Here is a 57,671-nt window from a genome sequence, read left to right as displayed (position 1 = left end):
ACCGCAATAAGAGAGCAAAACAGAAGAAAATTCGGCAGAAGCGAACGGATTCCCCCCTTCCCAAGGCAGTATAAACAGGGTGAATTTACGGACTTCCGGGCAAAAACGGGTAAGGATAAACACAAAAGGGTTACGCCATCCGGCCGGGATGGCGTAACCCTCCGGCTAATATACCATAATGATACGGAGTGGAAGGTATTATCCAAGTGAGGAAAAGACATTGGAAAGATCTTTTCCTTCTATTTCACCTACTGTCCAAGTTATAGACAAATGATCAAATAGAAAGTAGAAATATAAAAGAAGACCCTTATTTACCAAAATGGATTCCAATTGCTATCGGATGGCAACCGGACGGATGTAATATCTGCCAATACAAAAAAGAGTGAAGCGATTTCCCTGCGTTTTTTTCCAAGGCCTCCGGACAGGAAGCCAAACAGAGGATTCTGACACGTTTTAAATATCAGATTGACAAATTGCTTTTCAAGAAGAACTGATTTTCTCAACACATACAATCTTCCCCTTCACAACAAGCCCCTTTATACTCAAACTCTAAAGTGACATGGCTGACACCGGCATGTGCCAGTTCGTTCTTGATCTTGTGCTTCACCTCTTCCATGCGGCGTAAATCGTTTATCACAATATGGGCAGTCAAGGCTGTCTCGGTAGTGCTCAACGCCCAGATGTGTAGATGATGGTATCCCTCTACCCCAGATTGTGCCAATATAACCTGTCCGATCCTCCCACTATCGATGCCTACAGGGACTCCATCAAGTGAGAGGCGAAGGCTGTCATGCAGCAAGCCCCAGGTTGATATAACAATTATAACAGCAATCACCAGACCGATAATCGGATCGACAATCGTCCAGCCGGTGTACATGATGACAATACCCGAAATGACTACTCCCACTGATACCAACGTATCGGCAGCCATGTGCAGATAAGCTCCCTTCACATTAAGATCCTTTTCTTTATCCTTCATAAAGAGCCAGGCTGTGATGGCGTTGATGACTACCCCTACCCCGGCTGTCCAAGCAATGGCAGCACCTTCAACGGGAACAGGATGAAATAATTTCTCCACACTTTCAGTGACGATAATACCGACAGCAACCAGAAGGATGACAGCATTGAGCAAAGATACCAATACCGTACTTTTTTTATAACCATACGTATAACGGCTGTTAGGGTGCACTTTTGCCAACCGGAAAGCGAGCATAGCCAACACAAGACTTGCCACATCGCCCAAATTGTGTCCGGCATCGGAGAGTAAACCCAAAGAATCATAATAGAAACCGATGCCGAACTCAACGAGGACAAACAAAATGTTCAGCGTAATGCCAATTATAAAAGACTTATTGAGCGACGTCAACTCATGGACGTGCTCATGATGATGTTCGTGAGAATGTACCATTATCGATAAGATATTTATCTACTTTTAAAACAGTCCGGCAGACAAATTAGTTCAATGAAATATCATACATAAAAGAGATCAGGTTGTCTGCCTCTTCACCGGCCGGTGCCTGTAGTAACACCAGAGACTTCAGTTCTTCAAGTTCAGCCTGGCAGACACAGAAATAAACATTCTGTGCCGGCAACTTCAGAAAGATCTTCCGGTTAGCATTCATTTTCCGGTTTGCCTTCTCACAATAAGATCCGTTGATTGATACAATATAATTGCGGAGACATTCAAGACCGGCCTCGGACAGACGAAAGAAGAGGTTGCCAAATTCCAGATGATACACTTTACAGTGGGCACAGTAGGTTATCATTCCATTACGGGTTTTGCTGATTAATTCCATCATAACTTCGAAATTTTAGTAATGGCACAAAAGTACGCAGAGCACTGTGGGAAGACAATACCTATTAATGCCTAATTATCAGGCAACCGGTAATCACATATAGGGAGCAAAGTTTATCGTACTATTATAGTATAAAGAGATCTCAATATTCAGAAGCGGTGGGATACTTCACCACCCTTACTGCGGTTTTCACCAAAACTTCCGCTACGACCATCCGCAATGCTACTCCTATTCTTACATGGAATATTATTGTCTTCAATAACTGAATTGTTTTCAGACAATAACATAACACTTAGATCACTTTTCAGAAGACTCATAACTACTACATGATATTTCAATTCTTCACCACACATATGATGACAATATACAAAATAGATAGCCAAGTAAAATTGTATTTCCTTGCTTGTATATACCATATTTTTACAGATCATAGCACAAACCAGCTTTTCGCTCTCTATTCGCTAACACATCTACTTATTAATAGGTACTGAAGCCAACCTTTTTCATTCTGTTTAGGTATTGTAACACCTTTTTAGTGCACCTACCTTTGCAAACAGTTATAAATAAAATAATATAGGAATGAAAAGAGAAGAAATTTCATATAAAAATTATTCCAAACTATTGATCAAACTAAGTCTTTTGGGAATCAGTTTCATTATAGTATCATGCAATAAAACAGATCTGGTCACAGATAATCCTAATAATGAATTGGATCAATTGCCACAAGAAAATGGAATCACAATTAAAACTATCACATATTCTCCTCAAATAACTCGTTCTTCGGGGGATGGAGTCAATGACTTAATAGGTTATGGATATAACTGTTTATATGCAACAGGAGATAATCCAAACGGAGCTGCTAATAAAGTTATCGATTTAAAAAGATTCGAGTCAGGTGTGGGAATAGATCCAATAACAGGTGAAAAAAAAATATTTCCAAAAGGTACTATAGAAGAATCCATGATGCATGGAGATGTCACAGCTACCGAAGTATTTGAGAAATCCAAAAAAGAGTTTAAAAAATCCATTTCCGCAAAAGGTAAACTAAAGCTAGGTTTTCTTCCGTGGGGAGGAATACAATTTTCTGCAGAGTACGACAGTAATTTTGAAACAAAAGATGAATATTCTTTTTATAAGATGGATATTATTCGAAATGTCCGTAGATTATACTTAAGTTCCTCAAGTATAGAACGTCTAAAATACTTCTTAACTGATGAATTTAGATATGCATTAAAGCATGCCAGCGGAAAAGAAATCATAAATGATTACGGTACACATGTACTTGTAGATTTCGTTTTAGGTGGAAAATTAAGTGTAGTAACATCAGCTATAGATCATTCTGATAATAAAGATGAACTCTTTAAGTTTTCAACCAAAATTTTTAAAATAATCAGTGCATCTACAGCCTCTTCAATAAGCAAAAGTAACTACTTAAAGAACACATCATTAACTATTCTCCAAGCAGGGGGATCAGAAATTCAGGCTGTAAAAAGATACATAGAAGAAGATGGGACAATCAACTCAGATATTTTCAATTACAAGGAATGGATAAAAAGTATTAATAAAAAGACATCTGTTTTAGTGGCTAGTGACACAAAGAAAATGATTGGTATTTGGGAACTTGTAGATGATCCTAAAATAAAAACCAAAATACTTGCTGAATTAGAAAAGAGAGGGAGTAATTTAGGTATAATAGGTAGTAAAAGCGGAGAGATAGTTACAGGCAAAAGTACACCTATGTATAAACTACAAAATGAAAAAACCGGAGAATTAGCAAAAGCTCCAAGTGACCAAGGTTATAAATTTCCTCTCTATTGCCAAGGTGAATATGGAAAAGAAATGTCAGCAATAGGATTCATGAGCTATCTTCTATCATATCGTGATTTCCAACCATATCAATCTGCCCCAGCCAGTCACGATGAAAAAAGTTGGAGTCTAAAATTCACTCCGGATGGTTATATAACAGTCTTAAACAAACATTTAAACAAATTTCTGTGTACAGATTATAAGTTTAGAACAATATCAGAAGACGATACAAATTCAAGATTATGGATTCCACGATATACTTTAAATATGTGGGATGACGATACAATACAATAAGAAGGACAAGCACTATTAATTAACATTTATATTTTTAACAATGAAAAAGAAATTATTTACACCGAGCACACTTCTCCTTTTGGGAATGTTATCTCTTTTTAGCGCATGTAATAACGATGATGATGGTACGAATAAGCCTCAGGATGTAGCCGGAAAATACGAAGGTTACTCAATAGGTAATTGTGCAATGTTTACTGACTACGTAATGGGAGAAAAGTCAGTAGTAACAATTGCGCCTAATGAGGATGGCACTATTAATATAAATTATGATTCCGGATCGGGTGAGTTTAAATTGAATAATATCAAAGTTACTTCCAAAACATTCGAGGGATCAGGCCAGGTAGAACTTTCTATGAACGATAAACCTGCTGGCACAAAGGATTTTACACTCACGGGAAGTGTAGATGATCAGAAAAAGCTAACCCTCAAAGTTAATGTACCAAGTGTGATGGGAGGGCTTGCCATTGAGTTTATCCAGGGAACACTACCTTTGTCATATCATGTTTCGGGCACTTACAGCAAAGAAGCCAATTTATCAGTCAGCGTCGGATCGACTACGTATCCGGATATTACAGACTGTAAAGTCAGCATGAAACGTTCATCTGACGATACTGTAGAGGTCACTCTTAAGGGACTCTCCAATTTGAATAAATCTGAAACAGGCAAAGGTATGAATTTAGGAGACTTCACTGTAACAGATGTTAAAGTTACCAGTGCAGACAATAGCACTTTCAAAATAGAGGGAAGTATTAGCGCTACTGATACCAACAACACCAAAATTACCGGAACTATTTCGGGTACGGTGACCAATAGTGAAGCTAACATTACTTTCACCTTCAAACCAGGTGCCATGCCAATTGATATTACTGCACAATTTAAAGGAAAGAAATAAAAAGATGAAAAAGGCGACTTTGTTTTGTTTAGCCATTACTCTGCTGGGAACGATACTCATATCGTTCTCAGCTTGTAATGGGATATTGAGTAACATCTATGACGAACCGGAAACTGCAAAGGATTTCGGTTTCATTGCAATAGACCGTGCCAATCACAGCGGTACAGTACGGGTGGACGCTACCCAATATACAAAGTGGAACTATATCAACCTGCACAGCCTGCAGATTGACTCGGCCAAGGTTACCGTAGAAGGTGCGGATGATCCGGCCGCATGGGATCTTGCCATTCATCGATACGATGTAAAGACCAATGGCGGTGAAGTGCTTGAAACCGAATACCAAAGCCTGAATGCACTGAAAAACGCAGGCAGCATGCCTCAAGGTACCTTTGTCGCCGACGAATGGACCACGAACAAAATAGCTGTCGATGTTTCACACATGATGGAAGATGACGGATACCTGATCTACGCCCCATCGGACTACAATCCGGAACTTTCGAAATGGCTCAACATCGATACCAGTGAAATGCCCCCCATTTACACTCCGTCCAACAAAGTATATCTGCTCAAGATGAAAGACGGCACAATGGCTGCCATCCGCTTGGTGAGTTATATGAATGCTGCGGGCACAAAGGGATACATGACTTTTGACTACCTCTACCCATACGAACCATAATACTCTGATAAAGACAAATAAAAATAGATATGCAAAGACTACTAAAATCGGCATATTGCCTCTTCGCAGCCCTCTTGTTGACGACAGCAGCTGCCGCACAACATAAAATAACCGGTAAAGTGATCGATACCAACAAAGAATCACTGGTAGGCGCTACCATTACTCTAAAAGAAAAACCATCCGTCGGTACCACTACCGATACGGAAGGACACTACACCCTGGCACTGCCTGACCAGAAGGAGTACACTATTCAAGTCTCCTTCGTCGGATATGTAACCACTACAAAGAAAACAACGGCCGCCCGGCAAGGCCGTCTCGACTTCATCCTGAAAGAAGATCAGATGGATCTGGGTACCGTAGTTATCACCGGAACACGTACTCCGAAACTGCTGAAAGACGCTCCGATCATCACCCGGGTAATTACAGCCAGCGATCTGAAAAAAGTGGACGCAACCAACATCGGGCAATTGCTTCAAGTGGAACTGCCGGGTATTGAGTTTTCTTATTCAATGGATCAACAGGTAAAGCTCAATATGCAGGGATTCGGCGGAAATGCCGTCCTCTTTCTGGTAGACGGCGAACGCCTGGCTGGAGAAACACTGGATAATATAGACTACAACCGCCTCAACCTGGACAATGTAGAACGAGTGGAGATAGTAAAAGGCGCGGCCTCTACGCTGTATGGCTCGAGTGCCATTGGAGGGGTAATCAATATCATCACCAAGGCTTCGGACGATCCGTGGAACCTGAACCTCAATACTCGTTTCGGAGTACATAACGATCAGCGACATGGAGGTACAGTAGGGTTCAATGCCGGCAAGTTCTACAGCCAGACTAACGTACAATATACCAACATAGACTCCATCCACGTAAAACGGGGAGACTATACAACCATTAGGGGCAACAAGACCTGGAACGTAAAGGAACGCCTGATGTTCACCCCGAACGAACAGCTACGGCTGACGGCGCGTGCCGGTTATTATTTCCGCGAACGGGATGCCTCCTCAGAGACCAAGAACCGCTATCGCGGATTCAGTGGCGGTCTGAAAGGGAATTATGACTTCAACACGAAAAGCAATCTGGAGTTGGCTTATACATTCGACCAGTATGACAAGAGCGACTATCTGGTATCGTACAAAAATGATATCCGCGACTACAGCAATGTGCAACATAGTGTACGCGCCCTTTACAATTATACTTTCAACGATAAAAATACGCTGACGGTCGGAGGCGACTATTTGAGGGACTACCTGATGTCGTACCAATTCAAGGAGAGCGGTGATTATACGATGCATTCCGCCGATGCTTTCGGGCAGTTTGACTGGAACCCGACAGAGCATTTCAACGTAATTGCCGGATTGCGATTCGACTACTTCTCCGAATCGGACGTGCGCCATTTCTCACCCCATCTGGGATTGATGTACAAGATAGGCAACTGTTCGCTGAGGGGCTCTTATGCGCAAGGATTCCGTTCGCCAACTTTGAAGGAGATGCACATGAATTTCTACATGGCAAACACCATGATGATTTACGGTAACCCGGATCTCGACCCGGAAACCAGCCATAACTTCTCGCTCTCGGGAGAATACACCAAAAACCGTTATAATTTTACGCTGACAGGATATTATAACATGGTGCGCGACCGCATCGAGTACACCTCTTTCAGAGATACCGACGGAATGATCGCACAAAAGTATATCAATACTCCACGGGTAGACATTGCCGGAATCGATGCCAATGCTTCCGCCAAATATCCTTGCGGCATAGGTGCACGCATCTCGTACACGTACATCCACGAGTTCATGCGTAACGGACAAACGAAACTCAGTTCTACCCGCCCCCACTCGGCTACGGTACGGCTGGAATACGGCAAGACGTGGGATCATTATGACTTCAATCTGTCACTGGACGGACGGGCTTTGTCACAGGTGAAAACCAACCAATACACCTCCAATGATCCGAATGCAGGGACGGAAAAAGTAACTTATCCGGGATATACCATGTGGAACCTGATCCTCACACAAAGAGTATGGAAGGGAATCAATGTGAATATGGCTGTCAACAACCTGTTCAACTATCGCCCCGATTATTATTACGCCAATTCGCCCTATACAACGGGAACCAACTTTTCCGTAGGGTTATCGCTGGACATCGATCAGATGTTCAGAAAATAGCGGAAGAGGCTAAGTCAGCCGGTATCTCCGATCGTACGATCGGCATATAATAAGAACGAAATAAACCAAAGAACAAGAAGCAATATGAAAAAGAAACAAATCATCACAGCCTGTTGCGTGGCCGCGGCAATACTCGTCGGAGTATTTGTCTGGCGGACCTGTTTCAGTGCCACGAAGATTGCCTTTGTCAATTTCCAGACCATCAATCTGGGAAATATTTCAAAGGCGAACGACAACTCGTTTGTCAAACTAAGAGAAGTCTCTACGGATCACCTGGACGAACTGACGAACTACGATATGGTGTTCGTCAACGGTATGGGATTGCGCATCGTCGAAGAGCAGCGCCAACTGATACAACGGGCAGCCGACAAAGGCGTACCGGTGTACACCTCCATGGCAACCAACCCCGCAAACAATATCTGCAACCTCGATTCGGTACAGATGAAACAGATACGCCAATATCTTACCCATGCCGGAAAGGTAAACTACCGGAATCTGCTTTCGTATGTCCGCAAAGAGATTGACGGCAAGCTGATCTCGGCACCTGCACCGGAAGCACCGGTAGAGAAACCGACCGATCTTCTCTACCACGCCGGAGTGAAAAATCCGGATGACGAAATGGAATTCCTAAACGTGTCCGATTATGAAAAGTTTCTCCGCGAAAACGGACTCTATAAAGAGGGGGCACGCAAGATTGTGATCACCGGACAGATGGCGGATGCCACGGAACTGATTAAAGCACTCGAAGAGGCGGGACACAACGTGTATCCGGTCTCTTCTTTCACCCGGTTCATGGAGTTCGTCCGTGAAATCGGACCGGATGCCGTTATCAACATGGCACACGGACGTATGGGCGACGCCATGGTGGAATATCTGAAAGAGCACAACATTCCTCTCTTCGCCCCGCTCACCATCAACAGTCTGGTGGAAGACTGGGAAAACGACCCGATGGGTATGTCCGGCGGGTTTCTTTCGCAAAGCGTAGTGACACCGGAAATTGACGGTGCCATCCGCCCGTTCGCCCTCTTTGCCCAATACAAAGATGACGAAGGATTGCAACATTCATTTGCTGTTCCCGAACGGTTGGAAACGTTCGTAAGCACAGTGAACAACTACCTTTCCCTGAAAACAAAACCCAACAGCGAGAAGCACATAGTCATCGTCTACTATAAAGGTCCCGGACAGAATGCGCTGACAGCAAGCGGAATGGAAGTAGGCCCCTCGCTCTACAACCTGCTGTTGAGGATGAAGAAAGAAGGTTACCGGGTGGAAAACCTCCCTGCCAATGCCAAGGACCTGGAGAAAATGATCCAGGCACAGGGAGCCGTATTCGGCATGTATGCAGAGGGAGCTTTTGATGAATTTATGAAAACCGGTAACCCCGAACTGGTGACCAAAGAGCAATACGAAAGCTGGGTGAAAGCATCGCTCCGTCCCGAAAAATACGCTGAAGTGGTAGCTGCCAACGGTGAGTTCCCCGGCCAATACATGACTACGTCCGACGGACGTCTGGGCATCGCACGGTTGCAGTTCGGCAACGTAGTACTGATGCCGCAGGTGGCAGCCGGCAGCGGAGATAATGCCTTCCAGGTGGTGCATGGCACCAATGCTGCACCTCCCCACACTTACATCGCTTCGTACCTCTGGATGCAGCACGGGTTCAAGGCAGATGCGATGATTCACTTCGGTACGCACGGAAGCCTTGAATTCACTCCACGGAAACAGGTGGCGCTGTGCAGCAACGACTGGCCCGACCGCCTTGTGGGAACTCTTCCGCACCTTTACATTTATTCCATCGGCAACGTGGGAGAAGGCATGATAGCCAAACGCCGTTCGTATGCCACCCTGCAATCTTACCTCACGCCTCCTTTCCTCGAAAGTAGCGTACGGGGTATCTACCGTGACCTGATGGAGAAAATCAAGATTTACAATAATGCCACCGGATCAAAAGAGAAGCAGTCGCTTGCCGTGAAAGCACTCACCGTGAAACTGGGCATTCACCGTGAACTGGGACTGGACAGCTTACTGACCCGCCCATACAGCGAGGATGAAGTGGCACGTGTGGAGAACTTCGCCGAAGAACTGGCCACGGAAAAAATCACCGGACAGCTTTATACAATGGGTATACCCTATGAAGCGGAGCGTATCACTTCTTCCGTACTTGCCATGGCAACCGAGCCGATAGCTTACAGCCTCCTGTCACTCGACAAACAACGTGGCAAAGCGACAGCCGATGTAGAGAAGCACCGCTCCCTCTTTACGCAGCGTTACCTAAATCCGGCCCGTGCTTTGGTAGAAAAACTGATAAGCAACCCTGCACTGGCAACAGACGAACTGATCTGCCGTACAGCCGGTGTCAGCCCCGAAGAACTGGCGAAAGCACGCGAAATAGAAGCTTCACGCAATGCTCCGAAAGGAATGATGGCGATGATGATGGCTGCCGCTGCCAAAAACAAGGCAGAGGACAAGACCGGAAAGGCAACACATAAGATGCTGGAAGCCATGAAGGAGAAAATGAAAGAGATGGGTGCTCACATGGATTCGTCCAAGGCCATGGAAATGGCAAAGAAAATGGGTGCCAGTCCGGAAGCCCTGAAGAAGATGGAAGCAAAGATGAATCCTCAAAAAGTGGGAAAGAAACCTGCCCAAAAAGAATACAGCAAAGAGGAAATCAACTTCGCCCTTGCCTTGACGGAGGTGGAACGCACCATCCGAAACGTGGGTAACTATAAGACAGAGTTGGCCGACAGTCCCGAGAAAGAGCTCGCCAGCCTGGTCAATGCCCTGAATGGCGGATACACTGCGCCTTCACCCGGTGGTGATCCGATTGCAAACCCCAACACTCTGCCTACAGGACGCAACATGTACGCCATCAACGCAGAAGCCACTCCTTCGGAGTCGGCCTGGGAAAAAGGAGTGGCACTGGCCAAACAAACCATCGAAACTTACCGAAGCCGTCATAACGACAGCATTCCCCGTAAAGTCAGCTACACACTCTGGTCTGCCGAATTCATTGAAACGGGAGGAGCTACCATCGCACAGGTATTGTATATGCTCGGTGTAGAGCCGGTTCGTGACGCCTTCGGGCGTGTCAGTGACTTGAAGCTGATTCCATCGGCCGAATTGGGGCGCCCCCGTATCGACGTAGTGGTACAGACATCGGGACAGCTCCGTGATATTGCAGCATCCCGCCTTTTCCTGATCAACCGTGCGGTAGAGATGGCCGCGGCTGCCAAAGACGACAAATATGAAAACCAGGTAGCGGCAAGTGTGGTAGAAGCCGAACGGGCACTGACCGAGAAAGGGGTAAGCCCGAAGGATGCCCGTGAGATGGCTGCTTTCCGTGTGTTCGGCGGTGCCAACGGAATGTACGGCACAGGTATCCAGGAGATGGTCGAATCCGGTGACCGCTGGGAAAATGAATCAGAAATAGCCGCCACTTACCTTAATAATATGGGTGCTTACTACGGTAGCGAAAAGAACTGGGAGGCCTTCCGGAAATATGCTTTTGAAGCCGCACTGACCCGTACGGATGTAGTGGTTCAGCCTCGTCAGAGCAATACATGGGGGGCACTGAGTCTCGACCACGTATACGAGTTTATGGGAGGCATGAACCTTGCCGTACGCAACGTGACCGGCAAGGACCCCGACGCTTACCTGAGCGATTATCGCAACCGTAACCACATGCGCATGCAAGAAGTCAAAGAGGCTGTCGGTGTAGAAAGCCGCACCACCATCCTCAACCCCGCTTACATTAAAGAGAAGATGAAAGGCGGTTCTTCCTCTGCCGCCGAGTTTGCCGAAACTGTAACCAATACATATGGCTGGAACGTGATGAAACCTGCCGCCATCGACAAAGAACTTTGGGACAACATTTACAATGTATACGTAAAAGACGAATACAATCTGAACGTGAAAGAGTTCTTCGAAACACAAAGTCCCGCCGCCCTTGAAGAGATGACTGCCGTCATGCTCGAAAGTGCCCGCAAAGGTCTGTGGAAAGCAAGCGCCGAGCAGGTTGCCGAACTGGCAAAACTCCATACCGAAACGGTAAACAAGTATCGTCCGTCGTGCTCGGGTTTTGTATGCGACAATGCCAAACTGCGCGAATACATCGCTTCCAAGTCGGATGCTCCGGCTGCCGCACAGTACAAGGAAAACATCACCAGGATACGTGAAGCAAAAGCTTCGGGCGATGCCAAAGGAATGGTGATGAAGAAAGAAGAGATAAACCGGACACCGGAAGAACAAAAGACAACCCTGAGCAACATTGCCGTGGGTGCAGCCGTAGTAGTGGTGATACTGGCACTCGTACTCTTTGTCCGCAAACGTCGTAAAACATCAGAATAATCAGGAGTATGGATACAGTCGTACTTGTATTAATGCTGTTAATAGCATTCAACTTTCTGCTGAAACAGACTTTCTGGAAAGCAGTGGCGGTAGGCATCATCGCTGCCGTTGCCGCCCTGTTTGCGGGACTGATGTGGCCGTATGCCATCGAGCAGTCGAAAACACAGATTGCCGACTGGCTGGGCAACACCGCCCTGATGCTGGACACTTCCGTTTTACTGACTATCGAGGTCAGCCTCCAGATGGCCTATGCCATGCTGGCGGTACACGTTGCCAGTGCCTATCCGGTAAAGCCCCGCACGCTGCTCACCTACCGATTCCTGAGATGGTTTCCGGGACTGCTTATCTTCCCGGTATTATTCAGCGGGCTGGTCTATCTTATCTTTGCTTTCCCGGGGACACCATTCACCACCGTGGCGTGGGGGTATGCCGCTTGTGTGTTAATAGCCATCCCCGTGGGACGCCGGGTGCTGCTCTATCTCCTTCCGGAGAAAGAACTGCGGTTGGAACTCTTCTTCCTCACTAACGCATTGGTAGCCATCCTGGGGATTGTCGCTACCGTGAACGGACGGACTTCCGTAGCCGGAGTCAGTGAAGTGAACTGGGGAGCACTGGCCGGCGTCGGAGGAATAACCGTCATCGGCAGCGCCATCGGACTCGGATGGTGGAGACTGAAGAAAAAAAGTAATCAATCATAAAAACAACAGGTAAATCAACTTTTTAAAACTGATCGACAATGAATATCATATCAGACATTTTATATTGGATTTCTACAGGACTGCTCGTTCCTGTTATCGTATTGCTTATCGTATTATTCGGCCGTGCACTTCTGTTGGTCGGCAGTTTCTACGGACAGTATCTTTCGATACGCAAGACAGAGGCACTGCTCCGCAACGAACTGAACGCACTCACTCCTGCCACTGTTACTGAACTGGCAGCCAAATTGCCGGAGAAATCATCATCCCTCGTCATATCCTATATCCGCCAGGTACTCGAAGCACACGATAGTCCGGCACAGGTACAACGCCTGCTCGCCAACTTCGAGATTGCAGCCGACAAAGACCTCGCCATTTCTAAAACACTGACCAAGCTCGGCCCTATCCTCGGACTGATGGGCACACTTATTCCGATGGGTCCCGCCCTTGCCGGACTGGCAAGCGGTGACATCGCTTCGATGGCCTATAACATGCAGATCGCTTTTGCCACTACCGTTGTCGGACTGGTAGCTGGAGCCGTAGGGTTCCTCACTCAACAGGTGAAACAGCGCTGGTATCTTCAGGATATGACCAATCTGGAGTTTCTTTCCGAATTGTTGAACGAAAAACGTGCGGCCCGATGAAACGAAACCTGCTCAGAAAAGAAGAAGATGCCGACCCGATCAGCGTCGTATCGAACCTGTTCGATGTAGCCATGGTATTTGCCGTAGCCTTGATGGTAGCTCTTGTCAGCCGCTACAACATGACCGAAGTGTTCTCTCAGGAAGACTACACCATGGTGAAAAACCCCGGAAAAGAGAATATGGAAATCATCACCAAAGAAGGACAGAAGATCAACCGTTATACTCCTTCGGAAGACCAGCAGAAAAGCGGCAAGAAGGGAAAGAAGGTAGGTATTGCCTATGAATTGGATAACGGGGAAATCATCTACGTCCCGGAAGAATAAGTACTCTCGACAGGACTGTCCCCCGAAAGTTGGCAAACAGCGTATAAAAGGGCATGTCAAGAGTCTGTTTCACCACAGATCAGCAAATCACACAGAGATGCGGTTTACAGATAATCCAAGCAATTATCTTCTCTGTGTAGCCTGCTGTTCTGTGGTGAACTGCTGATATACCCATCCGGCACTCTGCAGACGGGAATTTCAGTATCCGGTTGTCGGCCGGCAAACAAAAGACCTGAACCTTTTTGCCCTCAAACGTTTAAGTCTTTTCAGTGAAACACTTAAGCATTCTCAGCGAAACGTTTAAGTCTTTTCAGAAAACGTTTAAGTCTTTTTCGGAAAACGTTTAAGTCTTTTTCGGAAACTCTTAAATCTTTTTCTCCCCCCACGAATCAAAAGCCCAATGCTGTCTCACGGCTCTGAATAACAACCGGAAACAAACTTTCCGGGAATTCCGCCTTTATGCAAATATCATTTCCTTTCAATTGAAACAGATCAACAACTCTCCAAAAAGAAACCTACTTCTCCTTTTGCCTGCAATTTTTTTGATTACCTTTGTCCCCCGAAAAGACGCAATTCACCCGTTAAAAAGGATATCCCCCATCTAAGACCTAAACCGGAATCGAAGCACTATACAGACACATCAACCGCATTCCCTTCACCGGAAATGTAGAAAAGCAACATGTATGTATCACTGATTTAAGAAAGAGTAAAAAGATCAAAACCTTATGGACATCCACCAAGAATTAAAAGAACTATCTAAATTCCTGTCTGAATATTCCACCAGCCTGATGGCCGTAGGTGTACAGACATCACGCATCGTACGAAACACATCGCGAATTGCCGAATCTTTCGGCTTTTTCTGTGACATGACCATCTTTCAGAAAACCATCATCATGACGTTACGCGACGCCGATAACTCACACTCGTACAGCACAGTAAACAAAATCAAACCCATGGGGCTGAATTTCGCCATCAACTCCGCCCTCAGCACCCTGAGCTGGGAAGCGTATGACGAGCATCTGTCTCTCACTGAACTCCAGCGACGTTATCACGAAATAGTCAGCAAGCCGCGCGAAAGCAAATGGCTCGTACTGATCCTCGTTGCTTTTGCCAATGCGTCATTCTGCCGCCTGTTCCAAGGCGACTTTATTTCTATGGGTATCGTATTCGCCGCCACCCTGGCAGGCTTCTTCGTCCGTACCGAACTAATGGGACGTCACTGGAATCATCTGGCAGTATTCATCATCTCTTCGTTCATCGCCTCGATGATCGGCAGCACAGGCTACCTGATGCACTGGGGAACCACTCCGGATATGGCTTTGGGTACCAGCGTCCTCTACCTGATCCCGGGTGTACCACTGATCAACTCCATCATGGACATCATCGACGGACATGTACTGGCGGGAACATCGAGATTTATTAATGCCTGTCTGCTTATTATTTGTATAGCAATCGGCCTTTCAATGACCCTTTTAATCACCGGAATCAGCACTTTATGATGAATATAGAATTTATAACCGCCATTATACTCGACGGCGCATTCGCCGCCATTGCCGCCATCGGATTTGCCATCATCTCCAATCCACCCCGAAAAGCCATATTGATCTCTGCTTTTCTGGCGGCCGTTGGGCACGGATTACGCTACTTCCTGATGCATACGCATCTGTTCACGATGGACATCGCCACAGCCTCTTTCTTTGCTGCCGTCTCCATCGGTTTGTTAGCCATCCCCTTTGCCAAGGCAATCCATTGTCCGGCGGAGGTATTCTCGTTCCCGTCTCTCCTGCCGATGATTCCGGGAATGTTCGCTTATAAAAGTATCCTGGCACTGACAAAGTTTATGCAGACCAAGGATGAAACTGCCTCCTTGCAATATCTGGTAGATTTCTTCCACAATGGCAGTACCACTATCTTTGTGTTGTTTGCCCTGGTTGTAGGAGCTGCCGTACCGGTATTTATCTTCCACCGCCAGTCATTCACAGCTACACGTTTACTGAAGAAACTGGTAAAGAAGGGCTGACAGAAAGGCTCACCACAAATTACACGGATTCCCACAGATTAATGATTTATCTTATGGATAAGAACAATCAAAAATCTGTGGGAATCTGTGTAATCTGTGGTGAAAAAAACACCGGAAAACTTCACCTATTTCCTTGCTTCGGCAATGTAAGCCAAGGCTTCGGCACATTTCCCGGTGACATATCCCCAGTCTCCGGCCGTTACTTTATCTTTCGGGAACAATTTGGACCCCATGCCTACGCAGAACGCACCTGCCTTGAACCAAGACGTCAGATTCTCCCTCGTAGGTTCCACCCCACCGGTCACCATCAACTTGGACCATGGCATCGGAGCCATCAGGCCTTTTACAAAATTCGGACCATATACATCTCCCGGAAATATCTTGCAAAGATCACAGCCGGCCTCCTGCGCAAAGCCCACTTCCGAAACCGAACCGCATCCCGGTGTATATGCAATCAGCCGGCGATTGCATATCTTAGCAATCTCCGGATTGAATAGCGGCCCTACCACGAAGTCAGCCCCCAACTGTATATATAAAGCCGCAGTAGCCGGATCGACCACAGAACCGACACCCATAGCCATTTCCGGACACTCACGGGTTGCAAACTTCACGATTCCGGCAAATACCTCCTGGGCAAAATCCCCCCGGTTTGTAAATTCAAAAGCACGGACGCCACCTTCATAACAGGCCTTTAGCACTTTCTTTGCCACTTCCACATCTTCGTGATAGAATACAGGAATCATGCCCGTTGTCCCCATCTTAGTCAGGACAGCCATTTTATCAAATTTAGCCATATCTATTTATTTACAATTGAATTTATCTTTGTACACGTCCACTCGCATCGCCTCCGGCCAGCGCCTCGACTTCTGCCACAGAAACCAGATTGAAGTCTCCGCTGACGGTATGCTTCAATGCCGATGCCGCCACGGCAAATTCAAGCGCTTCACCCTGTGTAGGCTTCGTAAGCAGACCATGGATAATGCCTCCGGAGAACGAATCCCCACCACCTACCCGGTCGACAATCGGATCGATGTCATAGTGCTTGGAAACGTAGAATTCCTTACCATTATAAATCATGGCCTTCCAGCCATTGTGTGACGCGGAGAAAGATTCACGCAGTGTCGAGATAACATAGCTGAATTCAAACTCTTCCGACATACGCCGGAAAATCTCCTTATACCCCTCGGCATCCGTATGTCCGCTTTCCACATCCGCGTCGGGCTTGAATCCCAGACAAAGCTCCGCATCTTCTTCATTACCGATGCAGACATCTACATACTTCATCAAAGGTTTCATCACGGATTGTGCCTTCTCCTTTGTCCACAGCTTCTTACGGAAATTCAGATCGACCGACACGGTCACCCCGTGACGCTTGGCAGCCTCACATGCCAAACGGGTCAATTCGGCTGCTTTGTCCGAAATGGCGGGAGTAATACCCGACCAATGAAACCAATCGGCTCCCTCCATAATCCTGTCAAAATCGAAATCCGCCGCATCGGCTTCGGCAATGGCGGAATGCGCACGATCGTAAATCACCTTACTGGGGCGCATGGCAACACCGGTTTCCAAATAATAGATGCCGACACGGTCGCCTCCCCTGGCAATATAATCTGTCATCACACCATATTTGCGGAGTGCATTTACAGCCGACTGCCCTATTTCATGTTCAGGCAGCTTGGTTACAAAATAAGCATCATGGCCATAATTAGCGCAGCTCACAGCTACGTTAGCCTCACCCCCACCGTACACCACATCGAAAGAGTCCGATTGAACAAAACGAGTATTTCCCGGAGGAGATAACCTGAGCATGATTTCGCCTAACGTAACGACTTTCTTTCTCATCATAATTCTATATTTAGTTAGTTTTGAGTTTAATTTGTTTCTATTCTAAAACGATCGATCTTAATTGTTCAGTTACAATTTATTATTCACCCCCCAATCTTCTCAATAACATACTGGATATATGAACAATAGCAATGTATAAAATAGACACCGGCAAAGTCCGTGTGCGGACACAAAGATACACAGATTTTCATGATTACAAAAATTATTATATATTTGTGTCCATAGAAATAAAACTATTATTGTGTCCGGGCACAAAACCCCGCATAAATAAAGAAGACGCATGAATAAATTGCCAGAAAGAATCAGAATCAAGGATATTGCCCGTTTGGCAAACGTATCTGTAGGAACTGTCGACCGCGTGCTCCACGGCCGTAGCGGAGTATCGGAAGCAAGCCGGAAACGGGTGGAAGAAATCCTGAAGCAACTGGACTACCAGCCCAATATGTATGCCAGTGCGCTGGCCTCCAACAAGAAATACACTTTTGCCTGCCTGTTACCCAAGCATCTGGAAGGTGAATACTGGACAGACGTGCAGAAAGGTATCCGTGAAGCGGTTAGCACATATTCCGATTTCAATATCTCAGTGGACATCACTCACTACGATCCTTATGATTACAATTCGTTTGCAGCAACCAGCCGGGCTGTCATTGAAGAACGCCCGGACGGAGTGATGTTTGCTCCTACCATACCGCAATACACAAAAGAATTCACCGATGCACTGAACGAGTTGGGTATACCTTATATATACATCGATTCACAAATAAAAGATGTCCCTCCCCTCGCCTTCTTCGGTCAGAACTCCCACCAAAGCGGATACTTTGCGGCACGTATGCTGATGCTGCTTGCCGGAAACGACCGGGAGATCGTGATTTTCCGTAAGATACACGAAGGGGTGATCGGATCGAACCAGCAGGAAAACCGTGAAATCGGTTTCCGCCAATATATGCGGGAACATCATCCCGACTGCAATATCCTTGAACTCGACCTGCACGCCGACCCGAACATTGAAGACAACCGTATGCTGGACGACTTCTTCAGCGAACATCCGAAAGTAAAGAACGGGATCACGTTCAATTCGAAAGTATACATCATCGGTGAATACTTGAAAATGCGTCGGAAAAATGATATCAACCTGATCGGTTACGACCTGCTCGAACGGAACGTGGCTTGCCTGAAGGAGAGCACCGTCTCTTTCCTGATTGCCCAGCAACCCGAGTTGCAAGGATTCAACAGTATCAGGACTCTATGTGACCACCTGATATTCAAAAAGGAGGTGACATGCACCAACTACATGCCAATTGACCTTCTGACCAAAGAAAACATCGACTATTATAACTTTTCCCTCTTCAGATAAACCATATCCCGGAGCAAAATTCCATCTTCACAGATGGGATGATCATAATGGTCGGTAAAGAAATTCTCAACGCGGTGGGAAGGGACAAATCCGCAAGACTGATAGAACGAAAGTGAGTGTGGAGTATCGCCCGTCCCCACAAACATAACCGAGCATCTGTCCGAATAGTGACGGAACAAGAATTCAACCAGATATCTGCCGTAGCCCTTGCGCTGGCTCTCCGGATAAGTCGCGATATTCTTCAGTTCGTAAATACCTTCCCCCTCGTTGGTCACCACACAAGCCGCTCTGAGCTCTCCCCCGTCGTACAAGGTAAACATCTCCCCACGTTCCAGATAGCGGTCCACCATATCCTCCTGTTCGTCTGCCAGCAGGAGCAAATCGAGGAAACGCTTCTTGTCAGAAAACACTTGCTCTACCTTCATTTCCTTTCTCCTTCCCTGTGTTCAAGAATCACCGTCATGTGGTCCAGTGCCCAGCCTACCAACGCCTCTACATGCGGAATCAGACTGCGTCCCGTCTCCGTCAGGCAATACTCCACTCGTGGGGGCACCTCCGCATACACCTTTCGTTGTACCAGTCCGTCGGTTTCCAGTGTTCGAAGCGTGACAGTCAGCATCCGTTGCGAAATGTCATCAATCGTTTTATGAATGTCACTGAAGCGCATCGTTCCGTTCGCGTTCAGCGTCACCAATACCAGCATCGACCACTTGTCGCCCAGCCGGCACAGTACGTCCCTGATAGGACATGTCCCTGTAGGATGAAAATTTTTCATTTTTTAATCTTTTCTATTCCATTGAGTTCCAGCAATAGTTATCTCTATGTAAGTTCCTTATTCTGAAGTTCGTTCTTGTTTATCCGCACAGAGAAACATACATTTGCAAGCACAAAAGTAATAAACTTACGAAAGATAACTATTGTTTCACTTAATAATTTATGTTATGGCAAAGAAAGTTGCAGTATTAGCAGTCAATCCGGTCAACGGATTCGGTTTGTTCCAGTATCTGGAAAGTTTTTTCGAGAATGGTATTCCGTACAAAGTATTCGCGGTGTCAGATACCCGGGAGATCAAGACCAATTCCGGCATCACCCTGTTTGCCGATGACGTGATAGCCAATCTCAAAGGGCATGAAGACGAATTTGACGCACTTGTATTCGCTTGTGGCGACGCAGTGCCGGTATTCAAAGACAATGCAGGAAAGGCCTACAATGTAGACCTGATGGAAGTAATCAAAGCATTTGGCGAAAAAGGCAAACTTATGATCGGCCATTGTGCCGCCGCCATGATGTTCAATTTCACCGGAATCACCGCCGGAAAGAGGCTGGCCGTCCACCCGCTTGCCAAACCCGCTATACAGACGGGACAGGCGACTGACGGGAAATCGGAAATTGACGGTAACTTCTATACCGCACAAGATGAAAACACCCTTTGGACAATGATGCCTCAGCTGATTGAGGCTTTGAAGAAGTAACGCTGGACACCTCCGTTACAGCACTTATCACGACAGTGTGCCGGAAGCTATTCATAACGCCCCGTCTGCTTCCCGGCACACTTTGTGTTTTCCACCCTCACTCGATCTTCTGCCTCAACCTTTTCATATAATCAAGTAAAAACAGGTCATAATTCATTTATTATTAATACTTTTACAGTCGAATAAACAAAACATCGCCATCATTCAATAGAATTTTATGACTACCTCCTTTGGAGTAACATCCATTTTCTGTACCCCATTGCTGAGAAAACTGTTGGTTCTTTTCACATGTTTCCTATCAGTAAGCCCTGTATCCGCCCAAAAAGAGGCAATGAATACCAAAGACTATATTCTGGTCATTAACACCTATACGGAAGCCTTCGCATGGAGCAACCGCCTGATCTTTACAGCAACCGAATTTGTCAAGGATGATCCTCACTTAGCCATTTATGCCGAACACATGAATCTCTTGATGATGGATAATGACAGTACACTGTGTGAATTCAAGACCAACCTGTTCGAGAAGTATGGTTCCCATTCTCCGCGCGCGCTATTATTGCTGGGTAATTCCACCTTGATGTTGCGGGACGACTTCAGAAAGGTATGGGGTGATGTCCCGATCATACTCTGCTCCGAAAAAGACTACATCGGTCCCAGAGAATATTATTTGAAGAAACACCCCGTCCCTCCGTCCGAACGAATCCCGCTGACCGAACTGGCCCAACCCTATAACCTCGTCCTTCTTTACTCCAACCAATACATTCGTGAGAACCTGGAGTTAATGTTTCATATCCTTCCCGATATGAAAAAGCTGATTTATGTAGGCGATCAGAGATTCGTCAATCAAACAAACAGTATAGAAATACAGGAAGTATTACAATCCAGCCATCCCGGAGTCCAATATACTTTTTTATCTCCTGAGAATATTCTGGAAACCAACCAACTGATCGACTCTCTCAACTTTGTCGATCCCCGGACCACCGGCATCCTGTTTTCTTCCTGGTTCTATAAGCGGAAGTTTGCGGGCAACACTTCACTGTCTATCGTATCACCCAAAATTGTTTCTACTGTTTCACCTCCCCTGTTTGCCCTCAGCACCATTGACGTAAAAGACAAAAGCAGCGGGATGACCGGAGGATATTCTTACAATCAGACAGAATTCGACAAGCGGCTTCTCGGTATATTTTCCTATGTACTGAATGGCAGGCAACCCCGCACCCTCCCTTACTATTATCCTCTGGACGGTATGCCCATCATCAATTATGAGACACTGATCCATAAAGGATTTTCTCCCGACTTATGTCCGGCCAACACGTATTTCATCAACAAACCGCGCACCTTCTGGGAACAATACAGCTACTTCCTTATAGGTACATGCATCTCCATCGTCCTGCTCGTCCTGTTTTTCCAGTACCGCATCCGCACACTGAACAGGCTCAAGAAAACACAGTTGAAAGAGATAGAGACCATGACCAGCTATAAAAACCTGATCAACAACATGCCCATCCTCTATATGCAGGAAAAGCTGATAACAAACGAACAAGGTATAGGCATAGATTTGATCTACCTGAACGTAAACCCCCATTTCGAACAGAATTTTTTCCGCAGAGAAGATGCGGTAGGCAAGAAAGCAAGTGAGATGTTTCCCGAATCCCTCCCCGAGTTCCTGCACTTCATCCAGATGTCACTCAAGGAAAACCGGGTCGTTACTTTCCCATACTATTTCAAGAAAATCAATCGGTTCTATGATATCGTCCTCAAAGGTACCCATCAGAATAACGTGGTTGATATTTTTTGTCTGGACAGTACCGAATTACACCTGGCACAACAAAAACTGACCGCCACCAACCACAAGCTGTCGATGGCATTGGATGTGGCAAATATCATTCCATGGAAATGGGATCTGCTCAGCAAAACCATCCTGTGTGACATCAACAAACCCATCGAACTCAGTTCACCCGGCAACAGCGTGAACGACGAGCAACTGGCCGTGCCGGACACGCAATACTTCTCAAAGATATTCAAAGAAGACCGCAAACGGGTGGAACAGGCATACAAAGACCTGATTGAAGGTCGCACGGACAAGGTAAAGGAGGAATACCGGGTTATCAACGTACAGAACCACACCCACAAAGTGGAATGGGTAGAAGCTCAGGCCGCCGTAGAATCCCGCGACGAAAACGGAAATCCTACCACGCTGGTAGGCTCTTCACTGGTCATTACCAAACGAAAAAAGATGGAGATGGAACTTACCACGGCCAAAGACCGCGCCGAAGAATCCAACCGTCTGAAATCGGCTTTCCTTGCCAACATGAGCCATGAAATCCGTACTCCGCTGAATGCCATCGTAGGCTTTTCGGGTATCTTGGCATCTACCGATGAGGAAGAAGAAAAACGGGAATACGTCAACATCATCGAAAATAACAACACCCTGCTCTTACAACTGATCAGCGACATCCTCGACCTGTCGAAAATAGAAGCCGGCACCCTTGAGTTCCAATACTCCAACGTCGAGCTGAATGCCGTAATGAAAGAGCTGGAAAGCACGTTGCAGCTCAAGATGAAATCCGAAGCCGTGAAATTGGAATTCGTACCTCCGGCAGACCGCTGCCTGGTTCATCTGGAAAAGAACCGTGTTTCCCAGCTGATCATCAATCTGGTGACCAATGCCATCAAGTTCACCGAGAAAGGGAGTATCCGCTTTGGCTACGAGCTTCGCGAAAAAGAGCTTTATTTCTACGTTGCCGACACCGGTTGCGGCATTGCCAAGGACGAGCAGGAAAGCATATTCGGCCGATTCGTCAAACTGAACAGTTTCGCACAAGGCACAGGGCTCGGACTATCCATCTGCCAGACACTGGTCAACCACATGGGCGGACACATCGGTGTGGAGTCTGAGAAAGGTAAAGGTTCCACATTCTGGTTTACCCTCCCTTACGAAGCCGCATCGACAGCTGAACCTGTCCGGAAAACAGTTATACAGCCCATTGCGGTAGAGAAAGACAAACTGACCATCCTGATTGCCGAAGACAACGAAAGCAACTTCAGGTTATTTGAGTCCATCCTCCGCCAGGATTACCGCCTGCTTCATGCCTGGGACGGCCGCGAAGCCGTAGAAATATTCCGCAAAGAAGATCCGCAGATTATCCTGATGGACATCAACATGCCGGTCATGGACGGATATGAAGCCACTAAAGAGATCCGTAAATATTCGGCCAAAGTACCTATCATCGCAGTTACGGCCTTTGCCTACGCTTCGGACGAACAGCGGGTGATGGAAAGCGGTTTCGACGGATACATGCCCAAACCCATCAATGCGCGCCAGTTACAGGCACAGCTCAAAGAGATTATGCAGAAACGGATCATCCTGCTATAACAACAGGATGACCCGTTTTTAAGGTCTTTATTCGTGTTTACAGCCACTTCGTAAACCGCTTCACATACCATTGTTTAATAAGCTGCGTCAGCACACAATAGCTCAGCAGGATGCCTGCCAACCAGGGGAAATAACTGAGCGGCAACGGCATCAACCCGATGGAAGCCCCAAACTGCGTGAAGGGAATGACGATTCCCAGAACCATGATGACGGACGTTAGTCCTAATACCGGCCAGGATGCCGTACTCTGAATAAACGGGATCTTGCGGGTACGGATCATATGTACAATCAACGTTTGCGACAGCAAGCCCTCTACAAACCAACCGGACTGGAAGAGAGTCTGATGTTCGGGAGAGTTGCAACCGAACACATACCACATGACCAGAAATAAGGCTATGTCGAAAATAGAACTGACCGGACCGATAAAAATCATAAAACGGCTCAGGTCGGATGCATCCCATTTGCGCGGCTTCATCAGGTACTCCGGATCCATCCGGTCGAACGGAATGGTGGACTGCGACGTATCGTACAGCAGATTCTGAACAAGCAGATGAACAGGCAGCATAGGCAGGAAAGGCAGAAAGGCACTGGCAGCCAGCACGCTGAACATATTGCCAAAGTTAGAACTGGCAGTCATCTTGATGTACTTCATAATGTTGCCAAACGTTCTGCGTCCCTCTATCACTCCATCTTCAAGCACCATCAGATCCTTCTCCAGCAGAATGATGTCGGCACTCTCCTTGGCGATGTCCACAGCCGTATCCACAGATATACCCACATCGGACTGGCGCAGGGCGGAAGCATCATTGATGCCGTCACCCAGAAAGCCCACCGTATGTCCCAATTCCTGCAGCAAGGTAATGATACGGGTCTTCTGCATGGGAGCCAGCTTCGCAAACACGGTAGTCTGCCGTATTCTCAACTTCAGTTCTTCATCCGTCAGCCGCTCTATCTCCGTACCGTTCAGCGTACAGGCCGTATCGACTCCCACCTGACGGCAGATGGTACGTACGACCGCTTCGTTATCACCGGACAGCACTTTCACATCGACTCCATGGCTATGGAGCTGCCGGATGGCATTGGCTGCCGAAGGTTTGGGAGGGTCGAGAAAAGCGAGATAACCGATCAGCACCATTCCGGATTCGTCTTCGACAGAAAAATCATGTTCTTTTTCTACCCAACTCTTTTGTGCCACCGCCAGCACACGCATACCTTCTTTGTTCATCTGCTCACTGATGACAAAGGCTTTCCGCCGCAGCTCATCGGTCAACTCGTGAACGGTTTTGCCGAACTCTGCATGAGTGCAGATTGCAAGCATCTCCTCTACCGCTCCCTTGGTGATGATCTGACGCTTCCTCTGTTCGTCTTCCACCACCACGGACATACGTCGGCGGGTAAAGTCGAATGGGATTTCGTCTACCTTGGTATAAGCATCCCTGAGATAATCCAACTGTAACTCACGAACATGTGAAAGGATGGCACGATCCATCAGATTCTTCAGCCCCGTCTGGAAATAACTGTTGAAATAGGCATGACGGAGTACGCGGCACTCGTGATCCTCGCTCCCGTCAGCATTGATAAACTTTTCCAGCACAATGTGGTCGCGGGTCAGTGTCCCGGTCTTATCGGTGCAAAGAATGTCCATCGCCCCGAAATTCTGGATGGCGTTGAGGTTCTTGACAATGGTCTTTTTCTTAGCCATAGAGACAGCTCCTTTGCTCAGGTTAGCGGTGACAATCATCGGAAGCATCTCAGGAGTCAGTCCCACGGCTACGGAAATGGCAAAAATAAAGGCTTCGAACCAGTCGCCTTTCGTCACTCCGTTGATGAGAAACACCAGAGGCACCATCACCAGCATGAAACGGATCAGCAAAAGACTGACATTGCTGATTCCTTTATCGAATGCCGTCTGCGCACGTACGCCGACGATACTCCGGGCGATGGTGCCCAGATAGGTATCTCGCCCTGTACCGAAAACAATGGCACGTGCCGAACCGCTCACTACATTGGAGCCCATGAAGCAAATATCATCAAGCTCGACCACACTACCGGAACGGTGACGATCCTCCGCCAATACGGCACACTTCTCTATGGCATCGGATTCTCCGGTCAACGAGGACTGGCTGACGAACAGGTCTTTCGACTCGATGACGCGGACATCGGCCGGAATCATATCTCCGGCAGCCAGACAGATGATGTCTCCCGGCACCAAATCTGTAATGTTGATCTCGTACGACTCCGGGGCACCGCTACGAATGACGGATGCGGTATTTTTCACCATCTTTTGCAAAGCATCCGAAGCCTTGCCGGAGCGCCACTCCTGCGAGAAGCGCAACACGACACTCAGCATCACCATACTTCCGATGACAAGGATACTGGTCCACTCCCGCTCTTCGGGCCGGGCCATCCAGACGTCGAGCACCAACGACACAAGCACAAGTGCCATCAGTACACCGATAAAGGGGTTGATAAAGGTTTTGCAAAACATCAGAAGCGGATTGGGGTGCGTCTCTTGCACGATTTTATTCTCACCGCAGCTTTTAAGCCGCTCTTCCGCATCCTCCTCCGAGAGTCCGTGGGGGGTAGTACAAAAATAGCCATACACCAACTTCAGCGGTTGGGTTGCTGCCAGAAATACCTTCTCGGTATTGAACTGCACAGTCTTGTCTGTTTGTTTCTTTCTAAAAATCATCATAGTACATTTTTTTTAGAGATACGGGGCCGCTCCCTATTGGAAGAATCCCATTCATTCATTTGCCTTTACAGTACAAAGGTAGGGAGCTCCCCGCAAAAGGGGCGTTAGAGAACGATTAGAGTACTATTAGAGTTTTATTAGAGTTTCTTCAGATATGAGGAATTTCCACCGTATAGACCGTACCTTCACCCGGCTGGCTATTGACGGTGATTTCACCCTTATGGGTATGTATGATCTTTTGAGTCAACATCATCCCGATGCCGTTTCCACGGGCATAGTCTTTATTGCTTCCCCGATAGAAAGGAGAAAACAGGTGTTGCATGTCATCGGCATTCATACCGATACCCGTGTCCGAAAAGCGGATAACAGACTTTTGCTCCCAAAAGCTGATCTGGACAAAAGAAGTGTGATTGGCGGAGAACTTGCAATTGTTCTCCATCAGGTTGACAAAAGCTGTTTTCAACAGATAGCCGTTGCCCAACACCGTGAGGACGGAGTCGTCATCGGCTTCTTCGCCGAATATCAATTCGATGGTATAGTCGGGGTTGGCTTTCATCACCATCTCACGGGCATCGAGCAGAAGCTCGTCCAGACGGATCTCTTCCAATTTGATCTGCTCGGGCAGATAATCGGCCTTGGCCAGATTGAGCAACCCTTCGGAAAGTTTCACCAACTTACGCGAATCGTCGAGCGCATTACCGATGGCACGGCGATATTCTTCGGAAGAACGCTCTTTCAGCAGAGCCAGTTCAAGTTCGGCAATCAGGGCAGCCATGGGAGTACGCAGTTCATGGGACACATTGCTGACGAACATTTTCTGAGAATCGAAAGACTGTTCCAGCCTTTCCAGCATCCGGTTGAAGGTGGTGGCAAGTTCGCCCAATTCATCTTTTTCGTCCTTCACCGGCACACGCAGGTCGAGACGGGAAGCAGAAATAGCTTCCACCTCCCCGAGAATATCGGACACAGGAGCCAGGGCACTCCGCGAAAGCAGGTAACCGACTCCCGCCAAAAGAGCGATACCTAAAAAGAAAAGAACAATCAGCATGGTCTGCAAAGAGTGTTGCTTGGCATATCCGTAACCATCGAAAGCAGCCGCTGTGATGACGTAAGGTTTACCATGGAACGTGTAAAGGAGCCCGATGACCTGATAACCGTCCTGATAAAACTCGATAGATTTATTTTGCAAAATTCGGTCGATCATCTCAGGGGTCTCTTTCACCAGGTCGATCTGCTTGGCATCATGATAAAGCAAATGGAAAGTAGTATCGTAGATGGCTACCTCCACTTCATTGATAAATTCGCGGTTGTTGAGGTAAATGGACTGCATGGTCTTGGCATCCACCCGGTTGTCGAGGAAAAGGTTGGCTTTGGTGATGCCTTCCTTTTTCAGGTCACGGAAGAATTCATTGCTCCGGTTCCGCTCCGAAAACAGATAGATAGCAGCTACCAGCAACAGAAAAACGGCTGCCGTGAAACCGGTATAGCGGAGAGTGAGCCGGGTACCTATCTTCATAACTCCTGTCTGAATATAAAGCCCATACCGGGTTTGGTATGGATCAGTTTCACATCATAGTCCCGGTCTATCTTTTTGCGGAGATAGTTGATGTACACATCGATAAAGTTGGTGCCCGTATCGAAATGGGTATTCCACACCTTGTCGGCTATTTCAACACGGGTAAGTAACCGTTCGGGGTTCTCGGCCATATAAAGCAACAGGTTATACTCTTTGGGAGAGAGTTTGATCTCCCTCTCCTGCCGATAGACGGTTTTTGTCTGCCGGTCGATGCGCAAGTCCGCATAGACGAGTTCCGTAAGTTGTGTTTCGGGTATACCGGGAAGTCGTCGTTTCAGCAATACCTTGATACGGGCATCGAGTTCGCGGAAATCGAAAGGTTTCACCATATAGTCGTCAGCCCCGGCATCGAAACCGTCGAGCTTATCATCCGTTGTGCCCAACGCTGTCAGCATCAGTACCGGAACCCGGTTATTGATGTTCCGTATCTCTTTACAGAGTTCGAAACCACTCATCTTCGGCAAGATTACATCGGAAATGACCATCTGAAACTCTCCGGCACGGAACAGGCGCAACCCCCAAACTCCGTCGTAGGCAAGTTCCACCTGATAGCCGGACTCTTCGAGACCGCGCTTCAACAGTTCCGCCACACGCTGTTCATCTTCCACAACCAGTATCTTTATCATGATGCAATCCCTCCTTACCGTTAGTTATCAATTCACCGGGCACAAAGATAAACACATAATGATAAATCCTCAACAGTATCGGCGTTTATTTATCCCTTCTCGTTCCGGCCGCATCCGATGCTTGATTCATGCCTACAGCGAACTACCGGCTAACGGGGAGAATGACTTAACGGGTATTGCTGTCGATAATGGGTATTGTGACCTAAATCATTTCATCAAGAGTTTCAAACGCTTTACCGGAAAAACGCCGTTACAATATTACAAACAAAATACAGACACCGCCGGAAAATAAACAGGGTGTAGCCATCCGGTCCGGATAGCTACACCCCAAGGTACCTAAGGCTACACCCTCCCCCCGGTTGGGTGTAGTCCTATTGTTCCTGCACGGCATAAACCACTTCGTGCGCTTCTGTCAACCGGGGAACCTCCAGTTTATCCAACATCGCATCCAGAACCGGCTCCGGCACTTTATATTCGCGTATGCCGTTTTGCCGCCGCCAGACGGAGTAAGGTTTCTCTATATAGACTATTTTCACCCGTGCCCCATAGGTGATGAACAAATCGACCAACTGGGCACGTCTTTGGCGGGTCACGTTGGTGGCATTCCAAATAAAGTCCTGTCCCTTCCGGAGGTAGCCCCGTGCCTGCTCTTTGGCCGTTTGTGCCACCCAGCCGTTAGCCGCTTTATCCGTGGGGCTGAGTTTATGTTCACGTCGGATAGCATCCAGACTGACAACCGGCATATCGGCACATCGAGACTCTATATAATAGTCTTTCCCCATACCGGGCAGGCCTGCAAGCAAAGTAACCTCACATCTGAAATCATCGTGGGGGACATAATCGATATAAGCCTGATTCGTATGAAAATAATGGAAGCGGGCCGTATCACCGGCAAATGCCCGGGCTTTCCCCCAGCATTGCTGTTCACGGCAAAACATTTCAAAGAATTCGGTAGCTTCCAGCAGTATTTCCCTGTCCGTGCAGATACGCCCGCAAATATCGGCCACAGCCAACTGTTTCAGTAACGAAGTGTCCAGCCTCAGCGAAGCTTCACAAGCATGTTTCAAGGGATCTTCCCGTTCCATCAGCCAGATAGGCAAACCATGATGGCGTACCAGAGAGGCAATATGCTCGCGAATACCGAAAGGCGTAGAAATATCCCTGTAAAGGAGGGTGCGTACAGTAGCTTCCCCCCGCTTCGCATGATTTTTGGAGGTGATCTGCCCATTGCCTTCATCGACCGAAGTCGAACGCTTTTCTACATCGTGAAGCAAAGCGGCTGCCCAAAGGATCTCCCGGTCCTGCTCCGCAAGCCTCAGATAGGAAGGCTGTTGCTGCAATGCCTCGAGTACCATGCGGGTATGTACGGCTACACTTCCCTCGGCATGATGCAAAGCGTGCTGGGGAACCAGATCCATATCCCGCACCCAGCTGAACTGCTGTACCAGTGAATCCCAATCTTTCCGTTCTGTCAATCTCCAAATCATTCGTTACCTCCTTTCTCTTGTTTCGACTCCCACACCAGGCGGGCACGCTTCCAATGCCGTGTCCAATGCTCGTCTGTCTGCACATGCCCCTGACGGACATACTTAAACACATTACGGGCAAAGTCTGCGGTAAGATACTCGTCGGCATTGCGGGTTACTACCCCTTCACGGGTACAGTCCATCCCTGTCAGCGCATCGCGCGATCCGAAGACACTTGGTTCCCCGGCCAGGCAGATGACATGCTGTTTCAGGGTTTCGGCTGTTAGTCCGTTTACACGCTCCGTACACAATTCGGGTACAGTAGGCAAATCGAACAAAGCAGCATAAAACTTCACCTCTTCCCACGACAGCCATTTGTCGAGACAGCGGACTGCGAACACATAAAAATGGGTTTCCAGCCGCTTGTACTCGATGGAATGAACAGCATACAGATTCTCGCCGAAGAGTTCAATATCTCCCAAGTCATTCTTCAACAACTCCCAACGCTGACGCAACTGGCTCGTCCATGGTGAAGTGGTAGGAGCAGCATGCGAACGGGCAAAAACCCCGTATCTGCTTAAACAATTATTCTCCCCATCCAGTTTTTCGGTATGGACCAGCGTGTTTATCTCCCGGATATCCTCCCAATAGGTATGATTGATTCGGTCGTCACTCGTCGTCCCGGGAGAGAACGGATAGTGGTAGGTACGACCATATTTTTCTGATAACATAGCTTTTTCTTTTAATCGTTAATACTCAAAACCGGAGCTCTTCTTGAATGACCTTCACCGGGTTTCCCCTTTGAAGGCTGTTGTGGTTACTCCAGTTAGCCTGTGCCTGAATCATTGCCTGCTCTACATTCCAAGCAGTCAGCTTGACCAGCAATCGTTCGGTGGCCAGTTTCTTATTCTGCCATTGTGAACGTTGGTCGGATGCCACTACACTGATTCCGCTGGGAATATGGACAGCCCTTACAGCAGATTCCGTCTTATTGACATGCTGTCCGCCGGGTCCGGAAGCCCGCAAAGTTTCATAACGGATTTCATTTTCGGTTGCCTCACGGCTTTCGGACAGCAAGAAGGTCTGCACACCGACAAACCAATTTTTGCGTCTGTGATGAATCCGGTACGGGCTACGGGCAATCCACAACACGGTTCCCTCCCACTCTTCCACCAGTGTATCGCAACCTGCACCTTCAAGTGCAATGACTGCCGACAGCAATGTACGGTTGGCAGGACCGGCTTCTTTTTCCACTATTTCCACTTTCAGTTTCCGGGTCTGGGCCTGTTTTAATATTCTCTCAAGCACTAATGCCACTACACGGCAACACTCCACGGGACCACGTCCCGAAGTGATTTGTAAATACGTCTTTTCCATCATTCTACTCTTTATTCATTCGTACGATACAGGGCATAAAGGTACCCTGAATTTCCACCAATGCCTCCTGAGTCTGCATCACCCGGTCAATGTCTTTGTAAGCCAACGGCATTTCTTCGACACTACCGCCAATCAGTGTCACGCCGGCCTGCGAAAGATACTTCTTCAGTGCTGACTGGGTAAAACTGTCTTTCGCTTTTTGGCGGGACATGGCGCGTCCTGCTCCATGAGAAGCGGAACAAAGGGCTTCACCCACTCCTTTTCCACATACCAGATAACCGGGGGTGGCCATACTTCCGGGAATCAGTCCCGGAAGGCCCTTCTGAGCCGGAGTTGCTCCTTTACGGTGTACAATGGCAGTTTGTCCGGAAGCAAGTTCCTCCTTCCATGCAAAGTTATGATGGTTGTTCACATTGGCCAGAGGTTTCAGTCCCAGAGCTTTGGCCAGATTCAGATGAATCCGTTCATGGCAGGCACGGGCATAATCGCCTGCCAGATTCATACTAAGCCAGTATTCCTGCCCCTCTTCCGTATCCAATCCCAACCAGGCAAAGTGCTGAGCCTCGCGGGGCAAGCGACAGATGTCACGGGCCAGCAGACTGTAATGCTTGGCAATGGCAGCACCCAGTCCCCGTGAACCGGAATGGGAAAGCAAAGCCGCATAACTACCCTCCGGAACTCCTAAGACATTGTCCGCCTGCAAGCTGATCCTGCCAAACTCCACAAAATGATTTCCACCACCGGAACTTCCCAGCTGTCGCACCGCTTTGCCATGCAGCCCTCTCAGCAATTCAGTCATTCGGAACTCTTCCCGGTCAAGTACCTCGTGTTCCTGAACAAAAGGCAACCCGCCATCCATGCCGAAATGAGTGAATTCTTTCAGCGCTTCTTTCATCTGATGCGAATAACGCCTTAGAAAGTCTTCCCCGGTATCAAACAGGGTAAGACTCATCCGGCAACCTATATCAACTCCCACCGCATACGGAATGACTGCATTATCCGTAGCCAATACTCCTCCTATGGGTAATCCGTAACCGGCATGTGCATCGGGCATCAACGCTCCGGCAAGAGTGACCGGAAGGCGCATAGCCAGATTCATCTGTTGTTTGGCCAATGTTTCAATATGCTTGCTTCCGTATGTTTTATAAGCCAAAGGCTCGTCGAGCAAATCATACGACGTAAAACTTTTTTCGACTAAAGTAGGAGAAAGTTGTTCGGCCAGTTTACTCCATACTTCGTTGTTTTTATATATTTCGGGATTTCCGAGTACATCGCCCAGGATAGCCAATATCCGCTCTTTTGTCTCGTGTTTACAATACTTGTTGACGAGGGCAACGGCCAGACTACGGGCCACGTTGTCTCTATATCCCAGTTTGCTTAAATCTTTCAAACGTATTCCCATACTGTTTTTCTTTCGCATACAATACCGGCTACCTGCCACGGGCAGGCAACAGACAATATGCGGGATACCAATACTTTAGAAAAGGATATAACACATCCTGTTCACAGCATTGAAGTGAATAATAAATAAATTAAACGTGATTGTGGAACTAATCAACCTGCATCGCCAGCAGCAGAATTGCGATGCGTATAAAAAAACAAAGTTGCAAAGCCCCATCCTCCCGACGGGTCAACTCAGTTCCAAGTTTGAAGATATTATTTCTCTGACATAATTAAAACCCTTTCCGATTATTTAAAGGGTGAATACTCTGTTTATCGGCGGCAAAAGTAATAGTTCTTTTTATTCCCGCAAAACAAAAAGACATTTTTTTTCAGGAACAGTACCCATATTCATGAAAAAGCGGCACGAATCACTTCGCACCGCCCCTGTTGCTAACTCGCACCAAAGCTTCCCGCCTCACAGCGTTCTTCTCCGGAAATTTTTAAATGCATGAAGCGGTTAGCGTTAATCTTTATATTGTCGGTGCAAAATTACCGTTTTTCTCCCTATCATTCACTATCTTTGCACCTCAAAATTTTAAGAATCATTCAATGATAAACGAAGAAAAGATACATAAAAGCACTTCAGGCTGGTGGGCACTCAGCCCTTTATTCGTGTTCTTGTGCCTCTATCTGGTCACCTCCATCCTGGTGAACGATTTCTACAAAGTTCCTATAACGGTGGCCTTCCTCATCTCGTCGTGCTATGCCATCGCCATCACACGGGGACTGAATCTGGAACAACGCGTCTATCAGTTCTCGGTAGGAGCTTCCAATAAAAATATCATGCTGATGGTGTGGATATTCATTCTGGCAGGAGCCTTTGCGCAGAGTGCCAAGCAGATGGGAGCCATCGATGCCACTGTAAACCTCACACTCCATATTCTGCCGGATAACCTTTTATTGGCAGGCATTTTTCTGGCTTCTTGCTTCATCTCCTTATCTATCGGTACCAGCGTGGGAACCATCGTGGCACTGACTCCCGTTGCCATCGGACTGGCGGAAAAAACCGGCATAGACCTGCCGTTTATGGTAGCGGTGGTAGTGGGCGGATCATTCTTCGGAGATAATCTTTCGTTCATCTCCGACACAACCATTGCCTCGACCAAGACACAGGAATGCGTGATGCGTGATAAGTTCCGGGTAAACTCCATGATCGTAGTGCCTGCCGCACTGGTGGTATTAGGTATCTATATCTTTCAGGGACTTTCGGTAGCTGCTCCGCCACAGGTACAGGAGATCGAATGGGTGAAAGTGATTCCTTACCTTATCGTATTGGGAACGGCCATAGCCGGAATGAACGTAATGTTGGTCTTGATAATAGGCATCTTCACCAGTGGTGTAATCGGTATCACTACAGGCAGCCTCGGATTCTTCGATTGGTTCGGAGCTATGGGAACGGGCATTACCGGAATGGGTGAACTGATCATCATCACTCTGCTGGCGGGTGGAATGCTTGAAACCATCCGCTACAACGGAGGAATAGATTTCATTATTAACAAACTGACCCGGCATGTAAACGGAAAACGGGGAGCAGAACTCAGCATTGCCGCACTGGTGAGCATTGCCAACCTCTGCACGGCTAACAATACGATCGCTATCATCACTACCGGACCGATTGCTAAAGATATCGCGAAGAAGTTTCATCTGGACCGAAGAAAGACAGCGAGTATCCTCGATACTTTCTCGTGCCTCGTACAGGGGATCATCCCTTACGGAGCACAAATGCTGATTGCTGCCGGACTGGCACAGATCTCTCCGCTCAGTATCATCGGAAACCTGTATTATCCGTTTACAATGGGTATCTGTGCGCTGCTGGCCATTCTATTCCGTTATCCGAGGAGGTATTCCTGAATAGCGGACGGCTTACTTCCGGATATTCTGTAAATAGGCTTCGAGCGATTCATCTTTGCCCAATCCTAGCTTCTTGCGGATACGGCTTCGTCCGGAATTGACACTGGCACGCGAAATTCCTAAAGCAAGGGCTATCTCGTCAGTGCTCTGATTCAGCAAAATCAGCATACAAAGCAGTTCGTCGTTACGGGTCAGTTCGGGGCATTGGCAGCGCAAAGCGGGCAAATAATGGGGATAGAGTGCGGCAAACGAAAAGCTCAGAATGGAGTTATTATTATAAAAAAGAACAGGAAGTCTTTGTCAATCAAAACAAAACCCCTATCTTTGCGCCCGCTATTACGAGTTAATAGCATTAATTCAAATCATTCATTAAAAACATTTATTTAAAATGGCAACAAGAATTAGATTGCAAAGACATGGACGTAAAAGCTACGCTTTCTACTCTATCGTTATTGCAGACAGCAGAGCACCACGTGATGGTAAATTTACAGAGAAGATTGGTACTTACAACCCTAACACCAATCCTGCTACAGTAGATTTGAATTTCGAACGTGCTTTGCACTGGGTACTGGTAGGTGCACAACCTTCAGACACAGTTCGCAACATCCTTTCTCGTGAAGGCGTTTACATGAAGAAACACCTCCTTGGCGGTGTAGCTAAAGGTGCTTTCGGTGAAGCTGAAGCTGAAGCTAAATTCGAAGCTTGGAAGAACAACAAACAGTCTGGTCTGGCTGCTCTGAAAGCTAAAGAAGATGAAGCTAAAAAGGCTGACGAAAAAGCACGTCTGGAAGCTGAAAAGAAAGTAAACGAAGCAAAAGCAAAAGCATTGGCTGAAAAGAAAGCTGCTGAAGAAGCTGCTAAGGCTGCTGCTGAAGCTCCCGCAGAAGAAGCTGCTCCGGCAGAAGAAGCTGCAACTGAAGCTGCTGCTGAATAATAATCGGCAGTATCTATCATTAGTAAATAGGATTAAAACGATAAAATCCTCTCCGGTCCTGCCGGGGAGGATTTTTTATTAAGGCCATTCGGCAACCGGATTCATCACAGAAGGCACAGAGGGTTGCCTCAAAAGTTCTTTTCGCCACAGATTATCAATAGTGATAATCAATGACTTAAAATTCAATGTGTGTTACTCTGTATCTCCTTTGGTGAATTTCAGCACATCCTCGCAGTAAAAACACTGCCTTTTATTTCAGCACAACATAACGCAGAAAAACGACCTGATCTCCCGTTTTAACCGTTCCTTCTTTCAAAGCTTTCTCGTCTACACGGAAGGTTTTGAGGTATTTCTTCAGACTTTTGGTCACCGTGTAGGGTTGTTCTTTTTCATATCCCAGAATCGTTATACTACCGTCTTCGTTGATCGTGACTTTACATTTAATATTAAAAGTCAACCCGCGCAATTTCTTGGCTTCCGCTTTGTTTATCCAGAAAATATAGGTTGCCTTTCCGATATCATTCTTCTTTTCGACCTTCTTCTCTTTAGAGTATTCATCGTATACTTTAAACGAAGGTTCACTTTTGCTGCTGCCATCTCCACACGAAGTGCAGGCCAACAGAACCGACAACAAGATTCCAAATACTTTTTTCATTATTGAGCTCCTTTCTGCTTAGCGTATATTACATAACTATTATCTTCTTCTCCTATCGACTGACCAAACTCCCGCAGGGCATTCGCACTCTCCCCGGCCATACCGCTCAGATAGGCTTCGATCTCTGCTTTCAGCGATCCAGGCTCCACGAGCCGTATATACTGCCTGTCGTAAAAAGCCCAGGGTGTCCATAGCCGGTCCGGCATACCTCCCATAAAATCATTCACTATACGGAAAAAGGTTCCGCGCAACGATTTCTTATCTACTACAAAGTACGAAGTATCCTGAGATTCCCACAGTCCGTCACCTACCTGCTTATCTACCGCCAACTTTCCGATATAAACCCGGGGTAACTCGTAATACATCGTCATCGAACGTTTCCGATTTCCGATATCGAGCGTAAAGCGGGGCGTCAGCCTGCTCTCCGAACGTATATAATGATAAAGTGTATCAGGGCGTAACTCCCAGAAGGTCGAGATATAGAGATCGACTGCTTCCGTATTGGCCCCATACGCGATATCATTACTATAATCGGGAACAACAAACAGATGCTTAGGTGTGGGAACAGAGTCCAACAGATTTCCTTCAAAATCCTGTGTCCATGCAACCAAAGGGTATCCGGTAAAAGGAAGTGCCCCCACTGTAATCTCTCGTTTGTCCGTATCGATCCGGAACATGGCTTTGGAGACAGGCCGATGCAGCGGAATGGATGGCAGCGGTTTCCCTTTCAAGTCGTAAACATAGATAACATTACTGTTAGCAAAAGGGATCAGATAAATGCAATTATGTTTTTCATCAATCCGGGCTTTATATATAGAACGATACTCTCCCGGTCCCTGCCCTATAGCACCTATATCGGTAATGAACTTTCCCTTTTTATCAAACAACCGGCAGGGATGAAGTGTATAAACAGAACCGTAAACGAGAATGTAGTTTTCAGAGACACATAGATTGCTTACCCCTACCATCGCTTCATCGCGGTTATCCAACTTGATGATCCGAAAGTCCTCTACAAAGAAGCTGAGCGGTAAGTCAATCGTATCTTTCAGTGCATTTAGATCACATACCACAACAGAATCCTGACCGGTCCACTGACGGGAAGCCACAACCGGCCATTGCTCCGATAAGTCCTTCTCTTCTATCTTCGGAACAGCCGAACAAGAAGAGACTAAAAATACTCCCCCCAGAATTGAACTCAAGAAAAGTAATTTCCCGGAATTTTTCATATACCCTCCTCTTCTATAAATACAAAGATAAAAATAAAAACGAATATCTTACGAATATTCCGTAGTTTTTTTTATTCATTCCGGAGTTTGTCTATATAAATAGGGCACGCTACAGAAGGCACAGAGTTTTAATCCTTTGTTTATAAGTACGTCTGAAAGAAATATTTTTCTTTGTACCCTCCGCACACTCTGTGGCGAAAGTACACAAAATTATACACCTGCCGGACACCACATAAAAAAAGATGCCCGGGATAAATCCCGGACATCTCTCCTTCAAGTCTGTTTGGACAGACTGGTAATCTCTTTTGATTAATATCTGTCACGACCGCCGCCATAGCCGCCGCCACGATTACCACCACCGTAACCGCCACCACGGTTGTTACCGTAGCCACCACGACTACCACCACCGTAATTGTTATTACGACGCGGTCCTTCTTCTCTCGGACGTGCAACTGATACAGAAAGTGTTTTTCCGTCTATTTCTTTTTCGTTCAGTGCTGCGATGGCAGCATTTCCCTCTTCGTCATTCGGCATTTCTACGAAACCGAATCCTTTAGAACGGCCAGTCTCTCTGTCCATGACAATTTTGGCTGAAATAACTTCTCCAAACTCTTCGAATAATTCTCCTAAATCGGCGTTGCTAAGATTATAGCTGATGCCTGCAATAAAAATGTTCATTGAAAAAAAATAATTAATACAATTAATAAAATTTGTTATGTTAGAGAAGTCTTAATAAGGAGATAAATTACTCTACAAGTACCTTGGAAATAAAACACATCCTATCAGAAATCTTTAATACGCGGTAAATATAGACATTTACAATAGATTGAGAAACAAAATCATCATTTTCTTTTATTTTTTTATCAAAATTCAGATTTCAACGTTACTTTAATCTCATCTTTGCTTCCTCCGTCTGCGGCTCCGGCGTCTCTGCATCTTCTCACGTTTATAGCGCTGTACCCGTTTATAAATCATCCAGCCACTCATTAGTCCCACTACCACAAAAATCAGAATAGTAATGCCCACTCCGAGATTGTCGCCCTTTATGCGTGACCAAATTTCAAGAACTTCTTTCGTCTTATCACCAAAATCACGAATCATGGCACAACGCTCCACCACTTCACGATCCGGATACTGAATCTTGTCAATCTGCAGGCTGTCGGCACCCGGTCCGAAGAAATAGCTCAGATCGGAATAATATGTAAGAGTTGTGTCCACTTTCGCTTCCATGATCTCGGGCGAAGCCACAGCACTTACGTAACCGCTCGCTTCCATATTCCGCAAGGCAATGTCGGGGCGGCACATGAAGTTGATGAAGTAGCTGGCGGCTTTCGGGTTACCGGCATACTTAGGAATTACCCACCCGTCATACCAGATGTTGCTTCCTTCACGGGGTACGGCATAATCCAGCTCCACTCCTACCGCATCCGCTTCCTCAATGGCCCACTTGGCATCTCCGCTCCAGGTCATGTTGAGCCATGCTTTATTTTTAGTCATCATCTCTTTGCCGAAGTCTGCCTCCCAACCGGCTATATTGGGCTTCATTGCTTTGAGATATTTCTCGGCAATCTCCATCGCACGGGGAGAATAGTCATTCATCAGATCTTCGACCGTCACCTTACCATCGGCGAGTTCACGGGCATGGGCGTAAATGATGGCAGTTCCGTATGCATCCCGGTAACTGTCTTTCATCAGTATCTTACCGGCATATTTCCGGTCCCAAAGACAATCCCAGCTTTCGGCATCGGCTTCGGGCACAAAAGCTTTATTATACAATATCCCGGCGGTTCCCCACATATAGCATACCGCATAATGACTGGCGATCCGCCCCGGCTGACTCAGTTTATCAATCTGTTCACGGATATAAGGCGATACGTCATTCATGTAATCGGGCGAATGGGGAAAAACAGTGTCGATGGGCAACAGCAGGTTTTTCTTTAACATCCGCTCGATGATGTATTCCGAAGGACATACCACATCGAAATCTTCGTGTCCCTTCTCAATCTTGGTGAGCATGATTTCGTTAATATCAAAGGTTTGATAAACGATGCGGATATCCTCACCCGTCTGCTCCTTATAATATGCCTGAAAGTCTTCGAGCACCCCATCACCGATATAATCGGCCCAATTATAGATTTTCAATACCTTCTCGCGAGGTTCACCGGAGTTGTAACAACCGGAAAACAAAAGTGACATCGCCAGGGAAAGGGTTATTAATAGTTTGTTCATTAGCACTTTATACAGTTTCTTGATTCTCGTAAATTCTCTTCTTTTTCGATTTAAAACAAAAAGGCCATCACTTTTTCTCCTTACCCGCACGCCGGTTAATGACAATCAGCAATGCCAGCACCACCACGAAGATAATCGTCGAAAGGGGACGCAGCTCCGGAGTAAGCCCTCCCTTGCGGGCATCGGCATAAATATAGGTGGAAAGTGTCTCAAGTCCTTCGTTACCGATCGTAAATACCGTTACCGCAAAATCATCGATAGAAAGTGTCAGCGCAAGCATGAAGCCGCTAATCATTCCCGGACGAATCTCCGGGATAATCACTTTGCGAAGTGCCTGCATCGGGGTTGCTCCCAGATCGAGGGCAGCTTCGTAAATATTAGGATTCATCTGCTTGAGGCGGGGCAACACGCTGAGCACCACATATGGAGTACAGAATGTGATGTGCGCCAATACCACGGTCGTATATCCCTGAGATATGCCGAGCGAAACAAACAGCAGGAACAGGGAAATACCGGTAATAATATCACCATTCAGAATAGGGATACTGTTCACAAAACTGATGGCCTTCCGCGAACGTGCCTTCAGGTTGAAGATGCCGATAGCCGTGATGCTGCCCAACAAAGTGGAAGCCGTAGCCGCTATCAAAGCAATGGTCACGGTATTGATCAACGCATTCATCAGCGAATGGTGCGTGCCGGTAGTAAACAGTGACGAATACAGTTTCGTGGAGAATCCGGTCCAGTTGCCCAACACCTTTGCTTCGGTGAAAGAGTAGATCATAATAATCACGATAGGCGAATAGAGCAGCAAAAGGAGTATCCACAAATAGGTCTGGGCAAAAATCTTCTTTACCATAGCCCACCTCCTTCGTTCGTATTATCTTTGTCGTCGGTGCTGAACAGAGAAGTCGCCGCAATCAGCAACAACATGATCAGTGACAGGGCCGCTCCATAATTCCACATACTATTATTGATATTCTCCTGGATAGTGGTACCAAACAGTTTGATGTTGTTCATCGTCAACAACTCTGCAATGGCAAAAGTTGAGATAGTGGGCATAAAAACCATCATGATACCACTCATCACTCCCGGCATGGAAAGCGGAAGCACCGCCTTGAAAAACACCTGGATGGGATTGGCACCCAAGTCCTGCGCAGCCTCGATGTAACTGTGATCCATCTTTTGCAGGGTGTTGTAGATAGGGTAAATCATGAAAGGTATAAAGTTATAGACCATACCGAATATCAAAGCTCCCTCACCCAACGGGACACTGAAGAAGTCGAACAGGGCTACTGTTGCCAACGTACGCACCAAGATGTTGACCCACATGGGAAGAATAAACAATACGACCATCGTTTTCGAGCGGTTCAGCTTTGCGTTGCTTAGTATCCAGGCTGCCGGGTAGCCCAGCAGGATACAGACGATAGTGGTAATGATGGCAATACCGATGGAATAAACAAAGGTATTGATAGCCTCGTGATGCTGAAAAAACTTCACAAAGTTTTCCAATGTCAGATGTCCGCTGTCATCGGTGAAAGCATAGACCACAATAAGGAGTAGCGGAATAACGACGAAGATCGCCGAAAAGATAATGTAAGGGAGCGTCCAACTCTTACGTGATGAAAAAAAGACCGATAATCTTTTCACTCTTAACTCTTATTTTATTAGTTCTTAATTACTCTGATACCGTCCGGGGGGATGGTGATACCTACACGGTCTCCATCGTCCCATACGTCGTTCGTATCTACAAATACATTCTCGTCCCAATCCGAAAGCACAGTCAGATGATAGTGGTCGCCTTTATAAAGGATGAACTTCACCTCTCCGGTCAGCGTACCGTCTTCTTCGTTATCCTGAAGAATCACTTTGTCGAAACCGACTTCCACTTTCACTTCGCTGCTGGCATCAATTCCGGTGACAGGAGCACACTCGAAGTTACAACCCAGAAACTCCACATGGGTTTCGTCAATCAGCTTGCCTTCGAAGGTATTGCACACGCGCTCTTTCTTCATTATATGAATATCAAACGGTTTCACCAACAGCCCAACGAGGGCACCGACCTCAAAATGATGATAGTCCTGTACCAGAAATTCATAGCCGTTGCAAAGGACGGTCATTTCATAATGTACCCCCTTGAAGACGGACGACTGCACCACGCCGGTCAGTTGTGCCGCTTCCGAAACCGGAAATATATAAAGATCCTCCGGACGGATCACTACGTCTACGGGCATGTTTTCGCCGAACCCTTCGTCCACACATTCGAACTCGGTATTGCAGAAACGTACCAGTTTGTCGTGTATCATCACACCGTTCAGGATATTACTTTCCCCGATAAAATCGGCCACAAACGAATTGGTAGGTTCATTGTAAATATCAATGGGAGTGCCGATCTGCTGGATTCGTCCTTCGCTCATGACGACAATCGTATCGCTCAGCGTCAATGCTTCCTCCTGATCGTGGGTGACATATACAAAAGTGATCCCTAATGATTTGTGCATCTCCTTCAGTTCCATCTGCATGTCTTTGCGCATCTTCAGGTCGAGAGCTGCCAATGGTTCGTCGAGCAGCAGCACTTCCGGTTCGTTGACTATGGCACGTGCGATAGCCACACGTTGCTGTTGTCCGCCGGACAGCGAATCTACGTCACGGTATTCATAGTCCGTCATCCCCACCATCTTCAAAGCAGCCTTCACCTTCTTCTCAATGGTCTGCTTCGGCATCTTTTTCAGCTTCAGCCCGAAAGCAATATTATCATATACATTCAGATGCGGAAACAAAGCGTACTTCTGAAACACCGTGTTTACCGGACGTTTGTGCGGAGGAGTCTGCGTGATTTCCTTCCCCGATATTTTAATTTCGCCTTCCGAAGCAGTCTGGAAGCCGGCAATAAGGCGTAACAAAGTAGTCTTACCACAACCCGAAGGACCCAGGATGGTGACGAACTCACCTTTTTTTACATTCAGGGTCACATGATCCAGGGCAGTCTTCTCTCCGAAGAATTTAGACACACCGTTCACCTCAATAATGGATTTGCTTTCTTGCATATTCATACTAATTTGGGGTGCAAAGGTACACATTTATCCGATTCGTACATACATGTTAATCTAATATAACAGAGAAATTCTATTCCGAATAAAAAAAACGGCTATCTTTGCATAAATATTTATTCATAAAACATACTAAAGCAATGAAAAAGTTAACTTATCTGGCTGTTGCAGCGGTTGCTCTGGGAGTAGCATCTTGTAATAACAGCAAACCCGGTTATGTGATAACAGGTACTGTGGAAGGCGCTTCCGACGGCGATACCGTATTTATTCAGGAACGTGTAAGCAGACAGTTCAACAAACTGGATACAGCCATCATCGCTAACGGAACATTTACATTCGAAGGCGTACAGGATTCCGCAGTGAACCGTTACATCACTTACTCTAAAAACGGTGACGGAGCATATGTAGATTTCTTCCTCGAAAACGGTAAAATCAACGTAAATCTGTCTAAAGATAATAAGTCGGCAACCGGTACTCCGAACAATGACGCTTATCAGGAGATACGGAACAAGACCAATGTGATCGATCAGAAACAGGCAGCCATCTACCAGGCTATGGGCGACAGCACACTGACCGATGATCAGAAGTTGGCAAAACAAAAAGAATACTCACAGCTGGAAGAGGCATACAGCCAGGCTATCAAAGAAGGTGTACAGAAAAACATCACCAACCCGGTGGGTATCATGTTGTTCAAACAAAGTTTCTATGAAAACTCTACCGAAGAGAATGATGCTTTGCTGAAACAAATACCTGCCAACTATCAGAATGACGAACTGATTATGAAAATCAAAGAAGTTACCGAAAAGCAGAAAGCGACTGCTGCTGGTCAGAAATTTATCGACTTCGAGATGCTGACACCCGACGGAAAACCGGTAAAACTATCCGACTATGTAGGAAAAGGTAAAGTGGTATTGGTTGACTTCTGGGCAAGCTGGTGTGGTCCTTGCCGCCGCGAAATGCCGAACATCGTAGAGGCTTACGCTAAGTACAAAGGCAAGAACTTCGAAATCGTAGGCGTGTCTCTCGATCAGGATGCCGATAAATGGAAAGATGCCATCAAGAAGCTAAACATCACCTGGCCTCAGATGTCCGACCTGAAAGGCTGGCAGAACGAAGGTGCACAGTTGTATGCCGTAAACAGTATTCCCCACACCATGCTGGTTGATGCTGACGGAACAATTCTTGCACGTGGCCTGCACGGAGAAGCGCTCCAAGCCAAACTGGAAGAAGTATTGAACAAATAGGCTGTATCAAAACTTACCACAGAGGACACAGAGTAACACAGAGGCGATTTTAAGTTATTGATTATTAACAAAAAGACTCTGTGTTACTCCGTGGTAAAAAGAGTTTCGACACAGCCTCTTCATTTCACAAATGTCCCGGACAGGGGCTTTCAAAACCAAACCTATTTCAGTGAATCGGCATAGGAACAAAGCTTGACAATCTGATCCACATTCTCAAAATTCACTTTATTCTCTCCAATGTATTTCTCAATTTCCGCACGATGCTTTGAGTAGATTTTGGCAAATTGCTTAAAATTGCGGAACTGTTTCATTTTATCGTCTTTCTCCACCCAATAGATATGATGCCGGTTGCCGACAATCATCTTCTCACCTTGCAACTGGTATGATTGTCCATTGCTCATGACAGAACCGTAACTCTGAACTGCCGTTGTTTCCGAACGGGTGCCATAGGCTCCCACAGGGGCTTCCTTACGTGCAGATGCTTTATACTGAACATACACTACCGGTTTTGTCGGCAACATTTCTATTCCGGCTCCGTTGGATTCCGGATAAAACGTACGCCCTCCTATCTTGATCAGCAAAATATCTCCCGGATTGGCAAGTTCCTTCACCTGCTTATCCTGCGGATCTACAAAATAGAACTTGTTGGCTACTATATTGTAGTTCATTTTTGACTTCAATTCACCACCGGCTCTGAGAACCACCTGGGCATCTTCATACTTATCAAACAGGAACGAAGCCGTATCGGCCTGGGCTCTCAACTGCCAGAAACTGCACAGTGCGAAAGCAATGAAAATAAAAAACCTTCTCATAATACATCGATATTAAACAATAAAAGGCTGTTTTGACAGTATACACTTCAAAACAGCCTTTCAAATAGTTATAGTAAATCTCTCTTTACTTTACATACCAATCAGACAAACCAACGCACATAACAGAAGTCCTGACGGTGAGGCAGATCCGGATTTTTCGGGAACATACGGTATGATACTTTGAAGCTTCCTGCATTCGACAAGCTGTGTTTAGCCTGGAATGTATACAGATCGCCTTCTTTCTTAACCACGCTGAATGGTTCTACCGAATAAACATGCTGTTTTCCTTCCGGAGTCGTATAAGTTGTAACCAACTCCAGTCCCACTGCATCGTTCAATCCTTTTTCATCAACGACAATGGTAATCGTATACTCCTTGCCGCTTTCGATATCGCCTTGTGCAATGTCTGCTTCTCTATCTCTTGAAACGATCTCGATGGAATCCCACTTGGCAACCACTTCTTCTTTCCATGCTGCAATTTCTTTTGCCTTCGCATTATCATTGGCAGACAATTCTTTGAAGCGCTTGGCTTCCTTGCAGTAGAATTTGCTATAGTAATCGTCGAGTTGACGCTTCATTGTATAGTGAGGAGCAATCTGAGCGATTGAGTTTTTCACACTTCTAATCCAGCCTTCTGAATACCCCTTCTTGTTGCGGGCATAATATAACGGCAGAATTTCTGTTTCAAGAATACTGTAGATGGTAGCCGCATCGAGCTGATCCTGATGTTCCTGATTCTGGTAAGTACGTTTCTCGGTCAATGCCCAACCTGCACCTTCGCGGTAACCTTCAAGCCACCATCCATCGAGCACGGAGAAGTTCAATACACCGTTCATCAAAGCTTTCTCACCCGATGTACCGGATGCTTCAAGCGGACGGGTCGGCGTGTTCAGCCAGATATCAACCCCACTCACCAGACGGCGGGCCAACTGCATATCGTAGTTTTCGAGGAAGATAATCTTGCCCAGGAATTCCGGACGCTGAGAGATCTCAACAATCCTCTTAATCAGCCCCTGACCTGCACCATCGTGCGGGTGGGCTTTACCTGTGAAGAGGAACTGTACCGGATAATCGGGGTTATTAACAATCTTCGACAGACGTTCCAAATCGGTGAACAGCAGGTGAGCACGTTTGTAAGTGGCAAAACGGCGGCCGAAACCAATCAGCAACGCATTCGGATTGATCTTATCCAACAGAGATACAATGCGTGACGGATCTCCCTGGTTCTTCAACCACGTTTCACGGAACTGCTTGCGGATATAATCCACCAGCTTGTTCTTCATAGTTACACGGGTCTTCCAGATTTCTTCATCGGGCACATTATAGATAGCTTCCCAAATCTTCGGATTTGACTGATCATACAGGAAGCTTTCGTTGAAATATTTAGCATAAAGCTGTTTCCATTCCGTAGCACTCCAAGTAGGAAAGTGTACACCGTTGGTCACATAGCCCACATGGCTTTCCTCCGGGAAGTATCCTTTCCAGATAGAAGAGAACATCTCCTGAGAAACCTTTCCATGCAGCCAGCTCACACCGTTCACTTCCTGAGAAGTGTTGCAGGCAAATACCGACATACAGAAACGTTCTCCTTTGTCACCCGGATTGTTACGTCCGAGATCCATCAGATCGTCCCAGCTGATACCCATCTTTGAGGGATAGCCACCCATATACTTGCCAAACAAACCTTCGTCAAAGTAATCGTGACCGGCAGGAACCGGAGTATGAACCGTATATAAAGAAGATGCACGAACCAACTCGATAGCCTGGTCGAAAGTAAGACCGGTAGCTACATAGTCGCAGATACGCTGTACGTTGATCAGGGCAGCGTGTCCTTCGTTACAATGATAAATATCTTTCTTGATGCCCAGTGCTTTCAGTGTCAGCATACCGCCGATACCTAACAGGATCTCCTGTTTCAGACGGTTTTCCCAGTCACCTCCGTAGAGTTGGTGAGTGATAGGACGGTCAAATTCACTGTTCATTTCGTTGTCTGTATCGAGCAGATACAAAGAAATACGTCCTACGTTTACTCTCCATACATTTGCATGTACGTAGTAATCCATATAAGGCACATCCACTACCAACGGTTTTCCGTCTGCATCCGTCACACGGTCGATAGGAAGCTGACCGAAGTTCTGTGCTTCGTAATTGGCAATCTGCTGCCCGTCCATAGACAGCGTTTGTGTAAAGTAACCGTAGCGATACAGGAAACCTACCGCGCAAAGATCTACATTGCTGTCAGAAGCTTCTTTCAGATAGTCGCCGGCCAGTACACCTAAACCGCCGGAATATATTTTAAGAACGTGATTCAAACCATACTCCATGCTAAAGTAGGCTACAGAAGGACGTTTATCGTCTGGCTTCACATCCATGTAGTCTCTGAATTTAGCATATACGTCATTCATACGTTTCAGGATAACCTTATCTTTTGATAAAGCTTCCAATTTTTCGTAACTCATACGTTCAAGCAAAAGTACCGGATTTTGACCAGCTTCTTTCCAAAGGGTCGGATCCAAATCTCTGAACAGTTCAGTAGCTTCATAATTCCATGCCCACCAAATGTTGCGTGCAAGTTCAGATAATTTCTCTAATTCCGCAGGAACACGTGACTTTACAGTTACCTCCTTCCAATTCGGAGTATTCACATTACTTACTTTAATTTTCATAATGTTATTGTTTACTTGTTGATGAATAAATACTTAGTTTAGTTGACGTTTCATTGCATTGCGCAAAGCAATATCATAAGCCTCGTAATAATACTTGATGAAATGCTTCCATAAAGCCTGTTCGGCCACAGCCGCCGCATGCTTGCGGATTTCTTTCACCTCAATTTCCGTTTTACCCGAGAACAGCGCGATCGTATCCTTGATACCGTCGGCAACTTCTGAGTAATTATAGTCCGAACGATGCAGCACCTCTACTCCATTATCAAGGCCATGCTGATTCTTCAGGCTGTTCACCCAAAGACCGAAGCCTGCCAGATCAGTCGTAATGGTAGGTACGCGGAAGGCTACACTCTCAAGCGGAGTATATCCCCAAGGTTCGTAATAAGAAGGATAGACACTCAAGTCTTCTCCCAATATCAAGTCATAATATTCTTTATTCAGGATTCCATCCTTTCCATCCAGATAACACGGGACGAAAATCACTTTCACCTTATCTTCCGGACGGTTTCCCATACCCAGATACTTCAACATGTCCAACACCTGATCGTGGGTCATATTATGCAGCCAATGGGTAATGAAAGGCACTTCAAGCGGAGTATCGAACTTCTCTTTGCTCTTCAGGCGGGTCTGCAAGTCCTCGCGGGGCTCTCCTACCCAACCCGGCACATTGACAAATGCCAGTACGTTCTTCTGCAAATCTTTGTCCCGGTTCAAGCGGTTCAGCGATTCCAGAAACACGTCGATTCCTTTGTTCTTAAATTCATAGCGTCCGCTGGTACCGATAATCAACGTATCATCGCCCATATTGGTTCCAAGAAGTTTATTGGCCACGTTCAACATCAGCGAACGGGCACGTTTGCGTTTACCGGTGAAGGCCGTTCCCTGAGGTACGAAATCGTCCTCGAAGCCATTCATCAGCACTACGTCTGCTGCCTTATCCAGCAACTCTTTACACTCGTTATTAGTGATTTCGCTTACTGTCGTAAAGCAGTCGACATGATGTGCGGTCTGCTTCTCAATAGAGTGCTTCGACTGCATATTCAGTTCCTGGGCCATCTGGTCGCCATTATAGGCAAACAGATAATCATATAAGGGTTTATCGTTTCCGGCAATGCTCCGGCCGATAGAGGTAGCGTGGGTAGTGAAAATAGTCCCTATTTCGGGTACGGCCAACTGCACATATAGTGCTCCCAAACCGGTCATCCATTCATGTGCCTGATAAACAACCTTATCATTTTCAGTCAGATTATAACGATAGAAGCTCTCTACCACTTTTCCGGCAGCATACGAGAACATGGATGCTTCGTCATAATCGCCGTAAGCATGCAACGAATCTACCTGAAAATGATTCCACATTTCAGTATAGATTTCATTCTTTTTCTCAAAGAAAGGCTGAAAATCAACCAGGATAACAATGGGTTCACCCGGAATATTCCAACGTCCGACACGGACAGAAAGGTTATCTTTATTGAGGGCATGTTCTTTCCATGCCGCACAGAGGTTGTCAGATTCTATAAACAAAGGGTTTTCTTTTCCTTGCCACACATCCGGCCCTATGAAGAATAATTTGTCACGGAAGTTAGTTTGCAACGTATTTGCCCTTGTGGACAAAACAGTATAAATTCCTCCTACCTTGTTGCACACTTCCCAACTGGCTTCGAAGATATAATCGGGGGTTAATAAATCTTTTACCATATAAATGTTTAAAACTCTTTTTATTACGCAGGTGCAAAAGTACGCATTATTTATTGAAAAATAATACTTTATACAAAAAATATAAGCAAAATAGCACAAACAAGCGTTTACAACGAGGTTTCAGAGCATAAAAAAAGACTTAAGTGTTTTTGGAAAACGCTTAAGTCTTTTCAGAAAACACTTAGACGTTTTGCTGAAAACGCTTAAGTGTTTTTATAAATCATTAGCTTATCATTTATGCCAGCGCACTACCGATAAGGAAGGTAGCTGCCAATGCCACGATAGCATAAAGTTCGGGGAATACAGCAAGAATCAATGTGTTGCTGAATACATTATGGCCTTGTCCGATGGCTGCAATACCATTGGCGCAAACCTGTCCCTGGCGAATAGCGGAAAACAGGGCAACCAGTCCGAGGGCAATACCTGCACCCAATACGGCAGAAGCCTGAATGGCAGTTATCTGCGGAGTAAGGATGCCGAAGATAGTCTGGAACATAAAGTAGCCTGCGAAACCATACAATCCCTGTGTACCCGGAAGAGCTGTCAATACAAGAAAGTTACCGAATGCACTATCGTTCTTCTTCAATGCGCCGATAGCAGCGTTACCTGCGATAGTCACTCCGTAAGCACTTCCGATGCCCGACAAACCAACCATAACCGCGATGCCAATGTAAGCAATAAACAAATTCATTTCCATAATCTTAATTTTATTTTTTAATTTATTATTCTACTATTTTTCTTTTTATTTCTCTATTTTCTGAATGGTTTGTACTCCTTGCCACCGCCTTCGTAACCGGAATTCTTGAAAAACTCCACGAAAGTCAGACGCATGGGGTGAACCATGGCTCCGAGCACATTCATAAAGATATTGATGGCATGTCCGATAACGAATATCAGCACCATCACAATGGGACCGGCAATCACATTGTCCGGACTCATGCCTACTGCCAGACTGTTGAATACTCCGGCAAGAATTCCTCCTGACAATCCCAGAGCGAATAAACGCACGTATGAAAGAACGTCACCCAACAGCCCCGTTGCCATGTTATAAGAATCCCATAAACCCAGTCCGATATTAAGAAAGATATTCTTTCCGGGACTGTTGAACAGGAAAATCATAATACCGGCAATGCCCATAATGATCAGATGTACGGTACTTCCCATCGGCATCACTTTCGGCAACAGCGCCGAAAAAGCCAACGATAACAGGAGAATGATCCACCCGATCGTCGCAATGGCGTATTTGAAGCCAAACTGGATGGTCTGATTGACAGCCTTCAATACCATACCGAACAGAATCTGCACCGCACCCAAAATCAGTGAGAGCTGGAACATGTCATTATTATCCATAAAGACTGCACTCTTCAGGCGCTGGATGAACGGCCAGGGCAGGTCGTAAATATTGGCACCGAAGAAGGTTCCGGTCAGCAATCCGCAGAAGAAAGTGGAAGTAGCCAGTATCTGAATCAGAGAGATGATCGATTTGGCCGACGGACTCAGTTTCTTTGCCAGCAAACGGTAAGCGGTAGCCCCCACAAACAGGAACAAGCCATATCCGGAATCTCCCAGGCAAAGTCCGAAAAAGATCATAAAGAACGGAGCAAAGAACGGCGTCAAGTCCAGTTCGTTATATTTCGGCAACATGTACAATTTGCAAATCGGCTCAAACCAGGCAAAGAAGCCTTTGTTGTTCAGTTCAATCGGAACATTGTCTTCCGGTGTCGGGTCTGTGATCTCGTAATAAACATGTGCGTCATTCAGATAGGCTTCGATTTCAACCTTACTGGCAACAGGAGCCCATCCTTCAAGCAACATCAATTTATCACCGGCAGTCTGCTCCGTACTTAAAACGACCTTTGAGAATTCTATTTCAGTCTGCACCTGTCTCAAAGCCTCCTTCAGCGAAGGTATGTCGGTTTCAGACAAAGCAACCAACTTCTTTTCATTCTCTTCAAGTGCAATCCCGGTATTGGTATACTGCATTTCAAGTTGCGCCAATGACTGCGACGGCAGTTTAGCTTGCTCTACATCCAGATCGACTTCTTCTCCGTCTTTGGTCACGGTGACGAAAAAGACCTTTGAAGAAATACGGCAAATAACCATTGCATTATATTCCGCTTCCCATTCTTCTTTGTAGTTACCTTCGGGACAAGTATAGAATCCGACCACATAACCGGCATCTTTCAACCGCTGTATGCCTCCCGGTTCAAAATCTCCCCAGGCTTCCAAGGCATCTTTTTCCTTTCCGCAGATTTGCTGCTGTTGCAACAGTTTACTATGCTCGGTTTGCAGAGCATCTATTTCGTCAAGCACCTGTAGGCCACGTTCAGCACTGCCTCCATGGGTTGCAATGACCGCATCTTTCCCATGTTTCTGGTTCTGTAACAATTTCAATGCGGCGGCAAGACGGGCAGAAAGACGGATGTTATCCTGTAACTCGGCATTCTCAGCCGCTCCCTGCTGTTTCTCCACAATATGAACGACTCCGAGTTCCCGAAGACTGTTCAGAAAAGCTTCGTACTCCTTATGATAAACCAGGAATGTGAGTTTCTTCATTTTTGTAATCATGCCTCTGCCTCCTTCCTTTTTTCTTGCTGTGATTTCAAAATCTTTTGCGACGACTTAGACAAATTCTCCTCATCTTCCATGAAGCGTTTTATCTTACGCAAAGCATCCTGATAACCAGGTATCTGTACCTTCTCAAAAAGATTAACTTTCTGAGTGGTCTTTTTCCTCGCATGTTCTAACAAGCCCAGCTTGGCCAGCGTGAACTCACGCTCTATAGCGGTATGCGCCAACTCCTTAAGCAAATGTATACCATCGGCATACCATTTGGGAGCATTAAACAGGCTGTACGGACGAATCTCGAAATCTACATTCTCGAGTAAAGGCACCCTTACACCGGCTATTTTTTTGATACCAAGATGAACATCATTTACTTTTATCAATGAGGTGTCAAACTCATTCCAAAGTGCGAACATGGCTTCATAAGCCTGGATTTGTTTTTCCAGCCTTTCCTCCAGATCGGCAGCTTCGCTTTTACAGCGCTTCACTTCCATGCGAAGGGCACTCTCCTTATTTTTAATAATCGGGAGGGTACGCACCCGCACTTTCAGTTGCTTCTCAAGCTGCTGAAGGGAGGTTTTGTTATATTGAAACTTTATAGCCATCTCGTTTATTTACTATTTTTTCCAATACTGATCTACCAGTTCCTTCTTGATATTCACTTCTTCCGGACGGAAATATTTGCCGAACAATCCCCATGCCACATCCAGCATTTCTGTCGTATCCAGATTGACGTCGATGGCAAGCAACTGATTGGAGTAGTCCTTGGCAAAAGCTAAAGTACGTTCGTCATAATTGGTCAGGTCAAAACCATTCTCCAACTTCGTCTTGGCGTTAGCGGCATCGGCATACAGACGTACCGCAGCATTCATCACCTGTGGATGGTCCTTACGGGTCTTCTTACCGGTTACCAACTGTTTCAGACGGGACAATGAACGGAACGGATCGACAATAACCTTACCAATATCGCTATCACGACGCAGGAACAACTGTCCTTCGGTGATATAACCGGTGTTATCGGGTACGGCATGCGTGATATCACCGCCGGACAACGTAGTCACAGCAATAATTGTGATGGAACCACCATCGGGGAACTGTACCGCTTTTTCGTAGATTTTAGCAAGGTCCGAATAAAGAGAGCCCGGCATAGAGTCTTTCGAAGGAATCTGATCCATACGGTTCGACACAATAGCCAAAGCATCGGCATACGAAGTCATATCGGTCAGTAGAACCAATACTTTCTGATTGTGTTGTACTGCGAAATATTCAGCCGCAGTCAAAGCCATATCCGGTACCAGCAAACGTTCTACCGGAGGGTTCTCCGTGGTATTCACGAAACTGACGATACGGTCGAGCGCACCGGCATTGGAGAATACATTCTTAAAATACAGGTAGTCATCGTTTGTCATACCCATACCTCCCAGAATGATTTTATCTGTTTCCGCACGCAATGCTACGTTCGCCATCACTTGGTTAAACGGTTGGTCCGGATCGGCGAAGAAAGGAATCTTCTGACCGGAAACCAGGGTATTATTCAAGTCGATACCGGCAATACCGGTTGCAATCAGTTCTGAAGGTTGTTTACGGCGTACCGGATTCACAGAAGGGCCTCCGATCTCGACTTCCTGTCCTTCAATCTCCGGTCCTCCGTCGATAGGATCACCAAAGGCGTTGAAAAAACGTCCGGCCAGTTGCTCGCTTACTTTCAGCGTAGGCGATTTACCCAGAAATACCACTTCGGCATTGGTCGGGATACCTTCCGTACCCTCAAACACCTGCAAAGTCACTTCGTCACCGGCTATCTTTACAACCTGAGCCAGTTTACCATTCACAGTGGCCAACTCATCATAACCTACCCCTGTAGCTTTCAGCGAGCAGGTAGCTTTGGTAATCTGAGTAATCTTAGTATATATTTTTTGAAATGCTTTTGTAGCCATGTTATTATTTACAATTTAGTTACAATCCACTATTTGACACTTCTCTCGGCAACCAACTCCTTCAATTGCTTCTGGAAACCTTCATATTGTTCCGATTTGAACTTTGAATAGTTCATTTGCTTGCAGATGTTAATCATCTTCTTGAAGTAGTCCATAACCTCATTAAAGTTGTCAAACTCAAATTCCGTATGACAGATGTCTATCACCATGTTCAAGATAGCTTCCTGGCGCTCCATCGGAGTAACGGCGTCAATTTCATCGAATGCATCCTGTTGCAATATAACGAAATCAATCAACTCCGACTTCCAGAAAATGACATGATATTCTACCGGCACACCGTCATCACCCAAGATGTTGATCTGCTCGGCAATTTCCTTACCACGCTGCAAACGCGTTTTGATCTCATTCACTTTACCGATCCATTCGTCGTTGATGTGTTCGGCAATGTATGCCTCAAATTCAGGATATTCGATATATTTAGAATAAGAGTCGATCGGATTCACAGCCGGATAACGCTTCTTATCGGCACGATCCTGCTCCAGCGCATAGAAACAACGAGCTACCTTTTTAGTATTTTCAGTCACAGGTTCCTTCAGGTTACCTCCGGCCGGAGATACCGTACCGATAAAGGTAATAGAACCACTCTCACCGTTATTCAGTTTTACATAACCTGCACGACCGTAGAAGTTAGAAATGATTGAGGACAAGTCCATCGGGAATGCATCCGGTCCGGGCAACTCTTCCATACGGTTCGACATCTCACGCAATGCCTGTGCCCAACGGGAAGTAGAGTCTGCCATCAACAGGATCTTCAATCCCATCGCACGATAATATTCGGCAATCGTCATAGCCGTATACACAGAAGCTTCACGGGCCGCTACCGGCATGTTCGAAGTATTGGCGATAATAATGGTACGCTCCATCAGCTTACGTCCCGTATGTGGGTCCACCAGTTCTGGGAACTCAGTAAATATTTCCACAACCTCGTTCGCACGTTCACCGCAGGCGGCAATGATCACAATATCGGCCTCTGCCTGTTTAGAGATAGCATGCTGAAGTACGGTTTTACCTGTACCGAACGGACCGGGAATAAATCCTGTCCCCCCCTCTACTATCGGATTGACAGTGTCAATCACACGTACACCGGTTTCAAGCAATTTAAACGGACGCGGTTTTTCTTTATAATTCGTCATAGCCCTTTTTACCGGCCACTTTTGAATCATATTCACTTCAACGTTGTTTCCCTCTTCGTCTACCAAAACAGCAATTACGTCTTCAATCTTATAATCGCCTTCAGGTACAATCGATTTCACCGTGCAAACACCTTTCTGCGTGAAAGGTACCATGATCTTCAATGGCTGGAAGTTTTCATCCACCTGTCCTAACCAGGCAGATGCTTCCACTTTATCCCCTACATTGACAAGGGGAACAAAATGCCATACACTTTCTTTATCCAACGGATAGGTATATTGTCCTCTCTTCAGGAATACGCCATCCATCTTATCAAGGTCGTTTTGCAGACCATCGTAATTCTTCGATAACATACCGGGACCTAAGGTCACCTCAAGCATGTGTCCGGTAAATTCGGCTTCGGCTCCCACTTTCAATCCACGAGTGCTTTCGAACACCTGAACATATACATGTGTACCTACGACCTTAATCACCTCCGCCATTAATTTATCGCCACCGGTCGAGATGTAACAAATCTCATTTTGAGCTACCGGTCCATCAACGACGAGGGTCACCATGTTGGCAATAACGCCACTAACAGTTCCTTTTGTTGCCATATATTTTTTAATTTATTTATCCGAGTTTGGCAGGATTACCTGAATTCTGCGGGAATCTGCACTTCATTCTTCAGTGACTCTATGATACTGCGGAACAGTTGATTTCCTCTTTCCTTATCCAAAGAGATCCAACGTTCAATCATTTCCAGTTTCAATAAGAAAGCAAAAATACGTTCGATGGTAAAATAGTTAAAGAAAATAGCTTCCTCCATCCAGTTCCACCGTAAAGCATCCAACTTCTTCTCGCGTTCTACCAGTTCTGTTATTTCACTGATTTTCACTAACTGATCCAGAAAATCCACTTCACCGGAAAGTCCGAAATCACGGGCTCCGGAAGTTCGCAAAGCCTCACATATTTCCGTATCACCCACTATATTGCGGGCAACATCCCATTTATACTTCCGAGCGGTCAATGCCACAAGGATATTGTTAATTGTAAGATTGAATTCGAACCAGGAAGCCACAAACTTATTTCCGCATTTCATTGCATAATCATAATAAAGTGCAGCCAGATGATCTTCCAGTAAAACAGCATTCTCTGCCGGAGTATTGAAATAGTCGGAAATGAAAGTAGCAAGATATGCAGGAAATTCTTTAGTACTGATTTCTCCTCCTTCTTTAAGAACAGAGATATATTCAGCAAGTTCCTCCGCGGAGAAATTTCCCCGGGTATCAATGGCGGCTTCCTTATCTTTCAGAAGCTTCAGTACATTGGCATTATCAAACTTCAAATAAAACAGATCAATTAATTTTTGATCTGAAGCTGACAAGCCCGTGTAAATTTCCGTTTTAAAATCAGCTACTGTATAGCTCAGCTTACTGTCCTCAAGTGTGAGTTCCGGCAAACCGGCTACCAAGTAATAATATTTACTCATAACGCATCCCTTTAGAATAACATTTCTACCAACTGAGGACGCAGGAATGCTTTAAAGTAATTCATAAATTCCTCTTCTCCGAAATTCACTTTATATGAACCGTCTGCAGGAGATACAGAAAACAATGCCTTAATACCATTCACTTGTTCTATGGTAACACCTTTGTCTAACAATGCTTTAGCATTGGCCGCAAAATACTTTCTTAAAGATTCCGCATCAGAAGTTGAGATGATAATCGGCTCGTCTACGCTCCATTTGGAAGCCAGAGCTACGATAAAAGCACTCAGAAAATCTTTATTCTGTGCAAACTCCTTTACCGGTGCGGTCACAATTTTATCAGTTACCATAGTGGCTATTTCTGATTTCAACGCATTTACTGCCTGACCGGCAAACAGTTTCAACTCTGATTTGGTATTCTCTGTCAATTCATCGGCAGATTTACGAGAGGTGGCAATAATTGATTCAGCTTCTTTATGGGCATCTTCAACGATTTTTTTAGCTTCTTCCTGAGCATTCGCAATAAGACGGCGGGCTTCTTCATTACCTTTTTCGACGCCTTCGCGATAAATCTTATCGGTCAACTCTTGAATTTTGTTTTCCATATTCACGGACTATTTAGAAGTTTATATTATAATATCTAAGTGTTTCTCATCAGATTCTCGCCAAAAGTACAAAATTCAATCTGATAAAAAAAGAGAAAAGAGGAAGAAAACTGTTCGTAATCGCGAAAAGAAGCGTCCAAAAGTAAAGGTTATGACGATCCCGACACATTTATCTTCCCGTTTCATCTTTTCAGATGATGGCAAAGATAAACAGTCTGATAATACATCAAACATTGAATTATGATAAAACCGGAAAAATGAAGATTGAGTCAGGAGTATATGGGATGAAGCCGATAAAAAGATTATCAGGAGATATTGCTTATACCCAAAAACAAGTCATCCCCTCGTGTCTTCTGACCCGAGGGGATGAACTCTCTAAAAAAAACGGCGACTACCTACTCTCCCACTGTTACGCAGTACCATCGGCGTGATCAGGCTTAACTTCTCTGTTCGGAATGGGAAGAGGTGGAACCCTGATGCTATAGTCACCTGAATAAGGTAGACATAATGTACAAAAGTAAACTTAGCCGTCTATCACCCCGATAGTAAAGCTAAACGGATATATAAACCATAAAAGACAATAAAAGAAAGTCATCGGGCAATTAGTAACGCTCGGCTGTGATGTTACCACCTGTACACCTGCGTC

47 protein-coding genes, 1 rRNA gene and 1 pseudogene are annotated in these 57,671 nt (G+C 46.2%); 17 read left to right on the top strand and 32 right to left on the bottom strand.

Translation table 11 applies throughout. The features are described from left to right. Positions 1-499: 499 nt before the first annotated feature. Entirely contained in the window at positions 500-1,408 is a 909-nt protein-coding gene (locus ISX59_RS11050; protein WP_005806688.1) for a cation diffusion facilitator family transporter, read from the bottom strand. A gap of 46 nt (positions 1,409-1,454) precedes the next feature. Further along, positions 1,455-1,799, bottom strand: a complete 345-nt coding sequence (locus ISX59_RS11045) for a DUF6686 family protein (protein ID WP_005806689.1) — start codon at positions 1,797-1,799, stop codon at positions 1,455-1,457. A 576-nt stretch (positions 1,800-2,375) separates the two neighbouring features. Here ISX59_RS11045 and ISX59_RS11040 point away from each other — a divergent pair. The 10 genes from ISX59_RS11040 to ISX59_RS10995 all read left to right on the top strand — a co-directional run bounded on the left by ISX59_RS11040 (position 2,376) and on the right by ISX59_RS10995 (position 15,670). Continuing rightward, positions 2,376-3,896: an MAC/perforin domain-containing protein gene (locus ISX59_RS11040; protein WP_005806692.1), complete on the top strand. Its 1,521-nt coding sequence runs from the start codon at positions 2,376-2,378 to the stop codon at positions 3,894-3,896. Between the two features lie 40 nt (positions 3,897-3,936). Next, complete coding sequence (locus tag ISX59_RS11035; RefSeq protein ID WP_005806694.1) at positions 3,937-4,788, top strand: calycin-like domain-containing protein; 852 nt, start codon at positions 3,937-3,939, stop codon at positions 4,786-4,788. A 4-nt stretch (positions 4,789-4,792) separates the two neighbouring features. After that, positions 4,793-5,464, top strand: coding sequence for an HmuY family protein (locus ISX59_RS11030; RefSeq protein ID WP_005806696.1), 672 nt, complete (start codon positions 4,793-4,795; stop codon positions 5,462-5,464). Positions 5,465-5,493: 29 nt separating this feature from the next. Beyond that, positions 5,494-7,638: a TonB-dependent receptor gene (locus tag ISX59_RS11025; RefSeq protein WP_032537031.1), complete on the top strand. Its 2,145-nt coding sequence runs from the start codon at positions 5,494-5,496 to the stop codon at positions 7,636-7,638. Between the two features lie 84 nt (positions 7,639-7,722). Further along, positions 7,723-11,988 (top strand): cobaltochelatase subunit CobN, encoded by a 4,266-nt coding sequence (locus tag ISX59_RS11020; RefSeq protein WP_220575915.1) that lies wholly within the window; start codon positions 7,723-7,725, stop codon positions 11,986-11,988. Between the two features lie 8 nt (positions 11,989-11,996). After that, entirely contained in the window at positions 11,997-12,686 is a 690-nt protein-coding gene (locus ISX59_RS11015; protein ID WP_032540478.1) for a hypothetical protein, read from the top strand. Positions 12,687-12,724: 38 nt separating this feature from the next. Beyond that, entirely contained in the window at positions 12,725-13,327 is a 603-nt protein-coding gene (locus ISX59_RS11010; RefSeq protein ID WP_005778404.1) for a MotA/TolQ/ExbB proton channel family protein, read from the top strand. After that, the gene (locus tag ISX59_RS11005) at positions 13,324-13,650 is read left to right on the top strand and encodes a DUF2149 domain-containing protein (RefSeq protein ID WP_005778408.1); all 327 of its coding nucleotides are present in this window, start codon (positions 13,324-13,326) and stop codon (positions 13,648-13,650) included. Before ISX59_RS11010 ends, ISX59_RS11005 begins: the two co-directional genes overlap by 4 nt. Before the next feature lie 725 nt (positions 13,651-14,375). Continuing rightward, positions 14,376-15,149 (top strand): threonine/serine exporter family protein, encoded by a 774-nt coding sequence (locus tag ISX59_RS11000; RefSeq protein ID WP_005778412.1) that lies wholly within the window; start codon positions 14,376-14,378, stop codon positions 15,147-15,149. Further along, a complete protein-coding gene (locus ISX59_RS10995) occupies positions 15,146-15,670 on the top strand; it encodes a threonine/serine exporter family protein (RefSeq protein WP_005806704.1) in 525 nt (174 codons plus the stop codon). The genes ISX59_RS11000 and ISX59_RS10995 overlap by 4 nt, the downstream gene beginning before the upstream one ends. 125 nt (positions 15,671-15,795) lie before the next feature. On the opposite strand, the gene ISX59_RS10990 is transcribed toward ISX59_RS10995, so the two are convergent. Then, a complete protein-coding gene (locus ISX59_RS10990) occupies positions 15,796-16,464 on the bottom strand; it encodes a bifunctional 4-hydroxy-2-oxoglutarate aldolase/2-dehydro-3-deoxy-phosphogluconate aldolase (RefSeq protein ID WP_032540475.1) in 669 nt (222 codons plus the stop codon). Positions 16,465-16,486: 22 nt separating this feature from the next. Beyond that, the gene (locus ISX59_RS10985; RefSeq protein ID WP_005806707.1) at positions 16,487-17,512 is read right to left on the bottom strand and encodes a sugar kinase; all 1,026 of its coding nucleotides are present in this window, start codon (positions 17,510-17,512) and stop codon (positions 16,487-16,489) included. A 283-nt stretch (positions 17,513-17,795) separates the two neighbouring features. Between ISX59_RS10985 and ISX59_RS10980 the strand changes: the two genes are divergently transcribed. After that, positions 17,796-18,869, top strand: a complete 1,074-nt coding sequence (locus tag ISX59_RS10980; RefSeq protein WP_220575914.1) for a substrate-binding domain-containing protein — start codon at positions 17,796-17,798, stop codon at positions 18,867-18,869. On the opposite strand, the gene ISX59_RS10975 is transcribed toward ISX59_RS10980, so the two are convergent. Together ISX59_RS10975 and ISX59_RS10970 are read right to left on the bottom strand one after the other, a co-directional pair. Continuing rightward, a complete protein-coding gene (locus ISX59_RS10975) occupies positions 18,845-19,294 on the bottom strand; it encodes an N-acetyltransferase (protein ID WP_005806711.1) in 450 nt (149 codons plus the stop codon). The genes ISX59_RS10980 and ISX59_RS10975 overlap by 25 nt on opposite strands. Continuing rightward, positions 19,291-19,644: a helix-turn-helix domain-containing protein gene (locus tag ISX59_RS10970; protein ID WP_005778426.1), complete on the bottom strand. Its 354-nt coding sequence runs from the start codon at positions 19,642-19,644 to the stop codon at positions 19,291-19,293. The genes ISX59_RS10975 and ISX59_RS10970 overlap by 4 nt, the downstream gene beginning before the upstream one ends. A 166-nt stretch (positions 19,645-19,810) precedes the next feature. On the opposite strand from ISX59_RS10970, the gene ISX59_RS10965 reads away from it, so the two are divergent. Then, complete coding sequence (locus ISX59_RS10965) at positions 19,811-20,341, top strand: DJ-1/PfpI family protein (protein ID WP_005778427.1); 531 nt, start codon at positions 19,811-19,813, stop codon at positions 20,339-20,341. 331 nt (positions 20,342-20,672) lie between these two features. After that, positions 20,673-23,717 (top strand): ATP-binding protein, encoded by a 3,045-nt coding sequence (locus ISX59_RS10960; RefSeq protein WP_255580198.1) that lies wholly within the window; start codon positions 20,673-20,675, stop codon positions 23,715-23,717. Positions 23,718-23,754: 37 nt separating this feature from the next. Here ISX59_RS10960 and mgtA read toward each other — a convergent pair whose 3' ends face one another. From mgtA to ISX59_RS10945, 3 genes are all read right to left on the bottom strand, one after another. Beyond that, the gene (gene mgtA / locus ISX59_RS10955) at positions 23,755-26,409 is read right to left on the bottom strand and encodes a magnesium-translocating P-type ATPase (RefSeq protein ID WP_122130455.1); all 2,655 of its coding nucleotides are present in this window, start codon (positions 26,407-26,409) and stop codon (positions 23,755-23,757) included. Positions 26,410-26,560: 151 nt separating this feature from the next. Then, entirely contained in the window at positions 26,561-27,928 is a 1,368-nt protein-coding gene (locus tag ISX59_RS10950) for a HAMP domain-containing sensor histidine kinase (protein WP_032537024.1), read from the bottom strand. Next, positions 27,925-28,614, bottom strand: a complete 690-nt coding sequence (locus ISX59_RS10945; RefSeq protein ID WP_044300268.1) for a response regulator transcription factor — start codon at positions 28,612-28,614, stop codon at positions 27,925-27,927. Before ISX59_RS10945 ends, ISX59_RS10950 begins: the two co-directional genes overlap by 4 nt. A gap of 58 nt (positions 28,615-28,672) precedes the next feature. Here ISX59_RS10945 and ISX59_RS10940 point away from each other — a divergent pair, with 58 nt between their 5' ends. Further along, positions 28,673-28,906 (top strand): helix-turn-helix domain-containing protein, encoded by a 234-nt coding sequence (locus ISX59_RS10940; RefSeq protein WP_032540469.1) that lies wholly within the window; start codon positions 28,673-28,675, stop codon positions 28,904-28,906. A gap of 79 nt (positions 28,907-28,985) precedes the next feature. On the opposite strand, the gene ISX59_RS10935 is transcribed toward ISX59_RS10940, so the two are convergent. The 4 genes from ISX59_RS10935 to ISX59_RS10920 are packed head-to-tail and all read right to left on the bottom strand — an operon-like array spanning position 28,986 to position 32,859. Continuing rightward, positions 28,986-30,101 (bottom strand): AAA family ATPase, encoded by a 1,116-nt coding sequence (locus ISX59_RS10935; protein WP_032540467.1) that lies wholly within the window; start codon positions 30,099-30,101, stop codon positions 28,986-28,988. Continuing rightward, complete coding sequence (locus ISX59_RS10930; protein WP_032540466.1) at positions 30,098-30,811, bottom strand: RNA ligase family protein; 714 nt, start codon at positions 30,809-30,811, stop codon at positions 30,098-30,100. Before ISX59_RS10930 ends, ISX59_RS10935 begins: the two co-directional genes overlap by 4 nt. 25 nt (positions 30,812-30,836) lie before the next feature. Then, positions 30,837-31,457, bottom strand: a complete 621-nt coding sequence (gene prfH / locus ISX59_RS10925; protein WP_005820657.1) for a peptide chain release factor H — start codon at positions 31,455-31,457, stop codon at positions 30,837-30,839. Between the two features lie 4 nt (positions 31,458-31,461). Beyond that, positions 31,462-32,859, bottom strand: a complete 1,398-nt coding sequence (locus tag ISX59_RS10920) for an RtcB family protein (RefSeq protein ID WP_032540464.1) — start codon at positions 32,857-32,859, stop codon at positions 31,462-31,464. 590 nt (positions 32,860-33,449) lie between these two features. Between ISX59_RS10920 and ISX59_RS10915 the strand changes: the two genes are divergently transcribed. Further along, entirely contained in the window at positions 33,450-34,751 is a 1,302-nt protein-coding gene (locus ISX59_RS10915; protein ID WP_032540463.1) for a Na+/H+ antiporter NhaC family protein, read from the top strand. Between the two features lie 12 nt (positions 34,752-34,763). On the opposite strand, the pseudogene ISX59_RS10910 reads toward ISX59_RS10915, so the two are convergent. After that, positions 34,764-35,006: pseudogene (locus ISX59_RS10910) on the bottom strand (helix-turn-helix transcriptional regulator); the annotation flags it as partial. 133 nt (positions 35,007-35,139) lie between these two features. Between ISX59_RS10910 and ISX59_RS10905 the strand changes: the two are divergent. Continuing rightward, a complete protein-coding gene (locus ISX59_RS10905; protein ID WP_005778447.1) occupies positions 35,140-35,685 on the top strand; it encodes a 30S ribosomal protein S16 in 546 nt (181 codons plus the stop codon). Between the two features lie 250 nt (positions 35,686-35,935). Here ISX59_RS10905 and ISX59_RS10900 read toward each other — a convergent pair whose 3' ends face one another. From ISX59_RS10900 to potA, 7 genes are all read right to left on the bottom strand, one after another. Next, on the bottom strand, positions 35,936-36,340 hold the full coding sequence (locus ISX59_RS10900; RefSeq protein WP_032530025.1) for a DUF4891 domain-containing protein: 405 nt from the start codon (positions 36,338-36,340) through the stop codon (positions 35,936-35,938). Beyond that, a complete protein-coding gene (locus ISX59_RS10895; protein ID WP_032530024.1) occupies positions 36,340-37,566 on the bottom strand; it encodes a 6-bladed beta-propeller in 1,227 nt (408 codons plus the stop codon). The genes ISX59_RS10900 and ISX59_RS10895 overlap by 1 nt, the downstream gene beginning before the upstream one ends. A gap of 309 nt (positions 37,567-37,875) precedes the next feature. Next, positions 37,876-38,244, bottom strand: coding sequence for an RNA-binding protein (locus ISX59_RS10890; protein WP_005778451.1), 369 nt, complete (start codon positions 38,242-38,244; stop codon positions 37,876-37,878). 216 nt (positions 38,245-38,460) lie between these two features. Further along, positions 38,461-39,795 (bottom strand): ABC transporter substrate-binding protein, encoded by a 1,335-nt coding sequence (locus tag ISX59_RS10885; protein WP_032540462.1) that lies wholly within the window; start codon positions 39,793-39,795, stop codon positions 38,461-38,463. 67 nt (positions 39,796-39,862) lie between these two features. Next, complete coding sequence (locus tag ISX59_RS10880) at positions 39,863-40,651, bottom strand: ABC transporter permease (protein WP_005778454.1); 789 nt, start codon at positions 40,649-40,651, stop codon at positions 39,863-39,865. Then, positions 40,645-41,442: an ABC transporter permease gene (locus ISX59_RS10875; RefSeq protein ID WP_032540461.1), complete on the bottom strand. Its 798-nt coding sequence runs from the start codon at positions 41,440-41,442 to the stop codon at positions 40,645-40,647. Before ISX59_RS10875 ends, ISX59_RS10880 begins: the two co-directional genes overlap by 7 nt. Positions 41,443-41,459: 17 nt before the next feature. After that, positions 41,460-42,845 carry a polyamine ABC transporter ATP-binding protein gene (gene potA, locus ISX59_RS10870; RefSeq protein WP_175413949.1) on the bottom strand — a complete coding sequence of 462 codons (1,386 nt, stop codon included), beginning with the start codon at positions 42,843-42,845 and terminating at the stop codon, positions 41,460-41,462. 137 nt (positions 42,846-42,982) lie between these two features. On the opposite strand from potA, the gene ISX59_RS10865 reads away from it, so the two are divergent. Next, the gene (locus ISX59_RS10865; RefSeq protein WP_005778459.1) at positions 42,983-44,086 is read left to right on the top strand and encodes a TlpA disulfide reductase family protein; all 1,104 of its coding nucleotides are present in this window, start codon (positions 42,983-42,985) and stop codon (positions 44,084-44,086) included. 161 nt (positions 44,087-44,247) lie between these two features. Here ISX59_RS10865 and ISX59_RS10860 read toward each other — a convergent pair whose 3' ends face one another. The 11 genes from ISX59_RS10860 to rrf form a co-directional block, all read right to left on the bottom strand. After that, positions 44,248-44,898, bottom strand: coding sequence for a hypothetical protein (locus ISX59_RS10860; protein ID WP_005778461.1), 651 nt, complete (start codon positions 44,896-44,898; stop codon positions 44,248-44,250). A gap of 101 nt (positions 44,899-44,999) precedes the next feature. Beyond that, complete coding sequence (locus ISX59_RS10855; RefSeq protein ID WP_005806753.1) at positions 45,000-47,564, bottom strand: glycosyltransferase family 1 protein; 2,565 nt, start codon at positions 47,562-47,564, stop codon at positions 45,000-45,002. A gap of 33 nt (positions 47,565-47,597) precedes the next feature. Continuing rightward, entirely contained in the window at positions 47,598-49,259 is a 1,662-nt protein-coding gene (locus ISX59_RS10850; RefSeq protein ID WP_005778464.1) for a glycosyltransferase, read from the bottom strand. 235 nt (positions 49,260-49,494) lie between these two features. After that, positions 49,495-49,956: a V-type ATP synthase subunit K gene (locus tag ISX59_RS10845; RefSeq protein WP_002562679.1), complete on the bottom strand. Its 462-nt coding sequence runs from the start codon at positions 49,954-49,956 to the stop codon at positions 49,495-49,497. 53 nt (positions 49,957-50,009) lie between these two features. After that, positions 50,010-51,827, bottom strand: a complete 1,818-nt coding sequence (locus ISX59_RS10840; RefSeq protein ID WP_220575912.1) for a V-type ATP synthase subunit I — start codon at positions 51,825-51,827, stop codon at positions 50,010-50,012. Then, positions 51,824-52,429, bottom strand: a complete 606-nt coding sequence (locus ISX59_RS10835; protein ID WP_005778470.1) for a V-type ATP synthase subunit D — start codon at positions 52,427-52,429, stop codon at positions 51,824-51,826. Before ISX59_RS10835 ends, ISX59_RS10840 begins: the two co-directional genes overlap by 4 nt. A gap of 12 nt (positions 52,430-52,441) precedes the next feature. Next, positions 52,442-53,761, bottom strand: coding sequence for a V-type ATP synthase subunit B (locus ISX59_RS10830; RefSeq protein ID WP_005778472.1), 1,320 nt, complete (start codon positions 53,759-53,761; stop codon positions 52,442-52,444). Between the two features lie 29 nt (positions 53,762-53,790). After that, positions 53,791-55,548 carry a V-type ATP synthase subunit A gene (locus ISX59_RS10825; protein WP_005778474.1) on the bottom strand — a complete coding sequence of 586 codons (1,758 nt, stop codon included), beginning with the start codon at positions 55,546-55,548 and terminating at the stop codon, positions 53,791-53,793. A gap of 35 nt (positions 55,549-55,583) precedes the next feature. Next, positions 55,584-56,423: a DUF2764 domain-containing protein gene (locus ISX59_RS10820; RefSeq protein WP_005806758.1), complete on the bottom strand. Its 840-nt coding sequence runs from the start codon at positions 56,421-56,423 to the stop codon at positions 55,584-55,586. 11 nt (positions 56,424-56,434) lie between these two features. Continuing rightward, on the bottom strand, positions 56,435-57,025 hold the full coding sequence (locus tag ISX59_RS10815; protein ID WP_005778476.1) for a V-type ATP synthase subunit E family protein: 591 nt from the start codon (positions 57,023-57,025) through the stop codon (positions 56,435-56,437). A 382-nt stretch (positions 57,026-57,407) separates the two neighbouring features. Next, a 5S ribosomal RNA gene (rrf, locus tag ISX59_RS10810) occupies positions 57,408-57,518 on the bottom strand. Between the last annotated feature and the right edge of the window lie 153 nt (positions 57,519-57,671).

It is taken from the genome of Bacteroides sp. FSHCM14E1 (assembly GCF_019633785.1).
Lineage (GTDB): Bacteria > Bacteroidota > Bacteroidia > Bacteroidales > Bacteroidaceae > Bacteroides > Bacteroides hominis.
This window is presented reverse-complemented; position numbering and strand designations above follow the sequence as displayed.

Bases quoted from the DNA above. Each gene is read 5' to 3' on its own strand.
- ISX59_RS10820 (WP_005806758.1), bottom strand. From the start codon at position 56,423: ATGAGTAAATATTATTACTTGGTAGCCGGTTTGCCGGAACTCACACTT.
- ISX59_RS11000 (WP_005778412.1), top strand. From the start codon at position 14,376: ATGGACATCCACCAAGAATTAAAAGAACTATCTAAATTCCTGTCTGAA.
- ISX59_RS10945 (WP_044300268.1), bottom strand. From the start codon at position 28,614: ATGATAAAGATACTGGTTGTGGAAGATGAACAGCGTGTGGCGGAACTG.
- ISX59_RS10890 (WP_005778451.1), bottom strand. From the start codon at position 38,244: ATGAACATTTTTATTGCAGGCATCAGCTATAATCTTAGCAACGCCGAT.
- ISX59_RS11040 (WP_005806692.1), top strand. From the start codon at position 2,376: ATGAAAAGAGAAGAAATTTCATATAAAAATTATTCCAAACTATTGATC.
- ISX59_RS10960 (WP_255580198.1), top strand. From the start codon at position 20,673: ATGAATACCAAAGACTATATTCTGGTCATTAACACCTATACGGAAGCC.
- ISX59_RS10970 (WP_005778426.1), bottom strand. From the start codon at position 19,644: ATGAAAAATTTTCATCCTACAGGGACATGTCCTATCAGGGACGTACTG.
- ISX59_RS10855 (WP_005806753.1), bottom strand. From the start codon at position 47,564: ATGAAAATTAAAGTAAGTAATGTGAATACTCCGAATTGGAAGGAGGTA.
- ISX59_RS10825 (WP_005778474.1), bottom strand. From the start codon at position 55,548: ATGGCAACAAAAGGAACTGTTAGTGGCGTTATTGCCAACATGGTGACC.
- potA (WP_175413949.1), bottom strand. From the start codon at position 42,845: ATGAATATGCAAGAAAGCAAATCCATTATTGAGGTGAACGGTGTGTCT.
- ISX59_RS10815 (WP_005778476.1), bottom strand. From the start codon at position 57,025: ATGGAAAACAAAATTCAAGAGTTGACCGATAAGATTTATCGCGAAGGC.
- ISX59_RS10900 (WP_032530025.1), bottom strand. From the start codon at position 36,340: ATGAAAAAAGTATTTGGAATCTTGTTGTCGGTTCTGTTGGCCTGCACT.
- ISX59_RS10920 (WP_032540464.1), bottom strand. From the start codon at position 32,859: ATGGGAATACGTTTGAAAGATTTAAGCAAACTGGGATATAGAGACAAC.
- ISX59_RS10930 (WP_032540466.1), bottom strand. From the start codon at position 30,811: ATGTTATCAGAAAAATATGGTCGTACCTACCACTATCCGTTCTCTCCC.
- ISX59_RS10975 (WP_005806711.1), bottom strand. From the start codon at position 19,294: ATGAAGGTAGAGCAAGTGTTTTCTGACAAGAAGCGTTTCCTCGATTTG.
- ISX59_RS10990 (WP_032540475.1), bottom strand. From the start codon at position 16,464: ATGGCTAAATTTGATAAAATGGCTGTCCTGACTAAGATGGGGACAACG.
- ISX59_RS11020 (WP_220575915.1), top strand. From the start codon at position 7,723: ATGAAAAAGAAACAAATCATCACAGCCTGTTGCGTGGCCGCGGCAATA.
- ISX59_RS10940 (WP_032540469.1), top strand. From the start codon at position 28,673: ATGATAAATCCTCAACAGTATCGGCGTTTATTTATCCCTTCTCGTTCC.
- ISX59_RS10860 (WP_005778461.1), bottom strand. From the start codon at position 44,898: ATGAGAAGGTTTTTTATTTTCATTGCTTTCGCACTGTGCAGTTTCTGG.
- ISX59_RS10845 (WP_002562679.1), bottom strand. From the start codon at position 49,956: ATGGAAATGAATTTGTTTATTGCTTACATTGGCATCGCGGTTATGGTT.
- ISX59_RS10880 (WP_005778454.1), bottom strand. From the start codon at position 40,651: ATGGTAAAGAAGATTTTTGCCCAGACCTATTTGTGGATACTCCTTTTG.
- ISX59_RS10865 (WP_005778459.1), top strand. From the start codon at position 42,983: ATGAAAAAGTTAACTTATCTGGCTGTTGCAGCGGTTGCTCTGGGAGTA.
- ISX59_RS10885 (WP_032540462.1), bottom strand. From the start codon at position 39,795: ATGAACAAACTATTAATAACCCTTTCCCTGGCGATGTCACTTTTGTTT.
- ISX59_RS11030 (WP_005806696.1), top strand. From the start codon at position 4,793: ATGAAAAAGGCGACTTTGTTTTGTTTAGCCATTACTCTGCTGGGAACG.
- ISX59_RS10895 (WP_032530024.1), bottom strand. From the start codon at position 37,566: ATGAAAAATTCCGGGAAATTACTTTTCTTGAGTTCAATTCTGGGGGGA.
- ISX59_RS11025 (WP_032537031.1), top strand. From the start codon at position 5,494: ATGCAAAGACTACTAAAATCGGCATATTGCCTCTTCGCAGCCCTCTTG.
- ISX59_RS11035 (WP_005806694.1), top strand. From the start codon at position 3,937: ATGAAAAAGAAATTATTTACACCGAGCACACTTCTCCTTTTGGGAATG.
- mgtA (WP_122130455.1), bottom strand. From the start codon at position 26,409: ATGATTTTTAGAAAGAAACAAACAGACAAGACTGTGCAGTTCAATACC.
- ISX59_RS10840 (WP_220575912.1), bottom strand. From the start codon at position 51,827: ATGATTACAAAAATGAAGAAACTCACATTCCTGGTTTATCATAAGGAG.
- ISX59_RS10965 (WP_005778427.1), top strand. From the start codon at position 19,811: ATGGCAAAGAAAGTTGCAGTATTAGCAGTCAATCCGGTCAACGGATTC.
- ISX59_RS11045 (WP_005806689.1), bottom strand. From the start codon at position 1,799: ATGATGGAATTAATCAGCAAAACCCGTAATGGAATGATAACCTACTGT.
- ISX59_RS10915 (WP_032540463.1), top strand. From the start codon at position 33,450: ATGATAAACGAAGAAAAGATACATAAAAGCACTTCAGGCTGGTGGGCA.
- ISX59_RS10980 (WP_220575914.1), top strand. From the start codon at position 17,796: ATGAATAAATTGCCAGAAAGAATCAGAATCAAGGATATTGCCCGTTTG.
- ISX59_RS11015 (WP_032540478.1), top strand. From the start codon at position 11,997: ATGGATACAGTCGTACTTGTATTAATGCTGTTAATAGCATTCAACTTT.
- ISX59_RS10830 (WP_005778472.1), bottom strand. From the start codon at position 53,761: ATGGCTACAAAAGCATTTCAAAAAATATATACTAAGATTACTCAGATT.
- ISX59_RS10995 (WP_005806704.1), top strand. From the start codon at position 15,146: ATGATGAATATAGAATTTATAACCGCCATTATACTCGACGGCGCATTC.
- ISX59_RS10985 (WP_005806707.1), bottom strand. From the start codon at position 17,512: ATGAGAAAGAAAGTCGTTACGTTAGGCGAAATCATGCTCAGGTTATCT.
- ISX59_RS10935 (WP_032540467.1), bottom strand. From the start codon at position 30,101: ATGATTTGGAGATTGACAGAACGGAAAGATTGGGATTCACTGGTACAG.
- ISX59_RS10835 (WP_005778470.1), bottom strand. From the start codon at position 52,429: ATGGCTATAAAGTTTCAATATAACAAAACCTCCCTTCAGCAGCTTGAG.
- ISX59_RS10850 (WP_005778464.1), bottom strand. From the start codon at position 49,259: ATGGTAAAAGATTTATTAACCCCCGATTATATCTTCGAAGCCAGTTGG.
- ISX59_RS10905 (WP_005778447.1), top strand. From the start codon at position 35,140: ATGGCAACAAGAATTAGATTGCAAAGACATGGACGTAAAAGCTACGCT.
- ISX59_RS10950 (WP_032537024.1), bottom strand. From the start codon at position 27,928: ATGAAGATAGGTACCCGGCTCACTCTCCGCTATACCGGTTTCACGGCA.
- prfH (WP_005820657.1), bottom strand. From the start codon at position 31,457: ATGGAAAAGACGTATTTACAAATCACTTCGGGACGTGGTCCCGTGGAG.
- ISX59_RS11050 (WP_005806688.1), bottom strand. From the start codon at position 1,408: ATGGTACATTCTCACGAACATCATCATGAGCACGTCCATGAGTTGACG.
- ISX59_RS11010 (WP_005778404.1), top strand. From the start codon at position 12,725: ATGAATATCATATCAGACATTTTATATTGGATTTCTACAGGACTGCTC.
- ISX59_RS11005 (WP_005778408.1), top strand. From the start codon at position 13,324: ATGAAACGAAACCTGCTCAGAAAAGAAGAAGATGCCGACCCGATCAGC.